Consider the following 54,513-nt stretch of genomic DNA (forward strand, 5'->3'; position numbering starts at 1 on the left):
CCGGCTGGGGAAGCGGACCGCCGGGTCCGTTCTCGGCCGGATCGGCATGCTTCTCGTCACCCAGCTGACCCTGTTCGCGGCGATCGGCCTGTACGCGAACTACTCCTTCGGCTTCTACGCCTCGTGGGCGGACCTCTTCGGCCAGGAGCAGGAGCAGGGCGTGGTGGTCGACCACAGCGCGGGCGCCAAGCAGGTGCAGGTCAAAGGGATCCAGCTGGTGAACGTCCCGCGCGCCTCGGTGGCCCGGGTCGCCGGCCGCATCGAGCAGGTCAACATCCAGGGCACCGAGTCGAAGATCGCCAGCCCCGCCTATGTGTACCTGCCGCCCGAGTACTTCCAGCCGGAGTACGCGCACCGCAGCTTTCCCGCCTCGGTCGTCCTGACCGGCTACCCGGGCACCGCGGAGGCCCTCATCAAGGGGCTGCACTACCCGCAGGTCGCGCACAAGCTGGCCAAGGAGAAGAAGATGCAGCCCACCATCCTCGTGATGATGCGGCCGACCGTCGCCCCGCCCCGGGACACCGAGTGCGTCGACATACCGAACGGCCCGCAGAGCGAGACCTTCTTCGTCAAGGACCTGCGCAAGGCCCTGTCCCAGCAGTACCGGATCGGCCTGAAGCCCGCGAACTGGGGCATGATCGGCGACTCGACCGGCGGCTACTGCGCCCTGAAGTTCGCCCTGCGCCACCCCGACTCCTACGGTGCGGCGGCCGCCCTGTCCGGCTACTACAAGGCGCTGCAGGACCCCACCACCGGTGACCTCTTCGGCGGCAGCAAGAAGCTGGAGCAGGAGAACGACCTGATGTGGCGGCTGCAGAACAAGCCGCTGCCGCCCGTCTCGCTGCTGGTGACCAGCAGCAAGCAGGGTGAGCACAACTACAAGGACACCCTGAAGTTCATCGACCTGGCCAAGCAGCACCCCACCCGGGTGTCGTCGATGATCCTGGAGAGCGGCGGCCACAACTTCAACACCTGGCGCCGTGAGATCCCCGGCACTCTGCAGTGGATGGGCAGCCGCCTCAGCGCGTGAGACGCCCCGCTCCTTCGGCCCGCTCCGGCGGGCCTTTTTCCTGCCCCGGGCCCGGCCGCGCTCAGCGGGCCATGATCAGGCTCATCGCCTCGGCGCGGGTCGCGGGATCGCGCAGCTGGCCCCGGACCGCGGAGGTCAGGGTCTTCGCGCCGGGCTTGCGGATGCCCCGCATGGACATGCACATGTGCTCGCACTCGATGACCACGACCACGCCCCGCGCCTCCAGGATCTCCATCAGCGAGTCCGCGATCTGGGTGGTGAGCCGTTCCTGGACCTGCGGCCGGCGGGCGTAGACGTCCACGAGGCGGGCCAGCTTGGACAGTCCGGTGATCTTGCCGGTGGTCGACGGGATGTAGCCGACGTGCGCCACTCCGTGGAAGGGCACCAGGTGGTGCTCGCAGGTGCTGTAGACCTCGATGTCCCGCACCAGCACCATCTCGTCGTGCCCGAGGTCGAAGGTCGTGGTCAGCACGTCCTCCGGCTCCTGCCACAGGCCGGCGAATATCTCCTTGAACGCGCGCGCCACTCGGGCGGGGGTCTCCCGCAGGCCCTCCCGGTCGGGGTTCTCCCCCACGGCGATGAGCAGCTCTCGGACGGCGTTCTCGGCCCGCTTCTCGTCGAAGTCGCCGATGGTGTGCTCGGCGTCCAGCGTCACCGGGTCGGTCATGGAGTTGCCTCGTTCTCTCGTACGGAAGGACAGCCGGCTTCGGCCCCGGAATGCGGGATGCCGCGCCACCAAGGCTAATAACCTGGGTGACGCGGCATCCATTCCGGGCTCGAACACGCTCCCGGCCGGTCGGCTCGCGGTACGGAGCTGCGGCTCAGCTCTCCGGGCGGGTGTCCTCGGGGAGCTCGACCTTCTCGATGTTCACTCCGCCGTTGCTCGGGGCCAGCTCCTTGGGCGAGAGCACCGGGGGCCGGGTGGAGGGCATACGGCGCGAGGAACCGGTCCACGCCGGGCGCGGCGGCCGCTTGACGACGTGCTTGAAGATCTCGGCGATCTCCTCCTTGTTCAGCGTCTCCTTCTCCAGGAGCGCCAGCACCAGGTTGTCGAGGACGTCACGGTTCTCGACGAGGATCTCCCACGCCTCGTTGTGCGCGGTCTCGATGAGCTTCTTGACCTCTTCGTCGACCAGGGCCGCGACCTCTTCCGAGTAGTCGCGCTGGTGCGACATCTCACGGCCCAGGAACGGCTCGCTGTTGTCCGAGCCGAACTTGATCGCGCCGAGCCGCTCGGTCATGCCGTACTGGGTGACCATCGCGCGGGCGGTGGCGGTGGCCTTCTCGATGTCGTTGGCCGCGCCCGTGGTCGGGTCGTGGAAGACGAGCTCCTCGGCCGCGCGCCCGCCCAGCATGTAGGCGAGCTGGTCGAGCATCTCGTTGCGCGTGGTGGAGTACTTGTCCTCGTCGGGCAGGACCATGGTGTAGCCGAGCGCACGGCCCCGGGACAGGATGGTGATCTTGTGCACCGGGTCGGAGTTCGGGGACGCCGCCGCGACCAGGGCGTGACCGCCCTCGTGGTAGGCGGTGATCTTCTTCTCCTTGTCGCTCATGATCCGGGTCCGCTTCTGCGGACCGGCCACGACGCGGTCGATCGCCTCGTCGAGCATGCCGTTGTCGATCAGCTTCCGGTCACTGCGGGCCGTCAGCAGGGCGGCCTCGTTCAGCACGTTGGACAGATCGGCACCGGTGAAGCCGGGGGTGCGGCGGGCGACGGCCGAGAGGTCGACGTCCGGGGCGACCGGCTTGCCCTTCTGGTGGACCTTGAGGATCTCCAGCCGGCCCTGCATGTCCGGGCGGTCGACGGCGATCTGCCGGTCGAAGCGGCCGGGGCGCAGCAGCGCCGGGTCGAGGATGTCGGGCCGGTTGGTGGCGGCGATCAGGATGACGCCGCCCTTGACGTCGAAGCCGTCCATCTCGACGAGCAGCTGGTTGAGGGTCTGCTCCCGCTCGTCGTGGCCGCCGCCGAGGCCCGCGCCGCGGTGCCGGCCGACGGCGTCGATCTCGTCGACGAAGACGATGGCCGGGGCGTTGGCCTTGGCCTGCTCGAACAGGTCACGGACCCGGGAGGCACCCACACCCACGAACATCTCGACGAAGTCGGAGCCGGAGATCGAGTAGAAGGGCACGCCCGCCTCGCCGGCGACGGCGCGCGCGAGCAGCGTCTTGCCCGTACCGGGCGGGCCGTACAGCAGCACGCCCTTGGGGATCTTGGCGCCGACGGCCTGGAACTTGGCCGGCTCCTGGAGGAACTCCTTGATCTCGTGGAGCTCCTCGACGGCCTCGTCTGCACCGGCGACATCGGCGAAGGTCGTCTTCGGGGTGTCCTTGGTGATGAGCTTGGCCTTGGACTTGCCGAAGTTCATCACCCGGGAGCCGCCGCCCTGCATCTGATTCATCAGGAACAGGAACACGACGACGATCAGGACGAACGGCAGCAGCGAGAGCAGCACCCCGATGAAGGGGTTCTGCTTCGACGTCGAGACGTTGTACCCGTCCGGGACCATGTTCTTCTCGGCGTTGGCCTGCAGCGTCTTGGCGAGGTCGACGCCCTGGTCGCCGATGTAGTTCGCCTGGATCTTGCCGCTGCCCTTGACCTTGAAGCCGTCCTTGAGCTCGACCTTGATCTTGTTCTCGTCGCCGGTCGTCAGCTCGGCCGATTTCACCTGGTCCTTGGCGATCGCGTTCACGACCTGGCTGGTGTCCACCGACTTGTAGCCGCCGGACGAGCCGACGACCTGCATCAACACGACCACGGCGAGGACGGCCAGCACGATCCACATGACCGGCCCACGGAAGTAGCGCTTCACGTCCATCCATACGGGGCGCCGAGCGCCCCGTCCCTCCTGCCACAGTGAGGCACGGCTGCCCCTTGTGCGGGGGGCCTGTGCGTACGGTGTACTGCTCGACCTTGAAAAGCTTGAAAAAGACTGACCTTCGGACGGTACCCCAGCATTGTCACCCGACGCCGCCGCAGACGGTCAACCAACCCGCCTTCCCCTGCTCCAACGGCGGAAACCCGCGAAGAGTTCCCGCCGGCCGGTACCGCCCGCCCTCGCGGGAGGGGCTCAGCCGCCGTAGACGTGCGGCGCGAGCGTGGCCACACAGGGCAGGTTGCGGTACTTCTCCGCGTAGTCCAGCCCGTAGCCGACGACGAACTCGTTGGGGATGTCGAAGCCCACCCACTTGACGTCGATGGCGACCTTGGCGGCCTCCGGCTTGCGCAGCAGCGTGACGACGTTGAGGGAGGCGGGCTCGCGGGAGCCCAGGTTCGACAGCAGCCAGGACAGGGTCAGGCCGGAGTCGATGATGTCCTCGACGATCAGGACGTCCTTGCCCTTGATGTCGGTGTCGAGGTCCTTGAGGATCCGCACCACCCCGGAGGACTGGGTGCCCGCGCCGTAGGAGGAGACGGCCATCCAGTCCATGGTCAGGGGGGTGGACAGGGCACGCGCCAGGTCCGCCATCACCATCACGGCGCCCTTGAGGACACCGACGATGAGCAGCTCCCGGCCCGCGTACTCCGCGTCGATCTTCGCCGCCAGTTCGGCGAGCTTCGCGTCGATCTCTTCCTTGGTGATGAGCACCGACTTCAGGTCGGTGCCCATGTCCTTCTCGTCCACCCGCGCCACTCTCGTTCGGTTACGGCTCGTCCGGCAGTCGCGGGCCGCCGAGCCCCGTTCGCACGAGTTCGATTCAGCCCTGCCGGAGCACCAGTCTGCCACCCTGCCTGCGGACCGCGACGCGACCGGGCAGATTGATGGCACCTTGGCCGCGCCAGCCGGTGATGAGCCGGTCGATCTCCTCGATGTGGCGGGCGAAGAGCGAGCCGGCGGGGGAGCCGGCGGCGATGGCCGCGCGGCGCAGGACCCTGCGGCGGACGGCGGGCGGCAGGGCGTAGAGCTTGGCGGTCTCCAGGGCACCGGACTCGTCACGGACGGAGGGCTCCACCGTGGCCGCCCAGTCGTCGAGGGCGTCGGCGTCGTCCCGGGAGAGCTGGGCGGTGCGGGCGAGGGCCTCGACGACGCCCTTGCCGAGGGCCTTCTCCAGGACGGGCAGCGCCTCGTGGCGGACCCGGGAGCGGGTGTAGGCGGGGTCGGTGTTGTGGGGGTCGTCCCAGACGGGCAGGGACTGCACGAGGCACGCCTTGCGCGCGGTCTGCCGGTCCAGGCCGAGGAAGGGCCTGCGGTAGCGGTTGCCGGTGCCGGAGGCGGAGGCCATGCCGGACAGCGAGCGGATGCCGGAGCCGCGGGCGAGCCCGAGCAGCACGGTCTCGGCCTGGTCGTCGCGGGTGTGGCCGAGCAGGACCGCGGCGGCGCCGTGCCGCTCGGCGGCGGCGTCGAGCGCGGCGTAGCGGGCGTCGCGGGCGGCGGCCTCGGGCCCGCCGTCCCGGCCGACGGCCACGCTCAGGCTCTCCACGGGGTCGAGGCCGAGGACGCGCAGCCGCTCGGCGACCTCGGCGGCGCGGGTGTCGGAGCCGGGCTGCAGGCCGTGGTCGACGGTGACCCCGCCGGCCCGGACGCCGAGCCTCGGGGCCTCGAAGGCCAGCGCGGAGGCGAGGGCCATGGAGTCGGCGCCGCCGGAACAGGCGGCCAGGACCAGGGGGCGGAGCGGAGCCCCTCCGGCGGGGGCGGGGGGAACGGATGCGGGCGGGGTGGAGGTGAGGACGTCGTGGAGTACGCGGCGGACCGCCAGGCGTATCGCGGCGACCGCGGGATGTGGACCCATGTCCGTGTGTCCAATCGTTCCATATGGAGATGGTTCGGAGCTGCGCGAGCTACGAGCCTCAGTCACGCTGTGTGCGTCGATGGTGACAGAAGCGAGCCATTACCCGAGCATCGCACGCCCACCCCGGGCTCACGCTCCCTCGGACGGGTGATTACGGAAGCGTTCTACCCGGAGGTGGAGCATCCGCTTCACGAGTCGGTGCGGCGGTGCACCCGCGCGACCCAGTCCGCCGGTTTGGCGATCTCCGCCTTGGTGGGCAGGGTGTTCGGCGAGGTCCACACGCGGTTGAAGCCGTCCATGCCGACCTCCTCGACCACGGCCCGTACGAAACGCTCGCCGTCGCGGTACTGCCGCAGCTTGGCGTCCAGGCCCAGCAGCTTGCGCAGCGCCACGTCGAGGCGGCCCGCGCCGCTCGCGCGCCGCTGCTGGAACTTCTCCCGGATCTCCGCGACAGTGGGCACGACCTGCGGCCCCACCCCGTCCATCACGTAGTCGGCGTGACCCTCCAGCAGGGACATCACCGCGGTGAGCCGTCCCAGGATCTCACGCTGGGCGGGGGTCTGGACCAGGTCCACGATGCTCCGCCCGCCGCGCCCCTCCTCGCCGTCCGCGCCGGCCTCCGGCCTGCCCCCGGCGAAGGACTGCGCCGCTTCGCGCAGCCGCTCCAGCAGGGTCGCCGGGTCGATCTCGGTCTCGCCGAGGAAGGTCTGGATCTCGCCCTCGATGTGGTCGCGCAGCCAGGGCACCGCGGCGAACTGGGTGCGGTGCGTCTCCTCGTGCAGGCACACCCACAGCCGGAAGTCGTGCGGGGCCACCTCCAGTTCGCGCTCGACGTGGACGATGTTGGGGGCCACCAGCAGCAGCCTGCCGCCGCCGGAGGCGGATCCGGGCAGCTCGCGCGTCGCCGGGGCGAAGGTCTCGTACTGGCCGAGCACCCGGGAGGCCAGGAACGACAGCAGCATGCCCAGTTCGACGCCGGTGACCTTGCCGCCGACCGCGCCCAGCACGGCGCCCCCGGGCACCGCTCCGCGCCTCTCCTGCATCTTCTCCAGCAGCGGGCCCAGCACGGCCCGGAAGCCGGCGACGTTCGCCCTGATCCAGCCGGGGCGGTCCACGACGAGCACCGGGGTGTCGTCGGCCGCCGCCCCTACCCCCTCGGCGCCCGGCGGCGTCATCCGCGTGAACGAACGGACGTGCTCCTCCGAGGTCTTCGCGTGCCGCCGCAGCTCCGCGACCACGGCGCGCGCCTCGTCCCGGCCGACCTCCGGGCCGGGCCGTACGAGCCGGGTCGCGGTCGCCACCGCGAGCTTCCAGTCGACCATCTCCGCACCACCGATGCTCGTCATGGGTTCACGGTACGTGGTGCGCGCGGCTCGCGGTCAGGGGTGCGGGAAGACCCCGGGCGGGCCCGGTCCTCCTCAGCCGCGGCAGCCGCAGGCCGCCACGGCCGAGGCCATCCGGTCCAGGGCGCGCTGGGCGCCGTCGGCGTCGGTGGTGCCGTTGGCCATGAACGCGAAGGCCAGCAGGCGGCCGTCGGCGTCGACCGCGGTACCGGCCAGGGTGTTGACGCGGGTGAGGGTGCCGGTCTTGGCGCGGACGAGGCCGCGGCCCGCCGCCCCGTCGCCGTAGCGGCCGCGCAGGGTGCCGCTGAATCCGGCCACGGGCAGGCCCGTGAGGAGCGGGCGCAGCGCGGGGCGGCGGGGGTCGGCGGCCAGTGCGAGGAGCCGGGCGAGGAGGTCCGGGGAGAGGGCGTCCGCGCGGTCCAGGCCGCTGCCGTCGGCGATACGGGCGCCGTCCAGGGGCAGACCGAGCTGCCGCAGCCGCTCGGTGACGGCCTGCGCGGCGCCCTCGAAGCTCGCGGGGCGGCCGGAGGCGAGCGCGGTCTGCCGGGCGAGGGCCTCGGCGATGTCGTTGTCGCTGGTGGTCAGCGCCCGCTCGACCAGCGCCGACAGCGGTGGCGAGGAGACCGCGGCGAGCGGGCGGGCACCGGCCGGGGCGCGGCCCTCGGCGGGCTCGCCCTCGCAGCTCACGCCCCGTTCGCGCAGCAGCGCGGCGAACGCGCGGGCCGCGTCCCCGGCGGGGTCGGCGGTGCGGTCGGCGGGCCCGTGGTCGGAGGCGTCCAGGCGCCCCTCGTCGGCCATGAGGGCGGTGACCGGGGCGATGTTGTCGTTGGGGCCGATGGTGTGCTGGGTGGGGCCGGTGTAGCGGGAGGTGTCGTAGGCGAGCCTGACGTGGTCCTTGCCGTCCGCCTTCAGGGCGCGGGCGGTGGCATCGGCCAGGTCCGCCAGGCTCGCGGGGCGCGGCCCGGCCCCGTTCGCGGGGCGCGCGGTGAGGGTGGGGTCGCCGCCGCCGACCAGGACCACGGTGTCGCCCTCGCGGACGGCGGTGGTCTCGATGCGGTGGTCCGGCCCGAGGGCGGTGAGCGCTGCGGCGGCCGTGGCGAGTTTGACGGTGGAGGCGGGGGTGTACGCGCCGTCCTGGCCGGAACCGTACAACCGCTGCCCGGTCGCGGCGTCGTAGACCACCCCGGCCGCCTGCGCCCCGAGCGCCGGGTCCCTGAGCAGCGGGTCGAGGACGGCGGCCAGCCCGGCGCGCGCGGGCGGGCTCCCGGCGCCGTCGCCGAGGGCGGCGAGGACGGGCGGGGTCCCCGGCGTCACGGACGGGGCGTGCGGTGAGTCGGCGTGCGCCGCCACCGCGGCGGCGCGCTCCCGTTCGGCCCGGCGCTGCCCGCCCTCCCAGGGACCCGCCGCCGCCACCGCGCCCGCCGCGACGAGCAGGCCCGCCGTCGCCGAGAGCGCGACGAGCCGGAGGGTGTGCCGCTGCGCCGGGGGGATGCCGACGCGGCCGCCGATCTGCCACCATCGGGCCTCTGACACCATGGACCAGCCCCTTTCGCCACCACACGCCTGCGTGGGGGACACTTAATCACCAGACGTATGTGTTGATCATGGAGGAGCCACCCGTGGAGTTCGACGTCACCATCGAGATCCCGAAGGGTTCGCGGAACAAGTACGAGGTGGACCACGAGACCGGTCGCATCCGCCTGGACCGCCGCCTGTTCACCTCGACCAGCTACCCGGCCGACTACGGCTTCGTCGAGAACACCCTCGGCGAGGACGGCGACCCGCTGGACGCGCTGGTCATCCTGGACGAGCCGACCTTCCCCGGCTGCCTCATCAAGTGCCGCGCGATCGGCATGTTCCGCATGACGGACGAGGCCGGCGGCGACGACAAGCTGCTGTGCGTCCCGGCGAACGACCCGCGCGTGGAGCACCTCCGCGACATCCACCACGTCTCGGAGTTCGACCGCCTGGAGATCCAGCACTTCTTCGAGGTCTACAAGGACCTGGAGCCGGGCAAGTCGGTCGAGGGTGCCGAGTGGGTCGGCCGCGCCGAGGCGGAGGCCGAGATCGAGGCATCCTACAAGCGTCTGGAGGCCGCGGGCGGTTCGCACCACTGAGCCCCGGCAGGCCGTGTCCGACGGGCGGTCCGTCCCTTCCCTGCGGGAGGGCGGGCCGCCCGTCGGCGTTGTGCCCGCTTTCCGGCAGGCGGCCGCTTTTCTTTCGACAGGCGGCCGCTTTTCAGAAGCCGCGGGTGCGTTTCGCGGCGCGGCGCCCGGCGGCGGCGCCGGGCACGCCGAGGAAGAGCCGGGCCGCCTCGGAGCCGAGGTTCACGCCGATGGCGATGGCGAGGGCGAGGGCGGCGGCCCTGGTCAGGCTGGCCATACCGACGTCCAGCTTGTTCTGGGCGAAGTTCAGCAGCGCGAAGTACATGGCGCTACCGGGCAGCAGCGGACCGATGGCCGCCGTGACGTACGGCAGCGCGGACGCGTGGCGGTAGCGCGAGAGGAGCTGGGCGAACAGGCCGACGAGGCCGGCCGCGAGGGCGGTCGCGGGCATCGGGTCCAGGCCGCCGGTGTCGGCGAGCGCACCGTAGATCACCCAGGCGACACCGCCGTTGAGGGTGACGAACAGCACGGTGTGCCGCTCCTGCTGCAGCAGGACCGCGAACGCCAGCGCCAGCAGCATCGCCGCGACGATCTGGATGACGGGCCGCTCCTGACGCTCCAGCACCGCCTCGGGATTGAGGGTGCGGCCGCCGACGTGCACACCGCCGTAGAGGACGACGAGGACGCCGCAGACGATGCCGACGATGAGGTAGCCGACCTCCAGCAGCCGGGCGGCGGCGGTGATGTAGTAGCCCGTCAGGCCGTCCTGGACGCCCGCGACGAGCGCCCGCCCGGGGATCAGGGCGAACAGCCCGCCAGTGATCACGGCGGACGCCTGGACGCTTGAGTGGCCGGCGCTGAGCGCGACACCCATCGCCGCGGGCGGCATGGCGGCCACGACGAACTGGTAGAACTCCGGCAGCCCGCGCTCGGACGCGAGCCAGGCGAGCCGGTCGCCGAGCATCGCGCCGGCCGCCGCCGCGAGGAAGACCACGAGGCCGCCGCCGACCAGCAGGCTCGCCGCGCCGGCCAGCAGACCGGAGGCCAGGGAGAGCACCCAGACCGGGTACGGGTGGCGGTTGCGGCGGATGTCGGCGAGGCCGCGGTAGGCCTCCTCCAGGGTCAGTCCGCGCGAGGTGATCCCGTGGACGAGGCGGAAGACGGCGTCGAGCCGGGTGTAGTCGGTGCCCCGGCGGCGCACGGTGCGGCTCGCGGTGACCGGGTCGTCCACCAGGGACGGCTGGTAACTGACCGACAGCTGGGTGAAGGTGACGGTGGGCTCGCAGCGGCCGAGCCCGTAGGCGTGGGCGACGCCGAACATGGCCGCCTCCACGTCCTCGGCGCCCTCGCCGCCGGCGAGCAGCAACTCGCCGATGCGCAGGGTCAGATCGAGGACGCGCGGTACGGGCGGCCCCTCCTCCTCGGCCTTCTCCGCCCGCTCGGGCACCGGCCGTTCCCCGAGCGGCATGCGCAGCATCGTGCGCATCCGGTCCTGCCAGGGGGCTTCCTTGGTCAGGCTGACCCTGGGCAGACCGTGCGGCGGGGTGAACCCGGGCAGCGGCGTGGACTGCGTGGTGCTCGCGTCCGGCAGGACGGCGCCGCTGGGCAGGACGAAAGCGGAACCGGGGGGCTCGGGCTGCGCCTCGGGTTCGGCGATGCCCTCCGGGACGGCGAACTCGGAGGTGGGGTGCTCGTCCTCGGGGGACTGCGGCAGCGGTACGCCGGTCGGCGGGGTGAAGGCGCTGCGCGCCTCGTCGGACGCCGGCTTGCGGTCCTCGGCCGCTTCCGTCTCCCGCTCCCCCCGCGGCCGTTTCCGTTCCGCCACCAGACCACTCCTCGCCACGTGCGCGCCAGGCGCTCCGCCGGAAAACCACGGCGCGGCGGAGCCGCGCACCGACGCGGCCCCGCGCCCGCTTAGGGCCACCATGCCCGATCAGGCGTACGGGCGCTCAACGGGGGCGGGGTAAGCGGATGCGCGGCGCGCTGCGGCTCGGGGCGGGCCCGGTGGCTCAGTGCCGGGCGTGGTGGCCGTACGGGAAGTCGGGGTCGGTGGGGTCGCCGTGTCCCGGCTGGCGCGGTACGCCGTACTGGCCCGGGTACGCGCTCCCCTGCCCGCCGGGGCCGGACGGGTCGTACGGGCCGGGGTGGCCGTCCTGCTGGTACGGGGCGCCGTACGCGCCGCTCCCCCAGCCGGGCTGCCCGGGCTGCTGCGGCATGCCGGACCCGGCACCCTGCCCGTACGGACCGGGCTGGCCGTACCCACCGGTCCCGGCCGGGGCGGGCCCGGCGCCCTGCCCCGGCGCTCCGAACTGCGGGGCGCCCTGACCGGGCTGCGCGAACCCGTCACCGCGCCCGTGGACACCCGCCCCGCTGCCGGCCGGCGCACCGGAACCCGACTGCCCGAACCACGAGGCCGCACCCTCGTGCCCAGCCGCACCGGACTGCCCGTACGCGCCACCGGCCCCGCCGTCCTGCCCGGCGAACGGACCGGCCTGGGCGCCGGGCCGCGACGGCGGAACAGCCACGCCACCGTGCCCGGCCCCGCCCGTCTGCGCGAAGTCAACGCCGCTCCCGGCCGCGCCCGCCTGCCCGTAGGCGCCGCTCACCCGGCCACCCGGGGCACCGGAACCCGGCTGACCGAACCGCGCCCCCTCGCCACCGCTCCCGGCCGCACCGGCCTGCCCGTACTGTGCCGCCGCACCACCGTGCCCGGCCGCGCCCGCCTGCCCGTACTGTGCCGCCGCACCACCGTGCCCGGCCGCGCCCGCCTGCCCGTACTGTGCCGCCGCACCACCGTGCCCGGCCGCGCCCGCCTGCCCGTACGCGCCACCGCCCCGGCCGTCCTGCCCGGCGAACGGGCCGGGAGCCGCCTGCGCGAAGTCGCCGTCCCGCCCGTACGCACCCGGTCCGCCGGGAGCGCCGTACGGGCCCGCCTGCCCGAAGCCGGCACCCGCGAGCGGCGCCGACTGGATGCCGCCGCGCCCGGCCGGAGGCGCGGTCTCGGCAGTCGGCTGCGCGCCGGGCCAGGCGAACTCCGCCGTGTGGCCGTCGTGGCCGGAACCGTCGGCGGGGGCCGGGACCCGCGCGGCCGTGTCCTCGCCCGCCGCGGAGGCGCCCCGCTTCGCCTGGGCCCTCGCGCGCAGCAGCTCGATCACGACCGGGATCACCGAGACCAGCACGATGCCGACCAGGATGAACTCGATGTTCTTGTTGACGAATGCGATCTTGCCGAGGGCCGCGCCCAGCAGCGTCACGCCGGCGCCCCACAGCACACCGCCGAGGACGTTGAAGATGATGAAGGAGCGGTAGTTCATGCGGCTCACGCCGGCGATGATCGGCGTGAACGTGCGGATCACCGGGACGAAGCGGGCCAGCACGAGGGACTTCGGGCCGTGCTTGTCGAAGAACTCGGCGGCCTTCTCCACGTTCTCCTGTTTGAAGAGGCGGGAGTCGGGGCGCCGGAAGAGCGCGGGGCCGACCTTGCGGCCGAAGAGATAGCCGGCCTGGTCACCCAGGATCCCGGCGATCACGATGAGCACGCACACCAGCCACAGCGGCTGCGTGATCTGGCCCGTGGTGACCAGCAGGCCGGTGGTGAACAGCAGCGCGTCGCCCGGCAGGAAGAAGCCGATCAGAAGGCCGGACTCCGCGAAGACGATGGCCAGGACACCGATCAGACCGAAGTGGTCGATCAGATAGTTCGCGTCGAGCCACTGCGGGCCGAGCGCGAGGGTGGTCATGGGGGTCACGGGTCACAGGCTCCTGGGTCGAGGGCACAGGCTCGGCGCGGGGCCCGGCCGCCGGCCGGGAGGCGGTGCTTGGGATGCGCGAACCCCAAAGGTACCAACGCGGCCCCCGGCCCCCCGGTTCCGGACGGGCTCCGGACCCCTCCCGCACGGGGCTCAACCAGGAGGCCCCGGCATGCGTCCCGGCAGGTGAGCGGGGAAACTTCACACCACGGAGGTGGATGCGATGGGCATCGAGGAGTACGGGGGCGGGCAGTCCGGCGAGGCCGGTGTGCTCGTGGTCACAACCAACGACGTGCCGGGCTACAAGGTCGACCGCGTCATCGGCGAGGTCTTCGGGCTGACGGTGCGCTCCCGGCACATCGGCAGCCAGATCGGTGCGGGCCTGAAGTCGTTGATCGGCGGCGAGCTGCGGGGTCTGACCAAGACCCTGGTGGAGACCCGCAACCAGGCCATGGACCGGCTCATCGAGCAGGCACGCGCGCGTGGCGCGAACGCGGTGCTGATGTTCCGCTTCGACGTGACGGAGGCGGCGGACATCGGTACGGAGGTCTGCGCGTACGGCACTGCCGTGGTCGTCTCCCCGCAGCAGTGAGCGCGTTATCCGCTTCCGGGCGGGCCGGCCCGTACGCACGCGTGCGGCCGCCCGCCCGGAGGTGTGTCCGGGCGGGGGACGCCGGAGTCCGTACGAGCGTGTCGGCCGGTGCCCGGTGGTAGGGACCCGGCATGGCGCTCCACAAAGGCACACACGTCCGCGCCCCCGGGCGCGGCTACTCGGTGAACCCTTTCTACGGCGAGGCCGACCCGGTCGCGGGCATGGCCGCCGAGCCGCCCCGGCACACGCTGCCCGACGGGCCGATGCCCCCGCACACCGCCTACCAGTTCGTGCACGATGAACTGATGCTGGACGGCAACGCGCGGCTGAACCTGGCGACCTTCGTCACGACGTGGATGGAGCCGCAGGCGGACGTGCTGCTGGCCGAGTGCCGGGACAAGAACATGATCGACAAGGACGAGTACCCGCGCACCGCCGAACTGGAGCGGCGCTGCGTGGCGATGCTCGCCGATCTGTGGCACGCGCCCGATCCGGCCTCCGCCGTCGGCTGCTCGACGACCGGGTCGAGCGAGGCGTGCATGCTCGCGGGGCTTGCCCTCAAACGGCGCTGGGCCCTGGCGAACGCCGACCGCTATCCCTCGCGCGGGGCGCGGCCCAATCTGGTGATGGGCGCCAATGTGCAGGTGTGCTGGGAGAAGTTCTGCAACTTCTGGGAGGTGGAGGCGCGGCAGGTCCCCATGGAGGGCGAGCGCTTCCACCTCGACGCGGCCTCGGCGGCCGCGCTCTGCGACGAGAACACCATCGGCGTCGTGGCCGTCCTCGGTTCGACCTTCGACGGCTCCTACGAGCCGGTGGCGGACATCTGCGCGGCGCTGGACGCGCTGCGGGAGCGGACGGGCCTGGACGTCCCGGTGCACGTGGACGGCGCGTCCGGCGCGCTGGTGGCGCCGTTCCTGGACACCGGTCTCGTGTGGGACTTCCGGCTGCCGCGCGTGGCGTCGATCAACGCCTCGGGGCACAAGTACGGGCTGGTGTACCCGGGTGTGGGCTGGGCGCTGTGGCGGGAGCGGGCGGCGCTGCCGGAGGAGCTGGTCTTCCGTGTGAACTATCTGGGCGGCGACATGCCCACGTTCGCGCTGAACTTCTCCCGGCCCGGCGCCCAAGTGGCCGCCCAGTACTACACGTTCCTGAGGCTGGGCCGCGAGGGCTTCCGTGCCGTGCAGCAGAACACCCGGGACGTGGCGTGCCGACTGGCCGCGCGGATCGGGGAGTTGGAGGAGTTCCGGCTGCTGACGCGCGGGGACCAGCTGCCGGTCTTCGCGTTCACGACGGCCGACGGGGTCACGGCGTTCGACGTCTTCGACGTCTCGCGGCGGCTGCGCGAGCGCGGCTGGCTCGTGCCCGCCTACAGCTTCCCGCCGGACCGGGAGGACTTGTCTGTGCTGCGGATCGTGTGCCGCAACGGCTTCACGCACGATCTCGCCGACCTCTTCCTGGAGGACCTGCACTCGCTGCTGCCCGAACTGCGGCGGCAGCCCGGGCCGTTGGGCCGCCCGGAGGCGGTGGCCACCGCTTTCCACCACTGATCTTTCAGGTGCTGAAGTTTCAGCCACCGACGTTTCAGCCACTGAAGTTTCCGGCGCTGAAGTTGCAGGCACTGAAGTTTCCGGCACTGAAGTTTCCGGCACTGAAGTTTTCCGGCACTGAAGCGCTGACGCGGCCCGCTCGCCGAAGGTCCGTCAGCGTACGACGCCCTGCCACGGGTCGCCCTCGTCGGCCATGACGTACGCGCCGTTCTCCAGCCGCTCGACGAGCCCCCGGGCCCACTCCTCGCCGCTGTGCGCCGTGTGCGTCCACAGGCCGACGATCTCGCCGATGTGGCCCCAGTCCTCGTCCTCGCCGGGCGTCCAGTTCTTGCGGATCTCCTCGCGCCACGCGGCGAGGGCGGCCACGCGCTGCTTGAGCAGGGCGATCGCCTCGGCGCGCGGCAGGTCGACGAGGAAGCCGACGGCCGCGGTGAGGACGTCGACCTTCTGGCCGGGCGTGGTGAGTGCCTCGCGCAGCAGCCGGAAGTACTCGCGCTCCCCGGCCCCGGTCAGCTCGTACTCGGTGCGCGGCGGGCCGCCCGCCTCGCTGGGGGCGGTGTCGTGGGCGAGCAGCAGCCCTTGTTTCGCCATGCTCTTGAGCGCGTGGTAGATCGACCCGGGTTTGGCGTTGGACCACTCGTGCGCGCCCCAGGACTCCAGGTCGCCGCGCACCTGGTAGCCGTGGGCCCGCCCGTGCTGGCGGACCGCGCCCAGGACCAGCAGCCGGATCGCCGACATCGTCACCCTCATTCCGCCCAGTGCCTTGCCGTGCTCAGCGTAGGCACTGGGCGGACGCGGCTCACACCCGGCCGGAGGCCGCCTGTCGTCCCCTCTGCCCCTGCTGCTCCTCCTGCTCCTCCTGCTCCTTCCGCTCCTGCTGCTCCTGGTCGACGAGCGAGAAGGCGGTCCGGCCGTCGAGGGACTCGCGGATGACGTCCGCGTGGCCGGCGTGCCGGGCCAGCTCCTCGATCAGGTGCAGGAGCATCCAGCGCATCGAGGCCCGCGACTCCTGCGGGAACCAGGGCGCCGGCGGCAGCGCGAAGGTCTCCTCCAGGCCGGGCAGCGCGCGCACGAAGCGCTCGGTCTCGGCGGCGGCCTCCTCCCAGGAGGCGAGCAGGGCGGCGACCGTCTCCTCCCCGGTGGGCCGGAAGCTCTGCTCGAACTGCTTCATGGCCTCCTCGTCCACGGGCCGTGCACGGCCCTTGGCCATCTCCACCCAGTTGGCCTCGGCGCTGATGGCGTGCTTGAGCAGCCCGGCGAGGGACAGTTCGCTCGCGCTGGGGACGGTGAGCGCCTGTTCGTCGGTGAGGCCGAGGACGGAGCGGCGGATGCCGCCGCGCTGGGCGTCGAGGAAGGCCAGCAGGGTGCCGCGTTCGTCGGCGGGGTCTTTCTCGATCACGTGCGTGGGCATGGGGCCCTGCCTTTCGTGCGCTGGGGTGCGACGTCCTCACGGTAGGACCCCATGCGGACAGCTCCGGTCCTATATGCCTGCCGGGTTCGGAAGCCGGATTCAGAACGGGACCGGGTTCAGAACGGGAACTGTGTCCGCCCGTACTGGATCGAGATCCACTTGGTGGTGGTGAACGCCTCGACCATCGCCTCGCCGTTCAGCCGTCCGACGCCCGACTGCTTCTCGCCGCCGAAGGGGACGATCGCCTCGTCGTGCACGGTCCCGTCGTTGACGTGGATCATCCCGGTGTCGACGCGGCGGGCGACCCGTACACCGCGCTCGACGCTCCCGGTGTGGACGGCGCCGCTCAGCCCGTAGGGGGTGGCGTTGGCGAGCCGGACCGCCTCGTCCTCGCCGTCGAAGGGGATGATCAGCGCGACCGGGCCGAAGATCTCCTGGGTGAGGACCGGGGAGCCCTCGGGGATGTCGGTGAGCACGGTGGGCGGGACGAGGGAGCCGGAGGTCTCGCCGCGCAGCAGGATCCTCGCGCCGTCGGCGACGGTCTGGTCGACGAGGGTGTTGACGGCCTCGGCCTGGCCCGAGTGGATGAGCGGGCCGATGTCGGTCGTCGGATCGCCCGGGTCGCCGACCTTCAGACCGCGCACCTTGGCGACGAACTTCTCGGTGAACTCCCGCTCCACGCGGCGGTCCACGAGGACGCGGTTGGCCGCCATGCACACCTGCCCCTGGTGCACGAAGCGGCTGAAGACGGCGGCGTCGACCGCGTAGTCGAGGTCGGCGTCGTCGAGGACGATCAGGGCGCTGTTGCCGCCGAGTTCGAGGATGACGCGCTTGAAGTGCCCGCCCGCGACGGAGGCGACGTGCCGGCCGACCCGGTCGGAGCCGGTGAAGGAGATCACCTTGGGCACCGGGTGCTCGATGAGCGCGTCGCCGATCTCCGCGATGTCGGTGACGACGACGTTGAGCACGCCCGGGGGCAGTCCGGCCTCGGTGAGGACCTTGGCGACCAGTCCGCCGCCGCATATGGGGGTGTTCTGGTGCGGTTTGAGGACGACGGCGTTGCCGAGCGCGAGTGCGGGGGCCACGGACTTCATCGACAGCAGGAAGGGGAAGTTGAAGGGGCTGATCACGCCGACGACCCCGACCGGCAGGCGGTAGAGCCGGTTCTCCTTGGTGCCGTCCGGGGAGGGCAGGATGCGGCCCTCGGCGCGCAGCGCGAGGTGGATGGCCTCGCGCAGGAACTCCCGTACCAGGCGCAGCTCGAAGGCCGCCTTGAGCGCGGTGCCGCCGCACTCGGCGGTGATGGCGGCGGCGAGTTCGCCCTCGCGCTCGTCGATGACGGCCAGGGCGCGCTCGAAGACCAGTCTGCGGGTGTACGGGTTGGTGGCGGCCCACTGCGGCTGGGCGCGCTCGGCGGCGCGGTACGCCTCGTCGATCTCGTCGGTCCCGGCCACGGTGATCGTGGCGAGTTTCTCCCCGTTGTAGGGGTTGAAGTCGACGATGTCCCAGGACCCGCTGCCGGTGCGCCACTCACCGTCGATGTACTGGAACGCCAGCTCCTCGAAGAAGGACATGCGCCATCCCTGTCTGGAGAACGGGGGCGCGCGACGGCGCCCGAACGGAAAGTCGTACTCCTGATGGGACGTCATCGTACGCATGTGTCATAGGAGTTGGAGACGCCGCCGGATGAGCTCGCGGGTTTCCGAGGGGGTCAGGCTCGCGTCGTGGAGCCGCTCCATCGCCTTCGCGTACTGGGCGACCTCGTCCGGCTTGTCCAGGTAGAGGGCGCTGGTGAGCTGCTCCAGGTAGACCACGTCGGACAGGTCCGACTCGGGGAAGCGCAGCATGGTGAACGCGCCGCTCTCGCCCGCGTGTCCTCCGTAGGCGAACGGCATGACCTGGAGTGTGACGTTCGGCTGCTCGGAGATGTCGATCAGGTGCTCCAGCTGGCCGCGCATGACGGCCTCCCCGCCGTACGGGCGGTGCAGCGCGGCCTCGTCGAGGACCGCGTGGAAGTGCGGCGCCCGCTCGGAGAACAGCAGCTTCTGCCGCTCCATGCGCAGCGAGACCCGCCGCTCTATCTCGGCCTCCTCGGCGCCCGGCTGGCCGCGCACGACGACGGCCTGGGCGTAGCCCTCGGTCTGCAGCAGCCCGTGCACGAACTGCACTTCGTAGATCGATATGTGCGACGCGGCGCCCTCCAGTCCCACGTACGTCTGGAACCATCCGGGCAGCACATCACCGTAACTGTGCCACCAGCCCGCGACATTGGCCTCCCGGGCGAGGCCGAGCAGCGCTTCGCGCTCGCCCTCGTCGATCACTCCGTAGAGTGTGAGCAGATCCTCCACATCGCGCGCCTTGAAGCTCACCCTGCCCAGCTCCATCCGGCTGATCTTGGACTCGGACGCCCGGATCGAGTAGCCGGCCGCCTCCCGCGTGATGCCCCGGGACTCGCGCAGCCTGCGCAGCTGCGATCCCAGAAGGATGCGGCGCACCACCGAACCGCTCGACTCGCTCGTGGCCATCTCCGTGACTCCTCCTCGCCCGGCGTGCGCCGGGCCTCGTCCGTCCGGGTCGTGCCGGCCGTCTCTCGCGCTGCCTCCCCGAAGGCCTCCCGTGCTCTCCCGCCCGAGGGAGTCCCTCACAGAGGGCGTCCCCCGTTCCCCCGGCGCTGAAGTCTGCCATCTTCGGGCTCCGTTGAGTGTCCATCCGATTACACAGCCGTCGGCAGTCCGCCGGCCGTACCGAGGAGGGCGTAGGAAGAATTGCGTCCGAATCCGTTCGTGCGCCCCCAAACCCCCCTCGTGCACGTGCATCTGCCCTTGCATGCGCCTGCCGCGTTCGGCAACGATGGACACGCACACGTGCGTGTCACGTCCACGATTGCCAGGAGTGCCTCGGATGGGTACCGAAGGATCGACTGTGCTCTCACCGCTGTGGCGAGGGCTGCCACCGATCGCCCCATCGGCCGTCTCCGGTTCCGCCTCCTGCGCCCTGCCGCCCCGCTTCGAAGCGGTCCGGACGGCCCGGAGGTTCACCAGAACGACCCTGCACCAGTGGGGACTTTCGGTCCTCTTCGACGATGTGGCCCTGGTCGTCTCGGAGTTGGTCACGAACTCCATGCGGTACGGGCTGCCGGACGGGCATCCGGCGGGCCCCGACGCCGAGACGCCGATACGGCTGCACCTGATGCGCTGGACCTCGCGCCTGGTGTGCGCGGTGCGCGACCCGAGCGAGGAGAGTCCCGTCGCGGGCGAGGCCGACGCCTCGGCGGAGTGCGGGCGCGGGCTGTTCCTGGTCGAGTCCTTCAGTGACACCTGGGGCTGGCACCCCCTGACGGGCGCGGTGCGCGGCAAGGTGGTCTGGGCGCTGTTCCGGCTGCCCCGGGACCGCGACTGACCGCGACTGACCGCGCCGGGCGCACAGCGTACCGGCGCGCCGCCGGCCGGCGGGAGGGGCCGGGTCAGTCACCCACCAGATCGTCGAATTCGCCGTCCTTGACCCCCAGCAGCATCGCCTCGATCTCGGCGGGGGTGTAGACGAGCGCCGGGCCGTCCGGGAAGCGGGAATTGCGCACGGCGACCGCGCCGCCCGGCAGTTTCGCGAACTCCACGCAGGACCCCTGCGAGTTGGAGTGCCGGCTCTTGCGCCAGACGACTCCTCGAAGGTCCGTGGCAGCCATGCCGTTGAACGCGTGAGGCACAGGACTCTCCCGGAGCTTGCAGGGGACACCCCGGCACGAAGGGTGGGGTGAGCAACTACCCCGGATCATAACCGCGTTCATGTGCCCATGCACGGGCCGATGCACGTGCACGTACCGTGCTCCGGCGGTTTCGCTGCGCTGTGCCAACAGGGTGCACACGGGACACCCGAACGGCCCAACCCCTGACGACACGTCACCCCCACAGGCCATCGCAACGGGCACCCCGCGCGGGAAGGCCGCAGGATGGCTGCCATGACCACCTACAGCCTTGAGCAGCTTCGCCGTTGCACCGTCGCCGTCGATCTCGGGGCCGCCCGTACCCGGGTCTACCTCCGGGAGACCGGACTGATCGTGGACGAGCCGAGCCTCGCGGCGGTCAACACCCGCACCGGCTCCCTCATCGCGGTCGGCTCGCTCGCCGAGGGCATGGCGGGCCGCACCCCGGGACACATCCGGGTCGTCCGGCCGATCTCGGGCGGCACCGTCGTCGACATCGACATGGCCCAGCGCATGCTGCGCTTCCTGGTGGACGAGAAGATCCGCAAGGCCTGGCGGCGCAAGCCGCTGCTGCGGGCCGCGGTGTGCCTGCCGCACGACGCGGAGCCGCTCGCGCAGCGGGCGGCCTCGGAGACCCTGACGGGGCTGGGGGCGCGCCGGGTGGAGGCGGTGGACACCCTCATCGCGGCGGCGGTGGGCTGCGGGCTGCCGGTCGAGCAGCCGGAGGCCTCCATGATCGTGGTGTGCGGGGCGGCCTCGACCCAGGTGGCGGTGCTGTCGCTCGGTCAGATCGTGGCGGCGGAGAAGGTCCTGGTGGGCGGGGACGCGATCGACTACGCGGTGGTCCAGCACGTGCGCAGCCGGCACGAGCTGCAGCTGCCCTCGCAGGGGCTGCACCCGCTGCACCTGGCGCTGTGCCAGGAGCCGGTGGTCGAGGGCAAGGAGGTGCGCGGGCGCGACGTGGCCACGGGGCTCTCCCGCACGGTGACCGTGGAGATGGCCTATGTCCGCGAGGCGATCCAGACGCCGTTCACCGTGGTCATCGATGCGATCAGCCGGGTGCTGCGGGCCTGCCAGCCGGATCTGGTCGCGGACCTCGTCGAGGGCGGGGTGACGCTCGCGGGCGGCAGCGCGGTCCTGCCCGGACTGGACCGCATGATCGCCAAGGCGACGGGGCTGACGGTGCGGATCGCCGAGAACCCGGACGTGTGCGCGGTGCTGGGGCTCGGCGCGATGATCGAGGGCCGGATGCGGCTGCTGCACCGGGACCCCATGACCGGCTGAGCCCCCCTCGCCCCGGGCCATGGGCCGCCCGGAGAATCCGCCCCGCCCCTTGGGAACTTCTTTACCCACTGGAGCGGTTCTGATCTGTGCACCCCGATCTTGAACGAGGAGATGGACAGATGGCGCTCTGGGACCGGCTCAAGGACTCCGCCACGCTGATGCAGGGCCAGCTGGTGGCGAAGAAGAACGAGCTGAAGAGCGGCGCGTTCCGGGACGCGAGCATGGCGATGTGCGCGCTGGTGGCCGCCGCCGACGGCTCGATCGACGCCTCGGAGCGGCAGCGGGTCGCGGCGCTGATCGCCACCAACGAGGTGCTGCGCAACTTCCCGGCCGACGACCTTCAGTCGCGCTTCAACGACTGCTGCCACAAGCTCACCGCCGACTTCGACTTCGGCAAGGTGAGCATGCTGCAGACCATCGGGAAGGTGGCGAAGAAGCCCACCGAGGCCCGCGCGGTGATCCAGATCGGCATCGTCATCGGCGGCGCCGACGGGGACTTCGACAAGACGGAGCGGGCCGTGGTGCGCGAGGCGTGCTTCGCGCTGGGCATCAACCCGGCCGAGTTCGACCTGTAGAAGCCTGTGGCGGCCGCTGACGGTACGGGCCCGGGCCCCGCGGGCGACCGGCACCCCGTACGGGCGGGGAGGGCTCAGGCGGCCCGCGCGGCGCTCTCCCCGGCGGCCGCGGCCGCCGTCCAGGTGCCCAGGACCATCTCGGCGGTGATGCCGGGCCCGAAACCGGCGATGACGCCGCGGGCCTCGTCCTGGGCACCGCCCTCGGCGAAGAGACGTTCCAGCGCGTCGAAGACGACCGCGCTGGCGATATTGCCGCGCTCGGTGAGCGTGGCCCGGCTGTAGCGGAACATCTCCGGCGGCAGGCTCAGGTACTTGCACAGGTCGTCGAGGATGCGCGGCCCGCCGGCGTGCACGATGTAGAAGTCGAGGCCGGAGATGTCCCAGTCGTGCGGCTCGGCCATGGCGCGCATCGCGGGGGCGAGCATGGCCATCGTGCCGGGCACCCGCTTGTCCAGCTGGAAGTGGAAGCCGGTGTCCCGCACCCCGTAGGAGATCCAGTCCTCGGTGTCGGGCACCAGGTGCGAGCCGTTGCGCTCCAGCCGCACTCCCTCGCCGCCCTCGCCGCGCACCACCGCGGCCGCCATGCCGTCCCCGAACAGCCCGTTGGACAGCAGGTTCCCCACGCCGAGGTCGGTGGGCTGGTAGAGCAGGGAACAGAACTCGCAGGCCACGATGAGCACATTGGCCCGCGGGTAGGCGGTGCAGAAGTCGTGGGCGCGGTTGATGGCCGCTCCCCCGGCGGCGCACCCGAGCTGGGCGATGGGCAACTGCCGTGTGGTGGTGCGGAAATCCATGGTGTTGATCATCCACGCGGTCATCGAGGGCATCATGAAGCCCGTGCACGAGACATAGGCGATCATGTCGATCTCGCGGGTGGTCAGCTCCGCGTGGTCCAGGGCCCTGCGCACGAGTGCGGGGACCCGCGCCTTGGCCTCCGCCTCGTACCGGGCGTTGCGCGCGGTGAAACCGGGATGTTTGAGGGTGTCCTCGATGGGCTGGAGGAGGTGCCGTTTACGGACACCGGTATTGCCGATGAGCCGTAGTGCCAGGCCGAGTTGGGGGTGGTCGGCGTGGATGGTCCGGGCCAGCTCCAGGGTCTCCTCCATGGTGATGATGTATTCGGGGACGGCGATGGCCGGTCTGCACAGTGTTGCCATGACTGCCTCCTGAGCCAGCTCTACCAGGCGACTACCAGGCGACCGGCAGTTCCAGCGGGAACCGCCAGATCGACTCGGTGTTCCACCGGATATCGGCGGCGGGAACGGCCAGCCGCAGTCCGGGGAAACGCGTGAGCAGCGAGCCGACGGCCACCTGGAGCTCCATGCGCGCCAGATGGGCGCCGAGGCAGTGGTGGGTGCCGTGGCCGAACGCCAAGTGCGGCGTGAGGGACGGGGTGTTGCCGGCGCGCTCGACGTCGAGCTCGTCGGGCCGCTCGTAGACACTCTCGTCGCGGTTGGCGGTCAGATACGACACGTGGACGGTCTCGCCCGCGCGGACGGTGACGCCGTCGAGCTCGACGTCCTCGGTGGCCTGTCGGGGGATGCCCACGCCCTGCCGGAACGGGATGAACCGCAGCAACTCCTCGACGGCCTGCGGCAGGAGCTCCGGACGGGCGCGCAGCCGGGCGAGCTGCACCGGGTGCGTCAGCAGCGTGTAGACGATGTTGCCGATCTGGTGGGTGCTGGTGTTGTGCCCGGCGACCAGCAGGAGCATCCCCATGAAGGCCACTTCCCGCTGGTCGAGATACATATCGCCCTCGCGGGTCATCGCGAGGGCGCTGAGCAGGTCGTCCTTGGGCCTGCGCCGGCGGGCGACGGTCAACTCGGCGAAATAGGCCAGGAGTCCGGCCCGGCCCTCCGCCGCCGCGGCGAGGTCGGGCGTGCCGGCGGACATCATGGCCGTGGCCCAGCGGCGCAGGGGCTCACGGTCGGGGCCCGGCACCCCGAGCAGCTCGCAGGCGGTGCTCAGCGGGAGCCGGGCGGCGAGCTGCTCGACGGCGTCGGCGGGGGCGCCGCGCTCGGCCATGGCCTCCAGCAGGGCGTCGACGGTGGCCTGGGTGGCGGGGCGCAGCCGGTCGACCTGCGCGTCAGTGAAGACCTTGGTGATCAGGCGGCGCAGCCGGCTGTGGGCCGGGGCGTCCATCAGATAGACCGAGTCGGACGGGGCGAGGGTCTCGGAGGCGGGCCGCGCGTGGTCGGGCCCGAGGACCCCGGACAGGGGCGCGGGGGCGAACCGCCGGTCGGCGCTGACGGCGCGCACGAGCTCGTGCCGGGTGACCAGCCAGGCGTCCTCGCCCTGGGGCGTGCGGATACGGACGACGGGGGCCTCCGCCCGCAGCTTGGCGAGCATCGGGTCGAACTCCAGGGCCTCGTCGTGGCGGAACGGACAGGTCCAAACCGACTCCGAGGTGGTCATCGAAGCACTCCCATTCCCGAAGGCCCCGCCCTGAGCGGCGTGCCAGCTTATTTTCAGACCATGCCGCAACAGGTGGCACTCCACACGCGACACACCGCAGTTCACCCGGATGGTGGATTTTTCGGGGAATCAACCGCCCCGTCCCTCTCTTCGCCCCCTCTGTCACCGCGGCCCCTGTACCCTCCGGGCGCCCAGCCGACGCCCGCACGGCACTGGCCCCGCAGCGGCGCGGAGTTCGGCCCGCGCCCCGTTCCGCACGCTCTCGCGTGCCTCTTCCCCACCCCTGCCGCGCCCTGTTGCGAGGGGTGTCGCCTCAGGGTCGTCCCCTAGGTGGACTGTTCGAGATGCGGGTCCCGGGAAGCGCCCCTATGGTCAAACAAGGCATCACCGACAAGTGGTGACATTTCTCTTCTTAGGAGGCGCTGATGCTCGCTCAAGAAACCCGCGGACTGGTCGCGGACCCCATCGAGACGGCAGCACTCCGAGAGCTGATGGCGCTGCCCGAGACCGCCGTCGGCGACCCGGTGACCTACGCGCCGGAGGCCGAAGGAGCGTTCCTCGCCCTCGGCCTGATCCTCGGCTCGCCGAAGGAACCCAAGGGGCCAAAGGGACCGAAGCGCAAGTGAGTCCGGGAGCGGCCTACACCGCCGCGGCCGACCGTCTCGCCCGCCGTGTCCTCGGCGCCCTCCGCGGCGCCGAGGACACGGCGTCGGCCGCCCCGGACCCCGCCGACGACCTCGCGGACCTCGCCGCCTACCGGCTCGTCGGCGCGGACCTGTTCAGCCCGCACGTCCTGACCGGCCTCCCCTTCCCGGCGGAGGACGCGGCGGCCGTGGCCCGTTCCTTCGAGGCGTTCCCGCCGGCCGTCGCCGGGCCCGGCACCCGCGCCGGGGCGCACGCCGTCGCGTGGCAGGACTGGGCCACCGCTCGGCTGCTGTCCCGGATCGGCGGCGGCGCACCACCGGTGTCCGCCGTACCGCCCGAATCGGACAGCACCCTGACGGACAGTTCCGACTGGCCGCGCTGGTGCGTACGGATGGCACAGCTCTCGCCGCTGGCGACCCCGGCCCTTCAGGGCCCCGTTCACGACGCGGCCCGCGCCGCCCCGCTCGCGCTGTGCCGGGGACTGACACGTTCGATCCTGCGGCACGACTTCCCCACGGCAGCGCGCGTTCTGCGCTGGCTCGCGCTGCTGCGGCACGAGGGAGCCGGGCTGCCGCTGGATCCTCTGACGGCCCTGGAGCACATCCAGCTGCTGGGCGTCCACGGCCCGCGCACCGATCTGGACCTGGCCGTCTCGCGCCACCTCCTGTCCCCCGCACCGAGAGCGACGGCCGGCCCATGACCACGCCCGACGCCGTGTCCGGCTCCGCCCGGCTGCTCGCCGACCGGGCCCTGTCCTGGCTGCACGCCAACCGCTCCCTCGGCGCCCTGCCGGAGGACAGCACCGAGACCCTCGCCGATCCCCACACCGTCTACAAGCCTCTGGGCGAGACGGCGCTGGCCGCTTCCCTCGTCCTGCGCAACGAGGCGGCGGGCCCCGGCCAACAGGTCGCCGCCACCGGCCTGTTGGACTTCGTGTGGCAGCAACTGCGCGAGGGCGACTTCCTCTACGAGCGGCAGCTGCGCCACATGCTGATGACCGACCCGCTGGAGGCGTACGCCCACTTCGTGCGCTGCGGCATCCGGCACCCGGAACTGGACCGGCTGCTCGCCCACTGCACACGGCTGCGTTCGGCACACAGTGTGGAACAGGTGCCCAACCGCCGCCTCGCCGTCGCCAACGCCGCCCGCATCGCCGGGTTCGACCACTGGCCGGACGAGGACGGCTGGCGCGAGCTGACGCGCCGCACCTGGCTCGGCGCCGCCCCCGAGCCGTGGGCCATCAACTGGACCACCGCCTACGCGATGACCCACACCGTCTACCACCTGACCGACTGGGGCGGCCTTCCCGACGGACTGCCCGCCGACCTCACCGCGTACGTGCGCACCTGGCTGCCCGTGTGGATCGACATCTGGCGCGAGGCCCACCAGTGGGACCTGGTCGCGGAACTGCTCGCCGTGGGCGTCTGCCTGGACGAGCCCTACTGCCCTCCCGAGGACTGGGAGCACCTGGCCGCCCTCCAGCACACGGACGGGCTGCTGCCCCGCGACGGCGACCCCGTCGAGGCGGACCCGCAGCAGCGGTTCAGAGACCACCACCACACGGTCGCCGTGGCCGCCGTCGCCGGCACCATCGCCCTCCACCGCGCGGCACAGACCCGATGACCCCGCGCCCCACGAGCCTGCTGGACACCCTGACGGCGGCCTCCGGCGGAGCGTCGGCGGTCGCCGTGGCAGCGGTGCGCGGCGGGGAGCGCGCCGTGCTGTGCCACGGGGCGGCCGGCCCCGGCACCCGCTTCGAGACCGGCTCGCTCACCAAGACCTTCACCGCGCTGCTGCTCGCGGAGATGGCCGCGCGGGGCGAGGTGCGCTACGACGACCCGGTCGGCCGCCATCTGCCCTGCCCCGTGCCCGGGCCGCCGATCACCCTGCTGCACCTGGCCACGCACACCTCCGGGCTGCCCCGGCTGCCGCCGGGCCTGCTGGCCAGGGCGGTGCGCGGCGGCTGGTACAGCAACCCCTACGCGGACTTCTCCCTGGACGACCTCAAGGACGCGCTGCGCCGCACCCGGCCGCACCACCGGCCCGGGACCCGGGTGCGCTACTCGAACTTCGGGGCCGGCCTGCTGGGGCACGCGCTCGCCCACGCCGCCGGGTGCGACTATCCGCAGCTGCTCGCCGAACGTGTGCTGCTCCCCCTGGGACTTGCGGACACCGACTGCGACCCGGGGCGCCCGCAGGCCCTCGGCCACTGGCACGGCCGCCCCCGGCCGCCCTGGGTCGTCCCCGCGCTCCCGGCGGCCATGGCGCTGCGCTCCAGCGCCCGCGACATGCTCGCCTTCCTCACCGCGCTGCTCGATCCCCGGTCGGCGCCGTCCCCCTCGCTGCGCACGGCGCTCGCGGACGTGCAGCGCCCCCGGCTCGCGCTGCCGCGCTCCGGCCACCGGATGTGCCTGTTCTGGAACCTGCGCCCCCGCGCGGGCCGCCCCCTGCTGCACCACTCGGGCGGCACACGGGGGTTCACCTCCTTCGCGGGCTTCCTGCCGCGCTCCGGCACCGCGCTGGTGGCCCTGGCGAACACCGGGCCGACGCGGCTGTCCTCGTTCGTCCAGACCGGCTACGAGGTGCTGTGCGAGCTGGACCTGCTCACGCACCGGCGACATGACGGGTGACGGTGTCCGCGAACTCCTGGGCGGCCGGCGTCAGGGCCGACCACTGCCGGGCCGCCCAGCCGACGGGCAGCGGCGGGATGCCCGTCACCGGGACCGTACGCACCGTGCCGCCGGCGCGGGGGACGAGGCCGGGGGCCGCCGGGACGAGGGCGTGCCCCAGGCCCAGTTCGGCCAGCAGCAGCGCGGTGTCCCAGTCGGCGGCCTTGGTCGTCACGCGGGGCGGCAGGCCGCCCGGGACGGCGCCGCTCAGGTACTGCTCGACCTGCCGGCCCGAACTGGAGCCCGCGGGCGGGCGGATGAGGCGGGTGCGGGACAGTTCGTCCGCGCCGAGGGAGGACTCGCGGGCGAGGGGGTCGTCGTGCCGTACGGCCAGTACCCACTCCAGGCTGGTCACCGGCCGCTGCTCGACGCCCTGCGCGTCAGGGGTGACCGAGACCCAGGCGAGGTCGGCGTCGCCTGCCCGCAGCGCCTGGAGGCAGCGGCGGCTGGAGCTCTCGGTGTGGAACTCCAGGCCGATGTCGGGGAATTGCGCGCAGTACTCGGTGACGGCCCCGCTCATGAAGTTGCGGATGCTGGTGGCGCCGGTGGCGACGACGACCCCGCCCGCCTGCCCGGTGCGGACCTCCTCCAGCAGCCGCAGCCCCTCGCCGAGCGTGGTGAGGCCGTCGCGGGCCGCGCGGTGCAGGATGCGCCCGGCGCCCGTCGGGGCCACCCCCCGTGGCTGACGCTCCATCAACGGCAGGCCCACTTCGCGCTCCAGCCGCCGCACGTGCTGACTGACCGCCGACTGGCTGCAGTTCATCTCACGGGCCACGGCACTGAGGTTGCGCGCCTCGCACACCATGACGAACACCTTGAGGTCATCGAGCGTCATCGGGGCACGATACAAGCCCGCCCCGGGGCTCCTCTCGGCCGCCCCCACGGGGGACTTGGGTTCAGGGGACGGTGACGTCCGTGCCGAGCGCCGCCGCGACCGTCCGCTGCACGAGCGGCCCTTGCTGCTCGCGCAGGTAGAAGTGGCCGCCGGGGAAGGTCCGTACGGGCACCGGGCCGCGTGTGGTCAGCTCGCCCCAGGCCGCCAGGCGCCGCCCGCCGTCCTCGGAGAGCGGCTCGGAGTCCCCGGCGAGCACGGTCAGCGGCACCGGCAGCGGGGGGCGCGGGCGCCAGGTGTAGGTCTCCAGCACGGTGTAGTCGGCGCGCAGGTTCTCGGCGGCCATCTGAAGGATCTCGGGGTGGTCGAACACTTCCCGGGGGATGCCGCCGTGCCGCTCCTGCACGGCGGTGAGCAGCGCGTCGTCGTCGAGCCGGTGCAGTCCCGTGTGCCGACGGGGCAGTTGGGGCGCGGGCGCGCTGGAGACGACGAGGTGCCGGGGCAGTTCGCGGCCCGCGGCGCGCAGCGCGCAGGCGGTCTCGTAGGCGAGGAGGGAGCCGAAGCTGTGGCCGAAGAAGGCGTACGGGCCGTTGAACCCCGCCTCCTCGACCAGGGCGGTGACGATGTCCCGCATCGAGGTGAGCTGCGGTTCGCCGATGCGGCTGCCCCGGCCGGGCAGTTGCACAGCGTACAGCTCGACGCCGGGCAGCCCGCGGCCCCAGCGCACGTACTCGGCGGGGGAGCCGCCGCTGTGCGCGAAGCAGTACAGCCGCAGCGGGGCCGGGCCGCCCCGTCCGCCCACGAACCACCGGGTCACGGCCGCACCGCCCCTTCCAGGGCCGGGTCCTCGCCCGCGCCCGCGGCGCGGGGGCCGGGGAGCGCGATGGCGGTGACGACCAGTCCCCGCTCCGCCAGCCAGCGGCCGGTGAAGCCGTCGAGGCGCCGGCCCGCGACGACGGGGCCGGGCACCAGGAGCCGGGCGGTGAAGGTGCCGGCGTCCGCGTCGACGGTCAGCTCGGCCTCGGAGAAGTCCAGTTCCTCGCCGGTGAGCGGGTACCAGGTCTTGAAGACGCTCTCCTTCGCGCTGAACAGCAGCCGGTCCCAGCTCACTTCGGGCCGCTGTGCCGCGAGGTCGCGCAGCCACGCGCGCTCCGACGGCAGCGAGACCACCTCCAGCACGCCCTGCGGCAGGGGGCCGTCCGGTTCGGCGTCCATGCCGAGGGAAGCGGCGTCCTCGGCGCGGGCGACGACGGCCGCCCGGTAGCCGTCGCAGTGCGTCATGCTGCCGACGACACCGTCCGGCCAGCGGGGGGCGCCGCGCCGGCCGGACAGCAGCGGCGCGGGCGCGTGCCCGAGGCGGCCCAACGCCTCGCGCGCGCAGGCCCGTACGGCCGCGTACTCCCGCTGCCGCTTGGGCACCGCCCGGGCGACGACGGCGGCCTCCTCGGGGTAGAGGACGTCCGTCACCTCCGCCGGCAGCGTGCCGAAGCTCTCCTCCGCGACGACCGTCGCGGGCAGGATCCTCTCGATCACCGTCCCGTGCCCCCTCCGGCCGTCTGCCGCGGCTGCGGCAGGATGACGCGCAGGGGGTCGCGCGGGGGTCTGGGCCGCCACTCGCGGGGGTAGCCGACCGAGACCTCCTCGAAGCGCACCCCGTCGTGCCGGGTGACCCGGGGGATGTGCAGATGCCCGTAGACCACGGCGGCTGCCCGGTGGCGTACGTGCCAGTCGGCGGTCAGCTCCGTGCCGCACCACTGGGCGAACTCGGGGTAGCGCAGGATCGCGGTGGGTTCGCGCACGAGCGGGAAGTGGTTGACCAGGACGGTGCGCAGCGCGGGGTCGACCTCGCCGAGGCGGCGTTCGGTGTACGCGACGCGGGCCCGGCACCAGGCGTCGCGGCTCGGGTAGGGGTCGGAGTGCAGGAAGTGCTCGTCCGCGCAGACCACTCCGGACTCGTAAGCCAGGCGCAGCGACTCCTCCTTGGAGTGCGCGCCGGGCACGCGGAAGCTGTAGTCGTAGAGCACGAACAGCGGGGCCACGGCCACCGGTCCGCCCTCGCCGCGCCAGACGGGATAGGGGTCCTCGGGGGTGTCGACGCCCAGGCTCCGGCACAGCTCCACCAGGCGCAGGTAGCGCTTCTCGCCGCGCAGTCCGACCGGGTCCTGGGGGTGGGTCCACAGCTCGTGGTTGCCCGGCGCCCAGATCACCTTCGCGAAGCGTTCGCTCAGCAGCCGCAGGGTCCGTTCGACGTCGGCGAACTTCTCCGCGACGTCACCGGCCACGACGAGCCAGTCCTCGTCCGTCCCCGGCCGCAGCCTCTCGACGAGGGCGCGGTTCTCGTCGTAGGCGACGTGCAGATCACTGACGGCGAGCAGTCTCCCCTTGGGCACGTGTCGTCCTTCTCCCCCCGGCCGGCCCGGTCGGTCCTGCGGCGGCCGCCTGTCGTTCCTGTCGTGGTGCCGACTCCCCCCGGCACCCGCGGTCGAACCTATTACGGCAGTGCGTCCGGAAGGAAGCCCCATTGTCCGGGGGCCGCGTCCCGGTGAGGTCCCGTGCCGGGGCCGGGCGGTCGCGCACGCGGGGCGGCGGGGGCTGACTTGCGTGTACTCCGACGCGTGACAACTCGAATTCGGAATGCTTCTCCACGGACGTCCGGATTCCGCTGACCATTAGTGATCATTCATTGTTCATTTACGTCCCACGGAGCGCACCCGCTGCGCTTTCGTGTATTCTGCGCGGGCCAGCCGCAGGGGATTGCCGGCCACTTTTCCGCTCCCTTTCGGGCGACTTTTCCTGCCGGTCCGTCACGAGCGGAAACCGGCCGGGCACAGCCGCGGCTCGGTATCACGACATAGGGGGATGAACGTTCCGTGTCAATTGTTCGAAAAGTCTTCACCTGCCTGGCCGCGGCGCTGATATCCGCGGCTCCGGCACTGCTTCCGCCCGGCAGTACGGCGACCGCCGCGACCGCGCGGGCCGACGACGCCCGCCGCGCCGAGCAGACCACCTACTACCTCGACTGCGTCGCGGGGAACGACTCCGCCGCCGGCACCTCGCCCGCCACCGCCTGGCGCTCGCTGGGCAAGGTCAACTCCCTTGCCTTCCGGCCCGGTGACACCCTGCTGCTGCGCAAGGGCACGACGTGCGCGGGGCAGTTCGTGCCGCAGGGCTCGGGCACCGCCGCCAGACCGGTCTCCGTCGGCGCGTACGGCACCGGGGACCGGCCCAGGATCATGGCCTCGGACGCGCGGGCCGCCGTGTACCTGCACAACACGCAGGGCTGGGAGATCCGCGGCCTCGACATCTCCGATCCGGGGCAGAACGTGACCGACCCGCGCGCCGGCATCTATGTGGAGCTGACGGATTTCGGCACCGGCTCGCACTACGTCTTCACCGACAACTACGTGCACGACGTGGCCGGTTGCGACTGCACGAACCCCGGCCAGCCCGGCGGCGGCATCGTCTTCAACGCGACCGGCTCGCAGATGCTGACCGCCTTCTCCGGCATCACCGTGAAGGACAACACGGTCCGGAGCGTCAGCGGCATCGGCATCGGCACCTCGTCGCTGTGGGCCCGCCGACCGGAATACCGCAGCGGACCGGGCACCGCCTACGGGCCCTACACCGACCTGCTGATCGAGGACAACCGGCTCACCGAACTCGGCGGCGACGGCATCAACATCACCAACGGCCAGCACGCGATGGTCCAGAACAACACCGTGGAGGGCTACGGCCTGAAAGCCACCACGGACCACGCGGGCGTCTGGGCGTGGAACTCCGACTACACCACGATGCAGTACAACACCATCGGCGGCGGCGACGCGGGGAAGTTCGGGGCGTTCGCCTTCGATGTCGACGGCGCGGACACGGGCGACCTCTACCAGTACAACTTCACCCACGACAACGGCGGGCTGATGCTGGTCTGCTCGGTCGAGGGACTGCCCTCCGACCGGCCGACGATCCGCTACAACATCAGCCAGAACGACCGGGACTCCTCCGGCGGCGTGATCATCCTCGCCTGCACGAAGCAGACGAACATCGGCATCTACGGCAACACGGTCTACGCGCCCACGGCGGGCACCCTGTGGTGGAACGACAGCCCCGACACCCCGCTGGTGGCGAACAACATCTTCAGCGGCCGGCCGGGCGGTTCGGCCTTCAAGGACACCGTCAGCGACTTCCGCGCGAACTTCTACCAGAACGTCGCGACGGTGCCGGGCTCCGACTCCAAGGCCGTGACCGGTGACCCGAAGATGAAGAACCCCGGCAGCGCGACGGGCGTCAAGGACGCCGACGGCTACAAGCTGACCTTCGGCTCCCCCGCGCTGGGCAAGGGCACGTCCCTGCCGGAGGACGCGCCGCACGACTTCTTCGGCAACAAGACCCCGTCCTTCTGGCCCGACATGGGGGCCTACCAGGGCTTCGGCGAGATCGCCTGGCAGCCCCACGCCAGGTAGCCCGTGAGGCAGTTCACCGAGCGGGGCGTTCCGGAAGGGGCGCCCCGCTCCGTCGTACGCCCGGCGCGCACGCCACCGCCCTCCGTACAACTGCCGTGCTGCCACCCGGGGTTGAGTAGTCGCCCGAGCACTAGTACCGTGGCGACTATGACGTACAGGCGATCGACGTTGGCCCTGGCCGTGCTGTCCCTGCTCGCCGAGGTGGAGCACCAGCAGCAGCGCGGCATGCACCCGTACAAGATGCAGCGCCTCATGAAGGACCGCGGCAAAGGGGAAGTGGTCAACGTCGGTCAGCGCGCGAGCCTGTACCGCACCATCGATCGGCTGCACCGCAAGGCGCTGATCGAGATCAGGGAGAGCAGCCGTGACCACAACCGTCCCGAGCGCACCCTGTACGCCCTTACCGACGAGGGCAGCAGGGTCTGGCGGGAGTGGATGCTCGACGCCCTGGCCACACCGACGCGCGAATACCCGGGGTTCCTCGCCGCCATGGCCTTCGTGCCCCTCCTCGAACCCGACGTCGTGGCAGAGCAGTTGGCCAAGCGGCAGCACAAGCTGGCCACCGAACTGTCCAGGCTCGACGCCCAGATAGCGGCCTCGGGTGAATGGGGCCGCCTGTTCACCCTGGAGCTGGAGTGTCTGCGCGCGACGACCGCCGCGGAGCTGGAGTGGGTGGAGTCGGTCATCAAGGACCTGCGCTCCGGAAGCATCACTTGGTCGAAGGAGTGGCTGGCCGCGATGGCGGCCGCCCACTCGCCACAGCCGTCTCCCGCCGCACGGTCCGTGCGGCACGGCGCCGAGGCCCCCGGGCGGGGCCCGCGCGGCGCCGGAGAAGCGGGGCCCACGCCCCCTCAGTGACGAAGAGGAACTGCACCGTGTACGCGACACCCTTACACGTCATCATCATCGGCGCCGGCACCGGCGGACTGTGCCTGGCCCAGGGCCTCAAGCGCGCGGGCATCAGCGTCGCCGTCTACGAGCGCGACCGCACGCGCCGCGACGGGCTGCAGGGCTACCGGGTCGGTATCGACGCCGACGGCAAGCGCGCGCTGCGCGCCAACCTCTCCCCCGAGCTGTACGCGACCTTCCTGGCCACCTGCGCCAAGCGCCCGCTGTACGGCAACCAGATGACCCACGAGAAGAAGTTCCTGTTCTCCGCGGGCCCGGACGTCCTCAGGCCGGAGGACCAGCCCGCCGAGGAGGACAAGGACGAGTCCGTCAGCCGCATGACGCTGCGCCAGGTCCTGCTGACGGGCATCGAGGACATCGTGCACTTCGACAAGGAGTTCACGCACTACGAGCAGCACCCGGACGGCCTGGTCACCGCGCACTTCTCGGACGGCGACTCGGCCACCGGCAGCCTCCTGGTCGGCGCCGAGGGCGCCAACTCGCCTGTACGCAAGCAGTACTTGCCGCACGCGAAGCTCGTGGAGACCGGTCTGGTCGGCATCACCGGCAAGACGCCGCTCACCGATGAGACCCGCGCCCTGCTGCCCCGCGAGGTGCTGGAGGGCGTGACGATGGTGCACGGCCCCAAGGGCTTCATGTGCATCATCCATGTGATGCGCTTCAACTGGGACGAGTCCGGCCGGCCCCGGCAGGGCATCGGCAGCACGGACGCGGAGGCCATCCGCAACTGGCCGGGCATGCTCTACGACAACAGCCGCGACTACATCATGTGGGGCTTCGCCGCCTCGGACCGCTGGCTGCCGCGCGGCGTGACCCGCATGCGCGGCCTGGAGATCCAGCAGTTGGTGCTGGAGAAGACGGCCGGCTGGCACCGCGACTTCCGGCGGATCTTCCAGCTCGGCGACCCGGGCAGCAGCTTCCCGCTGGTCATCCGCACCTCCGAGCCCGTCGAGCAGTGGCAGACCTCCCAGGTCACCCTGCTCGGGGACGCCATCCACACGATGACACCGGGGCGCGGGGTGGGCGCCAACACCGCGCTGCGCGACGCCCGGCTGCTCACCCGCAAGCTGATCGGCGTCCAGCGCGGCGAGCAGCAGCTGCTGCCGGCCGTGCACGACTACGAGACCACCATGACCTCCTACGCGTGGGACGCGGTCATCAAGTCCCGGGCCCAGATGGACGGTCACTCGATCATGCACAAGGGGGATCTGCTGGGCAGCCTCGCGCGGGGCGGCATGCGCACCGCCATGCGCACGATGAACCGTATCCCGCCGGTCAAGCGCAAGATCGTCGCCGCGGAGTCGAGTTTCCGCGGCGCGGGACGCGACGAGGACTGACGCGCGGCCACGGCCGGTGGGGACCGGGCCGGCGGGCCGGGGCGAGCGGGCCGGCCGGTTGAGGCGGGGCCGGTCGGGGCGGGGCCGACTCCCCGCCCCACCGGTCCGGCGGGCCTCAGCACACGCGCCACCACTCCTCCGGCCCGGGCGGCTCCCGCGGATCCGGCGGCGGGAGGGGCATGGTGACGCCGCCCATGGTCCAGCCGAACCCGGCGAGCATGCGCAGCAGTTCACGGCCGGCCTGCCGCCAGGGGCCGGGCAGTTCCTCCCCGATGAGCACGGACAGCTCCTTCCTGAAGCGGCTGCGGGCCGTCAATGGGCCGCCGTGACGCGGTAGATCTCGAAGGGGCGGCCGCCGCCGTGGTCGCGGAAGGGCCGCAGCGGCGAGGTGCTCTCGCGGTGCGCGGCCCCCGACTCCCAGGAGCGGAAGGCGGCCAGGTCGCGCCACCGGCTCACCACCAGGAAGGCGCGCTCGTCGTCGACGCCGCGCAGCAGCTCGTTGCCCAGCAGGCCGGGTACGTCCGCGAGTTGTGCGCTCACCCGGTGGTAGGCGCTCTCGACGGCGTCGGCGCTGTCGGCGACGTGCCGGACCAGGACGCGCACCTCGCCGCTCACGCGGTCGCCTCCCACTCCTCGTGCGTGGCGGGCGCGTCGGGGTCGGGCCCGAGGTGGGCGACGACGCGCATCGTGGTCATCGTGCCGCCCCTGCGGTAGGGGTGGAGCGCGCGCCGGTGCTCGACGTGGCGAGCGCTGTGCTCGAACTCGCGGAAGCGTTCCTCGTCGGCCCAGTCGCTGAGGATGTAGTAGACGCCCTCCTCGTCCCGGCTGCGGGCGAGCCACTGGCCCAGGCTCGCGGGGTGCGTGGTGACGGAGGTGCCCACCTCCTGCCACACGCGCTCGAACTCCTCCTCCAGACCGGGCTTGATCTCCATGCGCAGCATCACCCGGAACGGCCGCGCTCCGGCGGCGGGTTCGGCGTCGGGCACGGCGGCCATCAGGAGATCCCCCCGTCCACCGCGAGCACGGATCCGGTGACATAGCTCGACAGGTCGCTCGCGAGCCACAGCACGGCGTCGGCCACCTCCTCGGTCCGGCCCAGCCGGCCCAGGGCGGTCTTCGCGCTGTAGCGCTCCCGCAGCAGTGCCGCCTGCTCGGGCTTCATGGCCGCAAGCGCCTCGGTCTCGATGACGCCGGCGGCCAGGACGTTGAAGCGCAGGCCGGTGCCGCCGAACTCCTTGGCCAGGGAGCGGGTCAGCCCGCGCAGGGCGGCCTTGGCGGCGGTGTAGTGGGCGCGCTGCGGGATGCCGACCTCGGACGACTTCGAGCCGATGCTGATCACGGAGGCGCGTTCGCCCAGGTGCGGCAGGGCGTGCTGGATGACGAGGTGGGCGGCGGTGAGGTCGACGTCCAGGATCCGCCGCCACTCGGCGAGCGGCAGCTCGCCGTAGGGCACGTGGCTGATGACGCCCGCGTTGTTGACCACGATGTCGATCCGGCCGAGCGTCTCCACGCCCTGTCGCACGAACCGCTCCACCTGCGCGGGGTCGGCGAGATCGGCGCGCAGCACACGGTGGTTGCCGCCGGTCTCCTTCAGCTCCCGCTCCAGGGAGGCCACCGCGTCGCCGTCCTGGCGGTGGCAGGTGACGACGTCGGCGCCGGCGCGGGCCAGGGCCCGGACCACCGCGCGGCCGATGCCCCGGGTGCCCCCGGTGACGAGGGCCTTCCTGCCGTTGAGGCCGAGATCCATGAAGAGTCCTCCGGTTTCATTGATGTTCCGTTCCTCCGCGGGACGCAGCAGGTAAGCTGCGCTGCGTGCGTTGCGAGAACCAAGCGCGTACGACGTGCTGAGCGATGACCAGGCCAGCGCAAGCACATCCAGGCTTTGCCGTACCGAACCGGGCTGGTTCCAACCCGGCTGGTGTTGATCGCGGAAGACCTGACGGGCCACCGGTCCGCAGGCGGCGTGAGCCAGGAATCCCCCTGCTTCAGCTGGGGGAGGGTTCAAAACAGGAGCCCGGTGCCGAGGCAGTTGGCGGCCAGCGCGGCCACCGCGAGTACGCAGCGGACGCGGTTCCACCGGCCCCAGCGCGGCCGGGGGTCCCGTGCCGCGAAGTCCGGCGGGAGCGCGTCCGGGTCGAGCGTGCGGATCCAGCGGTTGACGGGGACGTTCCGGGTGACCGAGACGGCCATGGCCGCCAGTACCAGCGGCGCGCCCGCGGCGAACGCCCAGCGCGCGCCCTGCGGTACGAGCGCCGCGAGTGCGAGGTCGCCGAGGAGGGTCCCGGCGAAGCACAGCGGCATGAACGGGTCGTAGCGGCCGGCGAAGAAGGCGTGCGCGTGCACGTAGCGCGCGGGCGGCAGCGCGGCGAGCAGCGGCCAGCCGCCGAGCTGGGTGCCCACCAGGACGCCCGCGGACAGCCCGCCGGCGAGCAGGACGAGGGGGGCGAGGACGGCTGCGAGCACCGGCACGGCCGACGGCCCCGTCAGCCGGCGGCGGCCGCGTGCCGCGCCGCCGCCTCGATCCGCTCCTTGATGCGCCGCATCTGCGCGGCCGTGTTGGTCCTGAGCCGCTCGGTCATGGCGTTGTCGTCCAGCGGCAGCCCCGGCTTCAGCTCGAAGTCCTGCACCCAGCGCATGCGCACGCCTGCGGGCTCCTCGGTGAACTCCCAGAAGATCCACATGTATTTGAAGTTGCCGGTCTCCACGCGGCGGGAGTGCACCACATGCCGCTCGGGGTCCTCGATGCGTTCGGAGACCCAGGACCAGACGGTGCCGGAGGCGTCGGGGTGCAGCGCGAGCCGGAACCGGACCCGGTGGCCTTCCCGTTCCAGCACGGTGGATTCGCCGTACTCGCTGAACAGCGTCGTCCACGACGCGACGTCGTTGACCGTCTCCCACACCAGGGGGAGCGGCGCGTCGATCACGATGGAGCTGTCGGTGTGTCCTGCCATGCTCAACGCCCCGCTTCCGTGAGGGTCTTGTTGACGTACGCGACGAACATGCCGGGGGTGGCCGCCTTCAGGGCCGTCTCGTCGGCCACGGTCACGCCCCAGGTGCGCTGGATGTGATTGGTCAGTTCGAGGACGGCCAGCGAGTCGTAGCCGAGGTGGGCGAACTCGATGTCGGCGATGTCGCCCGCCAGGTCGACGGAGGAGTCCGTCCCGACGGCCTCGCGCATGGCCGCGCGCAGATCGTCCAGCGTGAAGGTGCTCATGGCGCTGTCCTTCCTGAGTTCTTGCCAGGGGTACGACCAGACGGCTCCGGGTCCTGGTGCCCCCGCAGGACCAGGGCCGAGGTGAAGCCGCCGTGGCCGCGGGCGAGGACGACCGCCGTGCGCAGCGGGAGCCACCGCGGCTCGCCCGTGACCAGGTCGATGTCGTATCCGGGTGCGGGGCGGCGGACCCCGGCGGTGTGCGGCACGGTGCCGTCCCGCAGCGCGAGCAGGGCGGTGGCCACGTCCAGGGCCGCCCCGCCGCCGTAGAGCCGGCCGGTCAGGGTCTTCGGCACGGTCACCGGGACGGCGCCGGGTCCGAAGACGGCGGTCAGGGCGCGGGCCTCGGCCAGGTCCCGCTCGGGCAGGGCGCTGCCGTCGGCGAAGACGACGTCCACCTCGCCCGGCTCCAACCGCGCGTCGGCAAGGGCCTGTTCGAGGGTGCGCCGCAGGACGGGCGGGCGGCCGGAGCCCGGTGGCGGGTCGAAGCCGGCGGCGTACCCGGCGACCGTCGCGTAGCCCGCGCCCGGCGGCAGCGAGGCCGCGTCCTGGAGCACGAGGATCGCCCCGCCCTCGCCGGGGACGTATCCGCAGGCGTCCGCGTCGAAGGGCAGGTAGGCGCGCTGCGGGTCCTCGGACGTGCTCAGGGCGCCGCTGCTGAGCTGCGCGGCCAGCCCGTACGGGCACAGGGAGGCGTCCGTGCCGCCGGTGACCACCAGCTGCGACTCGCTGCGCAGCAGCCGCCGGGCCTGCCCGATCGCGTCGAGTCCGCCGGCCTGTTCACCGGCGAGCACCCCGCACGGGCCGCGCATGCCGTGCCGGATGGAGATCTGTCCGGTGGTGGCCGCGTAGAACCAGGCGATGGACTGGTAGGCGCCCACCCAGGACGGCCCGTGCCGGTACAGGCGTTCCATCTCGCGCTGCCCGAACTCGGTGCCGCCGGAGGAGCTGGCGGTGACCACGGCCATCGCGTACTCGGGCAGGGCGGCCGCGTCGACGCCCGCGTCGTCGAGGGCGGCCTGCGCGGCCCACAGCGCGAGGTGCGTCCACCGGTCGGTCTGCGGCAGGATCCGCTCGGGCAGCAGCTCCCGGGCCTCGAAGCCCGGTACTTCCCCGGCCAGGTGGACCGGGTAGCCGGTGGGGTCGAAGCGGCTGATGCGGCCGATGCCGGACTTCCCGGCGAGCACGGCCTGCCAGTGCGCCTCCGTGCCGAGCCCGGTCGGCGCGGCCACCCCGATGCCGGTGACGACCGCGGTGGGCCCAGTGCCCATTGACGCCTCCTCTCGCTGATGCGGCTCGCGCCCCGTCACGTGCCGGCGCGCGTCAGCACCGCCGCGCTCTGGAAGCCGCCGAAGCCGCTGCCGACGCTCAGGACCGTGTCCATGCGGTGCTCCCTGGCGGTCAGGGGCACGTAGTCCAGGTCGCACTCGGCGTCCCGGTGGCGCAGGTTGGCCGTGGGCGGGACCACCTGTTCGCGCAGCGCGAGGGCGCACGCGGCGAGTTCCAGGGAGCCGATGGCGCCCAGCGAGTGCCCGATCATGGATTTGATGGAGCTGACCGGCACGGCGTAGGCGTGCGCGCCGAGGCTGCGTTTGAAGGCGGCCGTCTCGTGCCGGTCGTTCTGCCGGGTGCCCGAGCCGTGCGCGTTGACGTAGTCGACGGCGGTGGCGTCCAGGCGGGCCCGGCGCAGGGCCTGGGTGATGGCCTCGGCCATCTCGCGGCCGTCGGCCTTCAGGCCGGTCATGTGGAAGGCGTTGCTGCGGCCGGCGAAGCCGGCGAGCTCCGCGTAGATCCGGGCGCCGCGGGCGCGGGCCGCCCCGGCGCGTTCGAGGACGAGCACGGCGGCGCCCTCGCCGAGGACGAAGCCGTCGCGTTCCGCGTCGAAGGGCCGGGAGGCGTGCCCGGGGTCGTCGTTGTGCGCGGAGGTCGCCCTGATCGCGTCGAAGCACGCGGAGGTGATGGGGGACAGCGGGGCGTCGGTGGCGCCGGCGAGCACGATGTCGGCGCTGCCCTCCTCGATGAGCTGGGCGCCGTGCCCGACGGCGTCGAGTCCGGAGGTGCAGCCGGTGGAGACGAGCGTGACGGGCCCCTCGGCGCCGGCGTCCCGGGCCACTTCGGCGGCCAGCGAGCTGGGCACCATGTAGCCGTACAGGTGCGGCACGCCGTAGCTGTGGTCGACGAGCCAGTCGCGGCCGCCGTCGGAGAGCACCTGGTACTCGCGCTCCAGGCCGGTGGTGCAGCCGACGGCGCTGCCGAGGGCCACGGCCACCCGTCCGGGGTCGGTGGCGGGCAGGTCGAGGCCGCTGTCGGCGACGGCCTCGCGGGCGCTGACGACGGCGAACTGGGCGGCGCGGTCCATGCGCCGTGCCTGACGGTGCGTGAGCCCGGCGGCGATGGGGTCGAAGTCGGCCTCGGCGGCGATCCGGGAGCGGAAGCCGGTGGCGTCGAAGCAGGTGATGGCGCGGGTCGCGGTGCGGCCGGCGGCGAGCAGTTCCCAGAACGCCTCCCGGCCGAGGGCTCCGGGCGCCACGACGCCGATGCCGGTGATGACGGCCTTCCCGCCGGGTCCGGCGGTCACCGGCCGCCGCCGACGTCGGGGGCGGCCGCGCCGGGGGCGGGGAGCGCCTCGGTGTCGACGTGGCCGAGTTCGGGCCGGGGGGCGAGCGGTGAGAGGTGGAAGACGCCGGTGGCGGTCTCCTCGCCGGTGTTGACCAGGCGGTGCCGCACCCCGATGGGCACGAACAGCGAGTCCCCGGCGGCCAGTCGCACCGCCTCGCCGTCCAGGGTCATCTCCAGCTGCCCGCCGGTCACGTGCAGGAACTCCTCGGAGTAGGGGTGGTAGTGCTCGCTGACGTACTCGCCGGGCCGGAGGCGCAGCACTCCCCCGAAGCCGGAGGAGCAGCCGACGGTGCGGGGGCTGAGCGTCACCCGCAGTTCGCCGCCGCGCCGCCGGTTGGCGGGGACCTCGGCGGCGCGGACCCGGTGCCGGCGGGGGGCGCTCACGCGGTCCTCCCGCGCTCGGCGTCCCACCGGTAGAAGGGCGTGGCCATGGCGTCCTTGGGTTCCTTCCAGCCCGGGTCGTAGGGGGCGACGAGCTCGGCGAGGCGGGTGTTGATGTCGGTGTAGAGCGGGTGGCTGCGCGCCTGTTGGAGCGCGGGGCCGATGTCCTCGTCGGCCTCGACGAGGTGGAAGTACAGGTCGTGGAAGGTGAACAGGGTGCGGCGGCGGACCCCGACCAGGTGGGGCAGTTCGGTGGCGTCCGAGGCCGCGAAGACGTCCGCGATGCGCGGGGGGTCGTCGGTCCGCAGCCTGGCGACGATCAGCGTGCGGTGCACTGCGCTCTCCTCGGTGTCGGTGTGCGCTTCTCGGCCGACCGTCGCAGAGGGATCTGGAAGGCGGCTGGAAGGCACGTCAAGCCGGGGTCGACCCCGGCGGCGGTCACCACGGGGCGGGGCGGCCGTGCCGCAGCAGGACGCCGGTGGGCCCGTCGGCGGGGAGGCCGAGGGCGTGCACGAGGTCGGCGGCGGCCTCCTCGGGCGTACGGTCCGCGCCGGGCATCATCCGGGTGCGGGTGGGCCCGGGGTTGACGGCGTTGACCAGCACCCCGCTGCCCCGGAGCCGTTCGGCGAGCAGCACGGTCAGGGCGTTGACGGCGGTCTTCGACACGGAGTAGCCGGGGGCGGGCCCCGAGCGCAGGCCGCCGCCGAAGGTGCCGGTGCCGCTGGAGAGCAGGGCCACCCGCCCCCAGCCGGCGCGCGCCATGTCCGGCACGTAGCACTGGCAGACCCGCCAGGCGCCGAGCAGATTGACCTCCAGCGTGGCGCGGACCGTGTCGAGCGGCACCGTGAGCGGGTCGGTGCCGGCGTCCAGCAGGACTCCCGCGTTGGCGGCCAACGCGTCGACGGGGCCGGTGTGTTCGCGGGCGGCGGCGACGCTGTGCGCGCTGGTGACGTCGAGGGCGATGCCCCGTGCGCCGGGCCCGAGCGCCTCGGCCGCCTCCCGGGCGGCCCGCCCGTCGCGGGCGGCGAGCACGACGTGCCAGCCCGCGCGGTGCAGTGCCCGCGCGGTGGCCGCTCCGATGCCCCGGTTCGCCCCGGTGACCAGGGCGGTGCGTGTGCGGGTCATCAAATCCCCTCCTTCGTCGGTTGTTTGTCTCTGCCGGCACCCTCTCCCCCGCTGCTCGGCGGGGGGTCGATCCGGCGGCCACGGGCGCGCCCAGTGGTCTTCGAGCGGCCCCCGAGGCGGCCGCCGCACGATGGGCGCACCGTCGAGTGGCCGCCGGGAAAGGGGAGCCGCCGGATGCGCTTGCTGTTCACGACGTGGGCCTGGCCCTCGCACCTGTACGCGCTGGTGCCGACGGCCTGGGCGTGCCGGGCCGCCGGCCACGAGGTGGTGGTGGCCACGCAGCCCGCGCTCGTACGGGAGACCGCGCGCTGCGGGCTGCCCGTGGCGGCCGTGGGCCACGACGTGGACGCGGTGGCGATGGTGCGCGGCTACGTCCTGGGCGCGCCGGAGCACGCCGCCGCCCCGCGCGGGGCCGGGCCCCGGGCCATGGAGATGTTCCTCGCGCACGCGGAGTCGATGCTCGACGGACTCCTCGCGCTGGCACGGGAGTTCCGGCCGGACGCGGTGGTCTTCGAGCCGACCGCGCTCGCCGGACCGCCGGCCGCCCGCGCCCTGGGCGTCCCGGCCGTACGGCACCTGTACGGCACGGACCTGATGGCACGGGCGCGTACCGTCCTGCCCGGGCAGCTCGCGGCGCTCGCGTGCCGCCACGGCCTCGAACCCGCCGACCCCTACGGGGCGTTGACGCTGGACCCGACGCCGCCGGGTCTGCGGATGCCGGGCGCCCCGCCCTCGGTGCCGGTGCGGTACGTGCCGTACAACGGCGGCGGGCGGTACCCCGGCCTGCCGGCACCGGACCGCCCCCGCGTGTGTGTGACCTGGGGGCACACGATGGCACGGCTGGCGCCCCGGCACTTCCTGCTGCCGGAGGCCGTCCGCGCCCTGCACCCGCTGGGCGTGGAGGTGGTGGCGGCGGTCTCCGCCGCCCAGGTGCCGCTGCTCGGCCGGCTGCCGGACGGGGTGCGGGTGGTGGTCGACGCCCCGCTGCACACCCTGCTCGACGGCTGCGCCGCGGTGGTCGCGCACGGCGGGGCGGGCACGGTGCTGACCTCCCTGCACCACGGCGTGCCCCTGCTGCTCGTACCGCAGCTGCCGGACCACGCGGGGCACGCCGCGGCCGTCACGGCGGCGGGCGCGGCACGGCTGCTGCCCGCCGCCGACGCCTCCCCGGGCCGGCTGCGCGAGGAGTGCGCGGCGCTGCTCGACGACGCTGCGGCGCGCGACGCGGCCCGCCTGCTGCGCCGGGAGATGCTGCGGCAGCCCGGACCGGACCGGCTCGCGGCGGACCTCGCGGCCCTCCTCGGCCGAGGCCGGCCGCAGGGGACACGGACCGGATGACCCACGACGAGACGGGCGACCCACGACGAGACGGGCGGGGAAGAGTCATGTGCGGACTGGCCGGCTGGATCGACTACGGACGGGACCTCGGCGCGCACGCCGTCACGGCACGCACCATGGTCGCGGCCCTGGCCAACCGGGGGCCCGACGACGAGGCCGTGTGGTGCGACCGGCACGCGGCGCTGGCGTTCCGCCGCCTGTCCGTGATCGACCCGCCCGGCGGGGCACAGCCGATGACGGCGGAACGGGACGGCCACGTCCTGGCGGTCGTACTGTGCAACGGCGAGATCTACAACTACCGGGCGCTGCGGACGCGGTTGGCCGCGCGCGGGCACCGGTTCCGTACCGCGAGCGACACCGAGGCCGTCCTGCACGCCTATCTGGAGTGGGGCGAGCACTGCGTCGAGCACCTCGACGGCATGTTCGCCGTCGCGGTGTGGGACCCGCGCCGGGCGCGGCTGCTGCTCGCCCGCGACCGGCTCGGCGTCAAACCGCTGTACTACGCGCCGCTGCGGCGCGGCCTGGTCTTCGGCTCGGAGGTCAAGGCGCTGTTCGCGCACCCGCTCGTCGAACCGGCCGTGGACCGCGAGGGCCTGGCCGAACTGCTGGCCTACCTCGCCACCCCGGGGCACGCCGTCTACGCGGGCGTCCGGCAGGTGCGCGCGGGCCACGTGCTGACCGTCACGGACGGCACGGTGCGCGAGCGCGCCTACTGGTCGCTGCCGGGCCGGGAGCACACCGACGACTGGCCGACGACGGTGGAGACCGTACGCGCCCTGCTGACCGACGCGGTGACCTCCCACCTCGTCGCGGACGTACCGCTGTGCACGCTGCTGTCGGGCGGCCTGGACTCCAGCGCGATCGTCGCGCTCGCCGCCCGGCACGGCGGCGCGCGGCCGCGCACGTTCGCGGTGGACTTCGAGGGGCACGCCGAGCGGTTCCGGCGCGACCACTGGCACGACAGCCCGGACGCCCCCTACGCGGCCGAGGTCGCAGCGTTCGTCGACGCCGAGCACCGGCCCGTCACGCTGCGCACCGCCGACCTCGCCGACCCCGTCGTGGGGCACGCCGCGCTGGCCGCGCAGGACCTGCCGCGCCCCACCCCGGACATGGACCGCTCGCTGTATCTGCTGCTGCGGGCGGTACGGGAGCACTCCACGGTCGCGCTGATGGGCGAGGCGGCGGACGAACTCTTCGGCGGCTACCGCACCTTCAGCGACCCCGCTCTCGTCGACAGCGGCAACTTCCCCTGGGTGACGATGGGTCTGTCGGTCGCCCCGCACGGCATGGGCACCGGACTGCTGGAGAAAGGACTGCTGGAGAAGACGGACGTGCCCGGCTACTCCGCCGACCGCTACGCGCAGGCCGTGCGCGAAGTCCCGCACCTCACTGGCGAGGACCCGCGCGAGGCCCTGCAGCGGCGGGTGGGCTATCTGCACCTGACCCGCTGGCTGCCGCTGCTGCTGAACCGCAACGACCACCTGAGCATGTCGGTCGGCCTGGAGGTACGCGTGCCCTACTGCGACCACCGGCTCGTGGAGTACGTCTTCAACATCCCCTGGCGCATGAAGACCCGCGGCGGCCAGGAGAAGTCCCCCCTGCGGGCCGCCATGGCCGGGCTGCTGCCCGCGTCCGTACTGCGGCGCCCCAAGAGCCCGTTCCCCGTCACCCAGGACCCCGGCTACGGCCAGGTGCTGCGCGAGCGGCTCCAGGAGCTGCTCGCCGATCCCGGCAGCCCGGTGCTCCCCCTGCTCGATGTTTCCGCCGCCCGGCGGCTGCTGGCCGAGGACCGGCCGGTGGCGACCACTGGCTGGGGGGAGCGCCGGGACGTGGAGATGGTGCTCCAACTCGACGCGTGGCTGCGGCATTACGGCGTCCGCCTCGTGCTGTGACCGGAGGGACGACAACCCCGCATCCCCTCACTCCGCCCATGACGCCCATGACGCCCATGACGAAAGGACGCCCGTATGCTGCGCGAGCGGCTGCTGCGGACCGCAGAGCCCGTACTGGCCCGGGTGCTGGAGCACCCCTTCTGGTCGGGGCTGCGCTCGGGCGCGCTCCCCGGCGAGGCACTGACGCACTTCGTCGCGATGGACACCGGGCACCTGCTGCCCGCCTACGGCCGGGCACTGGCCCGCTGCGCGGCCTGCGCCCGCGACGACGCGCACGCCGCGTTCCTCGCCCGCGCCGCCGCCGGCACCTTCGAGGCGGCCGGACGGCTGCGCGAGGCGTTCACGAAACTCGCCCCGGACCTGGGCCTGCCCGCACCCGGCGGGACGCCCCCGCAGGCCGACCCGCTCACGCACGCCCACTGCTGCTTCTTCGAGGCGGCGGCGGCCGGTTCACCGGCCGCCGCCATCGGGGCGCTGCTGCCGATGGCGCACTTCAACCAGCGGGTCTCGGCCGACCTGGCCGCCCGGTGCGCTCCCGGCTCCCGCTACGCGCCGTGGATCGCGCTGTACCAGCCGGGCGAGGTCTACTCCCGGGTCGTGCAGCGGTACTTCGACGTGGCCGAGGAGATCGCGGAACAGTGCGGCGAGGGCGAACGGCGGCAGCTGGAGGACTTCTTCACGCAGGCCGTCCGCCACGAGTGGACGTTCGCCGAGAGCGCCTGGACGCGGCCGGTGTGGCCGGTGTGAGCACGGCCGGGAGCACAGCCGCAACACAACCACCGCTGAAATCACCGCTGATATCACCACTGAAATCACCGCAGAAAAGAGGCAGTCGACGCCCATGAACACACAGTCCCCCGTGCGCTACCCCTTCCCCTGGACACCGCCGATGGAGATACCCGAGGCGCTGCGGGGCCTGCGCGAGCACGCCTCGGTCGAGGTCACCCTGCCCAGCGGGGACCGGGCGCTGATGGTGACGCGGTACGCGGACGTACGCGCCCTGTTCGCCGACCACCGGCTCAGCCGCAACATCTCCCGCCGCCAACGGCCGGACGTGGCCCGGATCTCGGCGGACAACGAGCTGTTCGCCGACCCCGAGATCAACCCCGACCCGCCGGACCACATCCGGGTGCGCGGGCTGGTCACCCGGGCGTTCACCGCGCGACGGGTGGAAGCGCTGCGGCCGGTGGCCCAGGGGATCTGCGACGAGCTCATCGACGCGATGCAGGCGGGCGAACGCCCGGCCGACCTCAACGAGTCCTTCGCCTTCCCGCTGCCGATCCGGGTCATCTGCCGGCTGCTGGGAGTGCCGCTCGCGGACCGGGACCGCTTCCGCTACCTGGTCGACGGCTTCCTGTCGGTGACCAAACTGCCGGTGGAGGAGATGCAGCAGTGCCGTGAAGGCTTGTGGCACTACCTGGGCGAGCTCATCGCGAGCAAGCGCCGGGAGCCGGGCGACGACCTCGTCAGCGGACTGATCAAGGCCCGGGACGAGGACAACAACCGCCTCTCCGAGCACGAACTCCAATTCTGGACACAGGGGTTGCTCATCGCCGGGTACGTCACCACCGCCAGCCAGATCGGCGCGAGCGCGGCGGTGCTGCTGCACCACCGGGAGCTGGTCAAGGAGATCCAGGCCGACTACTCGCTCGTACCGGGTGCCGTCGAGGAACTGCTGCGCACCCAGATCATGGGCTCGTCGGTCGGCACCCTGCGGTACGCGGTCGAGGACATCCCCCTCTCCGACGGCACGGTCATCAAGAAGGGCACCAGCGTCCTGCTGTCGGAGGAGTCCGCCAACATGGACGAGGGCGTCTTCCCCGACCCCTTCACCCTGGACATCCGCCGCCCCGACAACCACCACATGACCTTCGGCGCGGGCCTGCACTACTGCGCGGGCGCCGCGCTGGCCCGTATGGAGCTCCAGGTGGCGACGCGTTCCCTGCTGGAGCGACTGCCGGGGCTGCGGCTGGCCGTCCCCGGCGAGCAACTGCCGCGCGCGCTCGGCGGATTCACCGAGGGCTTCACCGAGATCCCGGTCACCTGGTAGGAGGAAGCGTTGCGCGTCACCGCGAACAGGGACACCTGCACGGTCAGCAGCCTGTGCGTCTACCGGGCACCGGAGGTCTTCGACCAGGACGAGGACGGGCACGTCGTCGTCCTGGACCCGCAGCCGCCCGAGGAACGGCGCGCGGCCGTACGGGACGCCGCCCGCAGCTGCCCCACCCGCTCGATCCACGTCACCGAGGAGGCTGAGTAGCGGTGCCGTTCGCCGCGATCACCTACGACATCCGGGCCGGCTGCGAGGACGAGGTCGCGGAGGTCTTCACGGGCTTCCGCCGGGTCGGCTCGCCCTCGGTGCCGGACTCGTCCGGCCGGGAGGCGGCCCGCATCCTGTCCACGGCCGTCTTCCTGCGCGACGCCACCCTGATCCGCGTGATCGAGTACGAGGGCGATCTCGACGCGGTGGCCCGGCACATGGCGGCACAGCCGGGCGTCCAGGAGGTCGAACGCCGCCTCAAGCCCTATCTGAACTCGCCCCGTGACACGGACACCGTCGAGGGGTTCGTGCGCACGTTCCGCGCCGGGCTGCTGCGTTGCGTGAGCCAGATAGGCGTTCCGCGCGACTGAAGGGGCGGGTGGGGGAACAGGGCCCGTCGCAGGCGCCCACCGGCCCGCACACGCCCCCGCCCGGCATCCCCACCCACCCCGAGGAGCTACCACCCATGCCCACGCCACCCCCCTTCCCCTTCCGCACCCCGAACCCCCTCGAACCACCCGCCGAGTACGCGGAGTTGCTGCGCGACGCACCCGTCACCCGCGTGACCATCCCCACCGGCGACCCCGTCTGGCTCGTCACCCGGTACGAGGACGTCCGGCGCGTGCTGTCCGACACCCGCTTCAGCCGGGAGGCGATCACCGCGCCCGGAGCGCCCCGGCTGCTGCCCATCGCCGAGGGGTCGAAGTCGGTGTTCGTGACGGACCCGCCGGAGCACACCCGGCTGCGCAGGCTGGTCTCCCGGGCGTTCTCACCCGCCCGCATACGGCAGTTGAGCACGGAAGTCGTGGCACTGGCCGACGAGCTGACGGCGGCGATGGCTGCCGCCGGGCCCCCGGCGGACGTGATGGCCGGGCTCGCGCAACCGCTGCCGATCACCGTGATCTGCCGGATGCTGGGCGTGCCCTTCGCGGACGTCCCCCGCTTCCGCGCCTGGACCGACGTCATGCTCAGCTGGGCGCGGGACAGCCGCACGGAGGTCGTGGCCGCCCGGGAGGCGCTCAGCCGCTATCTGTCCGGGCTGATCGAGGCCAAACGGAAGGAACCCGCCGACGACCTGCTGACCGTCCTCGTCGCGGCCGCCGACGACGGCGACCGGCTCGACGACGAGGAACTCCTCGCGTTCGGCTACACGTTGCTCGGCGCCGGCTACCACGCCACCACCGCCGGACTGGCCCACGCGCTCCTCACCCTGCTGCGGCACCCCCAGCAGCTCGCCCGGCTGCGGAACGAACCGGAGGCCCTGCCCGGCACCGTCGAGGAACTGCTGCGCCGCTCGCAGGCGGGCGCCGGACTGGGCGCGCTGCGCATCGCCCGCGAGGACGTGACCATCGGCGGCGTACGGATCGCGGCGGGCGACGCCGTCCTGCCGCTCATCAACGCCGCGAACCGCGACCCGGAAGTCTTCACCGACCCCGACGCGCTGCGCCCGGACCGCGCCCCCAACCCGCACCTGTCCTTCGGACACGGCATCCACCACTGCCTGGGCGCCCAGCTCGGCCGCATCGAACTCCAGGCAGGCATCGGCGCGTTGCTGCGCACCCTGCCCGGCATCCGGCTCGCCGTCGACGAGTCGCAACTGGAGTGGAGCAGCGGGCTCGCCTTCTCGCGGCCCGCGTCCCTGCCCGTCGTCTGGCAGCGGGGGTAGCGGGCCGTGTTCAGCGACGAGTTGCGCGCGTCGGCCGCGCCCGTACTGCGGGCCGTGCTCGACCACCCCTTCTGGAACGGACTGCGCGCGGGCACGCTGCCCGGAGCGGCCCTGACGCGCTTCGTGGAGCAGGACACCGGTCATCTTCTGCCCTGCTACGGGCGGGCGTTCGCACACTGCGCGGCCACGGCCGGGGACACGGGGACGGCGCTGCTGCTGTCCCGGTGCGCCGCCGAGACCGTGGACTCGGCCGCCCGCCTGCGCGAGGCCCTGGCCGCGCTGGCGCCCCGGCTCGGAGTGCCGCCGCCGGCAGCCGACGGCGTCGCGGCGCATCCGGTGACCCGGGCCCAGTGCTCGGCGGTCACCGCCGCCGCGGCGGCCTCGTGGGCGGCGGGCCTGGGCGCGCTGCTGCCGTTCATGGTCTTCCACCTGGAGGTGTGCACCGACCTGGGCGCCCACTGCGCGCCCGGCTCCCGCTACCGGCCGTGGGTCGAGGTCCACCGGCCGGGGGAGCCCGTACGGGCCGCTGTACGGGCGGTGCTGGCGGCGGTCGACGCGTACGCGGCGGGGGCGGGGGCGGGGGCCGCGCGTCGTGCGGAGGTCGGCGAGTGGTATCTGCGGGGGGCGCGGTACGAATTTGCTTTCGCGAGCGCTGTGTTGGCGGCGGGGTCGGATCCGGATCGGACCGTACGGCCCTCGGTGCCGTGACCGCGTACTACCCGGAGCGGCGGCGCCGCAGCCGCTGTGCGGCGGAGCGGGGCCCCGTCACCGCGACGCCGGACGGGCGACCGCGCCCCCGCGCCCGTACGCCCCGCGCCTCCGTGACCGCCGTCGGCCCGGCACCCGCGACCGACACCCGCGACCCTCGAAGGAGCCCCATGGAGCAGACCTCCGCCCCCGCCCCGCCCACCGGCAGCCCCCCGCACCGCCCCCAGGGCACCGCACTTCTCCTCACCGCTCTCGTTCTCGCCGTCGTCGCCTGCCAGTTGTGCATCTCGATGCCCACCCCCGCCCTGCCCGACATCACCCGGCGCCTGCACACCACCACGGCCGTGGTCGGTCTCGCGCAAGCACTGTTCTTCCTGCTCGGCGGACTGCTGTCGGTCATCCTCGCCGCGTGCAGCGACTACGGGCGGACCCGGGCGCTGATGGCCGGGGCGCTGACGCTGGCCGTCGTGGGCAGCGTGCTGGCCGCGCTCGCGCCGTCGGTCGTGGTGTTCGTGGCGGGCCGGGCCCTGCAGAGCGCGGCGACGGCCGTCTTCCCGCTCGCGCTGCGGGTCATGCGCGAGGCCCTGCCGCGACGGGAGTTCGGCCGGGCGATGGGACTGATCACGGCGGCGAACGGCGGGATCGTCGGGCTCGACGGGCTGCTGTCGGGGTGGCTGACCGACCGCTACGGGTTCCGGACGGTGTTCGCGGTGATGGCCGGTTTCGGGGTGCTCACCATGGCCGTACTGCTGCGGGCCGTACCCGAGTCCGCGCGCGTCCCGCACGGGCGGCTGGACCGGCGCGGGCTCGCCCTACTGTCCCTGGCTGTGGCCTGCGTGGAACTCGGCATCGGCACGGCGGGCCGGGTGCCGACGGCGGCCGCGGCGGGCACGGCTGTCGTCGGGCTGGTGCTGTTCGGGGTGTTCCTGGCCGACGCGCGCGACCGGCCCGGCGCCCTGTTCCCGCCCGGCTACCTGCGGTCGCGGCAGGCGTGGCCGGTGCTGCTCACCTCCGCCTTCGTCACCATGGGCATGCTCAGCACCATCAACTTCGTGATCCCGGTCTTCAGCCAGAACCGGGCCTTCGGCTACGGGCTTTCGGCGACCGGTGCGGCGCTGCTGTTCATCGTGCCGGTGTGCGCGGTCAACGTCCTGATGGCACCCGCCGTCGGGGCACTGGCGGCCCGGGTGGGCTGGCGGCGCGTACTGCGCGCCTCCACCGCGCTGACCGTCCCGGTGCTGGCCGCGCTCGCGCTGGGCCTCGGGCAGCAGTGGCTCGTGGTGGCGCTGGTGGTCCTGGTCGGCTTCGGCCTGGCAGGCGCCATGACCCCCTTGAACGGGCTCAGCGCGATGCTCGCCCCGGCCGGGCAACCGAGCCTGCTGCCCGGCGTCAACTCGGCGGCGTACGGCATCGGTTCTTCCCTGGGCTTCCTGCTGACGTCCCGGCTCGCCGGACCCGACGCGGCCACGGGCTTCCGGGCCGCCCTGTGGCTGGTGACCGGCGTCATCGCGCTCGCCTTGGTCACGTCCCTGCTGATCGAGGGCCGCTCCGGCCGCCCGGAGGAGAGGATCTGAATGCGCGGACGGAGCAGGCCCCTTGAGGCTGTCGTGGTGGGCGCGGGCATCGGCGGGCTGGCGGCCGCCGCCGGTCTCGCCCGCATCGGCTGCCGGGTACGGGTCCTGGAACGCGCCGACGCCCTGCGGGCCGAGGGCGCCGGCATCTCCCTGCTGGCCAACGCCCAACGGTCCCTGGACCGGCTCGGCGTCGGCGCCCGGATCCGCGCGGAGGCGGCCACGATGCTGCCCGGCGGCGACGGCGTCCGTACCCCGTCGGGGCGGCGGCTGATGCGGCCAGCCGACCCCGGGTTCGTACGCCGCCACGGCCTGTCCACCGCCGTCCTCCCGCGCGAGGCCCTGCACCGGGCCCTCGCCGAGGCCCTCCCGCCGGGGAGCGTCCTCACCGGCGTCGAGGCCGTCGCGCTGGAGGACCTCGCGGAGGGGGAAGGGATCCGCGTCCACTGCCACGGCGCCTCGGGCGCCCCGTGCGGCCCGTTCACCGCTGATCTCGTCGTCGCAGCCGACGGCCTCAACAGCCGCCTGCGCGCCCTGCTGTGGCCGGACGCCCCGCACCCCGTCTACAGCGGACACAGCGTGTGGCGCGGCATCGCCGAGACGGACCGCAGGGAGCCCGGCGGCACGACGTGGGGCCGGGGGCTGGAGTTCGGCAGAATGCCGCTCGCCGACGGCCGCGTCTACTGGTACGCCGTCGCCAACACCCCGCAGGGTGCACACAGTACGGGCGAACACGGTGAGGTCCTGCGGAGGTTCGGCCGCTGGCACGCCCCGATCCCGGCGCTGCTGTACGCCACCCCGCCCGGACACGTCCTGCACCACGACGTGTTCGAGCTGCGCCCCGGACTGCCGTCGTACGTGCGCGGACGCACCGCCCTGCTGGGCGACGCCGCGCACGCCATGACCTCCGACCTGGGCCAGGGCGCCTGCCAGGCCCTGGAGGACGCCGTCGTCCTGTGCGCCGCCCTGTGTGCCGCCTTCGCCGAGGGGCACGGCGTGCCGGCGGCTCTTGCGGCCTACGACGCCCGCCGCAGACCGCGCGCCCAGTCGGTCGTGGACGCCTCGCACCGGGCGGGCCGGATGAAGATGGGAGACGCATGGTGGCACGTCCTGGCACGCAACCTGCTGACGGTCCTGGCGCCGCCGCGCGCCGGGGAGGCGGCCCTGGCGCGGATCGGCGACTGGACCCCGCCGCCGGTGCCGGCCGGGGCGCTGGCGTGATCGCTGTCGTCGGGGCGAGCGGTAACGTAGGCCGCGTCGTAGTCCGACGGCTAGTCGAACTAGGCCTGTGTCCCCGGGCATTGACCCGCTCTGCCGACCGGTCGGCCTTCGGCCCCGGCGCAGAAGTCGTCCACGCCGACCTCGACCACCCCGGCACCGCCAACCGGGCACTGGCCGGAGCGACGGCCGCGTTCATCGCCACGGCCGGCCCGCACGCCCCGGCCCACGACGCGGCCCTCGCCGACGCAGTGGCCCGCCACGGGGTGCAGGACGTGGTCAAGGTGTCCTCCGTAGCGGCCCTCGCACCCCCCGCCGGACCGTACGGGGCCGCACACGCCGCCGCCGAGGACGCCTACCGCCGCTCAGGCGCACGCTGCACGGTGCTGCGCCCGGCGGCCTTCATGTCCAATGCCCTGCAATGGAGTTGGTCGATCACCGCCGAGAACACCGTCTACCAGCCCTTCGGCACCCTCCGGCAGGCCGTCGTCGACCCGGCCGACGTCGCCGAGGCAGCCGTACAGGCCCTGACCGCCCCCGGCCACGAAGCCGACACGTACACCCTCACCGGCCCGCAGGCCCTGTCCGCCCACGAGCGCACCCAACTGCTCGCCGAGGCACTCGGCAGACCCCTGCGCTTCGTGGACGCACCCGTAGAGACGGCACGGCAGGCGATGACCGCCACGGGGCTTCCGGCCGACTACGTCGACGGCCTCCTCCTCGCCCAGGCCGACGCCGATCCACGGCGGGGCGGGCTGCCGCTGCCGACGGTCACGGAGCTGACGGGGCGGGCGCCAGGCACGTTCGAGGAGTGGGTCGGGGCGCATCTGGGGGACTTTGCTTGAGGGCGGCAGCGGCTGCCGGGCCCGGACGAATGCGGCACGGGCACTACGTTGCGCATGTGCGGTGCGGTCATGAGTGCACCTCCCGCCGATGCCGCTCCAACTCCGCTTCGAGCTCGGCCAGTCTGTCCCATTCCCTCAAGCGCCGCGCCCCAGCGCGCAGTACCACCAGGCACAGGCACTTCCGGCACACCGGGACCTCCGTCTCCGTAGTACTCACCACCGGTTCGCCGCCTTCCAGCTCTGGGCGTTGGCGGCCGCGACGCGCGCGCTGAGCGACTCCTTGCGGGTGACGGGCTGCCCGTGCGTCGAGCGCTGGTGGCGCGCCAGAGCTTCGGCCAGCCGTCCGGCCGT

The 54,513-nt window shown here is 72.9% G+C and carries 57 protein-coding genes (2 of these 57 cut by a window edge); 25 read left to right on the top strand and 32 right to left on the bottom strand.

The genetic code is table 11. The features are described 5' to 3' along the window. Positions 1–1,030 carry the 3' portion of an alpha/beta hydrolase gene (locus ACFP1Z_RS26675; RefSeq protein WP_390320158.1) on the top strand. The gene continues 83 nt to the left of window position 1, outside the view, so only the last 1,030 of its 1,113 coding nucleotides appear in the window; its start codon lies off the left edge, out of view; it ends in the stop codon at positions 1,028–1,030. Positions 1,031–1,091: 61 nt separating this feature from the next. Here the strand turns inward: ACFP1Z_RS26675 and folE are convergent, their stop codons facing one another. The 6 genes from folE to dacB all read right to left on the bottom strand — a co-directional run bounded on the left by folE (position 1,092) and on the right by dacB (position 8,637). Then, entirely contained in the window at positions 1,092–1,697 is a 606-nt protein-coding gene (folE, locus tag ACFP1Z_RS26680) for a GTP cyclohydrolase I FolE (protein WP_390320159.1), read from the bottom strand. 154 nt (positions 1,698–1,851) lie between these two features. Next, the gene (ftsH, locus tag ACFP1Z_RS26685; protein WP_390320161.1) at positions 1,852–3,846 is read right to left on the bottom strand and encodes an ATP-dependent zinc metalloprotease FtsH; all 1,995 of its coding nucleotides are present in this window, start codon (positions 3,844–3,846) and stop codon (positions 1,852–1,854) included. 252 nt (positions 3,847–4,098) lie between these two features. Continuing rightward, positions 4,099–4,638, bottom strand: a complete 540-nt coding sequence (gene hpt / locus ACFP1Z_RS26690) for a hypoxanthine phosphoribosyltransferase (RefSeq protein WP_390320240.1) — start codon at positions 4,636–4,638, stop codon at positions 4,099–4,101. Between the two features lie 88 nt (positions 4,639–4,726). Next, complete coding sequence (gene tilS, locus ACFP1Z_RS26695; protein WP_390320163.1) at positions 4,727–5,758, bottom strand: tRNA lysidine(34) synthetase TilS; 1,032 nt, start codon at positions 5,756–5,758, stop codon at positions 4,727–4,729. A gap of 188 nt (positions 5,759–5,946) precedes the next feature. Next, a complete protein-coding gene (locus ACFP1Z_RS26700; protein ID WP_390320165.1) occupies positions 5,947–7,104 on the bottom strand; it encodes a zinc-dependent metalloprotease in 1,158 nt (385 codons plus the stop codon). 72 nt (positions 7,105–7,176) lie between these two features. After that, on the bottom strand, positions 7,177–8,637 hold the full coding sequence (dacB, locus tag ACFP1Z_RS26705) for a D-alanyl-D-alanine carboxypeptidase/D-alanyl-D-alanine endopeptidase (RefSeq protein WP_390320167.1): 1,461 nt from the start codon (positions 8,635–8,637) through the stop codon (positions 7,177–7,179). A gap of 83 nt (positions 8,638–8,720) precedes the next feature. On the opposite strand from dacB, the gene ACFP1Z_RS26710 reads away from it, so the two are divergent. Further along, positions 8,721–9,218, top strand: a complete 498-nt coding sequence (locus ACFP1Z_RS26710; protein ID WP_390320241.1) for an inorganic diphosphatase — start codon at positions 8,721–8,723, stop codon at positions 9,216–9,218. A gap of 121 nt (positions 9,219–9,339) precedes the next feature. Here ACFP1Z_RS26710 and ACFP1Z_RS26715 read toward each other — a convergent pair whose 3' ends face one another. Further along, positions 9,340–11,031: a threonine/serine exporter family protein gene (locus ACFP1Z_RS26715; protein ID WP_390320169.1), complete on the bottom strand. Its 1,692-nt coding sequence runs from the start codon at positions 11,029–11,031 to the stop codon at positions 9,340–9,342. 184 nt (positions 11,032–11,215) lie between these two features. Beyond that, positions 11,216–12,946, bottom strand: coding sequence for a DedA family protein (locus ACFP1Z_RS26720; RefSeq protein ID WP_390320242.1), 1,731 nt, complete (start codon positions 12,944–12,946; stop codon positions 11,216–11,218). A 232-nt stretch (positions 12,947–13,178) separates the two neighbouring features. On the opposite strand from ACFP1Z_RS26720, the gene ACFP1Z_RS26725 reads away from it, so the two are divergent. Further along, the gene (locus ACFP1Z_RS26725; RefSeq protein WP_390320170.1) at positions 13,179–13,547 is read left to right on the top strand and encodes a YbjQ family protein; all 369 of its coding nucleotides are present in this window, start codon (positions 13,179–13,181) and stop codon (positions 13,545–13,547) included. A gap of 131 nt (positions 13,548–13,678) precedes the next feature. Next, entirely contained in the window at positions 13,679–15,094 is a 1,416-nt protein-coding gene (locus tag ACFP1Z_RS26730) for a glutamate decarboxylase (protein WP_390320172.1), read from the top strand. A gap of 153 nt (positions 15,095–15,247) precedes the next feature. On the opposite strand, the gene ACFP1Z_RS26735 is transcribed toward ACFP1Z_RS26730, so the two are convergent. From ACFP1Z_RS26735 to ACFP1Z_RS26750, 4 genes are all read right to left on the bottom strand, one after another. Next, positions 15,248–15,832 (bottom strand): PadR family transcriptional regulator, encoded by a 585-nt coding sequence (locus tag ACFP1Z_RS26735; protein WP_390320173.1) that lies wholly within the window; start codon positions 15,830–15,832, stop codon positions 15,248–15,250. A gap of 61 nt (positions 15,833–15,893) precedes the next feature. After that, on the bottom strand, positions 15,894–16,505 hold the full coding sequence (locus tag ACFP1Z_RS26740; RefSeq protein ID WP_390320174.1) for a DinB family protein: 612 nt from the start codon (positions 16,503–16,505) through the stop codon (positions 15,894–15,896). A gap of 116 nt (positions 16,506–16,621) precedes the next feature. Beyond that, positions 16,622–18,079: an aldehyde dehydrogenase family protein gene (locus tag ACFP1Z_RS26745; protein WP_390320175.1), complete on the bottom strand. Its 1,458-nt coding sequence runs from the start codon at positions 18,077–18,079 to the stop codon at positions 16,622–16,624. Between the two features lie 87 nt (positions 18,080–18,166). After that, the gene (locus tag ACFP1Z_RS26750; RefSeq protein ID WP_390320176.1) at positions 18,167–19,030 is read right to left on the bottom strand and encodes a helix-turn-helix domain-containing protein; all 864 of its coding nucleotides are present in this window, start codon (positions 19,028–19,030) and stop codon (positions 18,167–18,169) included. A gap of 376 nt (positions 19,031–19,406) precedes the next feature. Between ACFP1Z_RS26750 and ACFP1Z_RS26755 the strand changes: the two genes are divergently transcribed. Beyond that, entirely contained in the window at positions 19,407–19,904 is a 498-nt protein-coding gene (locus tag ACFP1Z_RS26755) for an ATP-binding protein (protein WP_390320177.1), read from the top strand. Positions 19,905–19,968: 64 nt separating this feature from the next. On the opposite strand, the gene ACFP1Z_RS26760 is transcribed toward ACFP1Z_RS26755, so the two are convergent. Continuing rightward, on the bottom strand, positions 19,969–20,208 hold the full coding sequence (locus ACFP1Z_RS26760) for a DUF397 domain-containing protein (protein WP_390320178.1): 240 nt from the start codon (positions 20,206–20,208) through the stop codon (positions 19,969–19,971). Between the two features lie 252 nt (positions 20,209–20,460). Between ACFP1Z_RS26760 and ACFP1Z_RS26765 the strand changes: the two genes are divergently transcribed. Both ACFP1Z_RS26765 and ACFP1Z_RS26770 read left to right on the top strand, forming a co-directional pair. Further along, the gene (locus ACFP1Z_RS26765; protein WP_390320179.1) at positions 20,461–21,489 is read left to right on the top strand and encodes a rod shape-determining protein; all 1,029 of its coding nucleotides are present in this window, start codon (positions 20,461–20,463) and stop codon (positions 21,487–21,489) included. A 119-nt stretch (positions 21,490–21,608) separates the two neighbouring features. After that, a complete protein-coding gene (locus ACFP1Z_RS26770; RefSeq protein ID WP_390320181.1) occupies positions 21,609–22,064 on the top strand; it encodes a tellurite resistance TerB family protein in 456 nt (151 codons plus the stop codon). 74 nt (positions 22,065–22,138) lie between these two features. Here the strand turns inward: ACFP1Z_RS26770 and ACFP1Z_RS26775 are convergent, their stop codons facing one another. Together ACFP1Z_RS26775 and ACFP1Z_RS26780 are read right to left on the bottom strand one after the other, a co-directional pair. Further along, positions 22,139–23,221: a type III polyketide synthase gene (locus ACFP1Z_RS26775; RefSeq protein WP_390320182.1), complete on the bottom strand. Its 1,083-nt coding sequence runs from the start codon at positions 23,219–23,221 to the stop codon at positions 22,139–22,141. A gap of 31 nt (positions 23,222–23,252) precedes the next feature. Next, positions 23,253–24,479, bottom strand: a complete 1,227-nt coding sequence (locus tag ACFP1Z_RS26780) for a cytochrome P450 (RefSeq protein WP_390320183.1) — start codon at positions 24,477–24,479, stop codon at positions 23,253–23,255. 425 nt (positions 24,480–24,904) lie between these two features. Between ACFP1Z_RS26780 and ACFP1Z_RS26785 the strand changes: the two genes are divergently transcribed. Genes ACFP1Z_RS26785 through ACFP1Z_RS26800 form a run of 4 tightly spaced genes read left to right on the top strand, consistent with a single transcriptional unit; the run spans position 24,905 to position 27,754 of the window. Further along, positions 24,905–25,105 (top strand): hypothetical protein, encoded by a 201-nt coding sequence (locus ACFP1Z_RS26785; protein WP_390320184.1) that lies wholly within the window; start codon positions 24,905–24,907, stop codon positions 25,103–25,105. Beyond that, entirely contained in the window at positions 25,102–25,824 is a 723-nt protein-coding gene (locus tag ACFP1Z_RS26790; protein WP_390320185.1) for a hypothetical protein, read from the top strand. Before ACFP1Z_RS26785 ends, ACFP1Z_RS26790 begins: the two co-directional genes overlap by 4 nt. Continuing rightward, on the top strand, positions 25,821–26,747 hold the full coding sequence (locus ACFP1Z_RS26795; RefSeq protein WP_390320186.1) for a DUF6895 family protein: 927 nt from the start codon (positions 25,821–25,823) through the stop codon (positions 26,745–26,747). Before ACFP1Z_RS26790 ends, ACFP1Z_RS26795 begins: the two co-directional genes overlap by 4 nt. Continuing rightward, complete coding sequence (locus ACFP1Z_RS26800; RefSeq protein ID WP_390320187.1) at positions 26,744–27,754, top strand: serine hydrolase domain-containing protein; 1,011 nt, start codon at positions 26,744–26,746, stop codon at positions 27,752–27,754. The genes ACFP1Z_RS26795 and ACFP1Z_RS26800 overlap by 4 nt, the downstream gene beginning before the upstream one ends. Here ACFP1Z_RS26800 and ACFP1Z_RS26805 read toward each other — a convergent pair. From ACFP1Z_RS26805 to ACFP1Z_RS26820, 4 genes are all read right to left on the bottom strand, one after another. Next, positions 27,729–28,628 (bottom strand): LysR family transcriptional regulator, encoded by a 900-nt coding sequence (locus ACFP1Z_RS26805; RefSeq protein ID WP_390320189.1) that lies wholly within the window; start codon positions 28,626–28,628, stop codon positions 27,729–27,731. The two genes, ACFP1Z_RS26800 and ACFP1Z_RS26805, sit on opposite strands and share 26 nt — an antisense overlap. Before the next feature lie 61 nt (positions 28,629–28,689). After that, positions 28,690–29,442: a thioesterase II family protein gene (locus ACFP1Z_RS26810; protein ID WP_390320190.1), complete on the bottom strand. Its 753-nt coding sequence runs from the start codon at positions 29,440–29,442 to the stop codon at positions 28,690–28,692. Next, on the bottom strand, positions 29,439–30,158 hold the full coding sequence (locus ACFP1Z_RS26815) for a 4'-phosphopantetheinyl transferase family protein (RefSeq protein ID WP_390320191.1): 720 nt from the start codon (positions 30,156–30,158) through the stop codon (positions 29,439–29,441). The genes ACFP1Z_RS26810 and ACFP1Z_RS26815 overlap by 4 nt, the downstream gene beginning before the upstream one ends. Further along, entirely contained in the window at positions 30,155–31,015 is an 861-nt protein-coding gene (locus tag ACFP1Z_RS26820; RefSeq protein ID WP_390320192.1) for a metallophosphoesterase family protein, read from the bottom strand. The genes ACFP1Z_RS26815 and ACFP1Z_RS26820 overlap by 4 nt, the downstream gene beginning before the upstream one ends. A gap of 480 nt (positions 31,016–31,495) precedes the next feature. Between ACFP1Z_RS26820 and ACFP1Z_RS26825 the strand changes: the two genes are divergently transcribed. From ACFP1Z_RS26825 to ACFP1Z_RS26835, 3 genes are all read left to right on the top strand, one after another. Next, positions 31,496–33,082, top strand: coding sequence for a right-handed parallel beta-helix repeat-containing protein (locus tag ACFP1Z_RS26825; protein WP_390320193.1), 1,587 nt, complete (start codon positions 31,496–31,498; stop codon positions 33,080–33,082). A 147-nt stretch (positions 33,083–33,229) separates the two neighbouring features. Beyond that, the gene (locus ACFP1Z_RS26830; protein WP_390320194.1) at positions 33,230–33,940 is read left to right on the top strand and encodes a PadR family transcriptional regulator; all 711 of its coding nucleotides are present in this window, start codon (positions 33,230–33,232) and stop codon (positions 33,938–33,940) included. A gap of 17 nt (positions 33,941–33,957) precedes the next feature. Beyond that, positions 33,958–35,328 (top strand): FAD-dependent oxidoreductase, encoded by a 1,371-nt coding sequence (locus ACFP1Z_RS26835; RefSeq protein ID WP_390320195.1) that lies wholly within the window; start codon positions 33,958–33,960, stop codon positions 35,326–35,328. A gap of 115 nt (positions 35,329–35,443) precedes the next feature. Here ACFP1Z_RS26835 and ACFP1Z_RS26840 read toward each other — a convergent pair whose 3' ends face one another. From ACFP1Z_RS26840 to ACFP1Z_RS26895, 12 genes are all read right to left on the bottom strand, one after another. Further along, positions 35,444–35,608 carry a hypothetical protein gene (locus tag ACFP1Z_RS26840; protein WP_390320197.1) on the bottom strand — a complete coding sequence of 55 codons (165 nt, stop codon included), beginning with the start codon at positions 35,606–35,608 and terminating at the stop codon, positions 35,444–35,446. A gap of 32 nt (positions 35,609–35,640) precedes the next feature. Next, positions 35,641–35,943 (bottom strand): antibiotic biosynthesis monooxygenase family protein, encoded by a 303-nt coding sequence (locus tag ACFP1Z_RS26845; RefSeq protein WP_390320198.1) that lies wholly within the window; start codon positions 35,941–35,943, stop codon positions 35,641–35,643. Continuing rightward, positions 35,940–36,323, bottom strand: a complete 384-nt coding sequence (locus ACFP1Z_RS26850; protein WP_390320199.1) for an antibiotic biosynthesis monooxygenase family protein — start codon at positions 36,321–36,323, stop codon at positions 35,940–35,942. The genes ACFP1Z_RS26845 and ACFP1Z_RS26850 overlap by 4 nt, the downstream gene beginning before the upstream one ends. Continuing rightward, complete coding sequence (locus ACFP1Z_RS26855) at positions 36,323–37,075, bottom strand: SDR family NAD(P)-dependent oxidoreductase (RefSeq protein ID WP_390320200.1); 753 nt, start codon at positions 37,073–37,075, stop codon at positions 36,323–36,325. Before ACFP1Z_RS26855 ends, ACFP1Z_RS26850 begins: the two co-directional genes overlap by 1 nt. Positions 37,076–37,329: 254 nt before the next feature. Continuing rightward, positions 37,330–37,797, bottom strand: coding sequence for an anthrone oxygenase family protein (locus ACFP1Z_RS26860; protein WP_390320201.1), 468 nt, complete (start codon positions 37,795–37,797; stop codon positions 37,330–37,332). Positions 37,798–37,811: 14 nt separating this feature from the next. Further along, complete coding sequence (locus ACFP1Z_RS26865) at positions 37,812–38,279, bottom strand: SRPBCC family protein (protein ID WP_390320202.1); 468 nt, start codon at positions 38,277–38,279, stop codon at positions 37,812–37,814. Between the two features lie 2 nt (positions 38,280–38,281). After that, positions 38,282–38,542: an acyl carrier protein gene (locus tag ACFP1Z_RS26870; RefSeq protein ID WP_390320203.1), complete on the bottom strand. Its 261-nt coding sequence runs from the start codon at positions 38,540–38,542 to the stop codon at positions 38,282–38,284. After that, positions 38,539–39,810 (bottom strand): ketosynthase chain-length factor, encoded by a 1,272-nt coding sequence (locus ACFP1Z_RS26875; RefSeq protein ID WP_390320204.1) that lies wholly within the window; start codon positions 39,808–39,810, stop codon positions 38,539–38,541. Before ACFP1Z_RS26875 ends, ACFP1Z_RS26870 begins: the two co-directional genes overlap by 4 nt. 35 nt (positions 39,811–39,845) lie before the next feature. Then, positions 39,846–41,117 (bottom strand): beta-ketoacyl-[acyl-carrier-protein] synthase family protein, encoded by a 1,272-nt coding sequence (locus tag ACFP1Z_RS26880; RefSeq protein ID WP_390320205.1) that lies wholly within the window; start codon positions 41,115–41,117, stop codon positions 39,846–39,848. Next, positions 41,114–41,542 (bottom strand): cupin domain-containing protein, encoded by a 429-nt coding sequence (locus ACFP1Z_RS26885; protein ID WP_390320206.1) that lies wholly within the window; start codon positions 41,540–41,542, stop codon positions 41,114–41,116. Before ACFP1Z_RS26885 ends, ACFP1Z_RS26880 begins: the two co-directional genes overlap by 4 nt. Continuing rightward, positions 41,539–41,874 (bottom strand): TcmI family type II polyketide cyclase, encoded by a 336-nt coding sequence (locus ACFP1Z_RS26890; protein WP_390320208.1) that lies wholly within the window; start codon positions 41,872–41,874, stop codon positions 41,539–41,541. The genes ACFP1Z_RS26885 and ACFP1Z_RS26890 overlap by 4 nt, the downstream gene beginning before the upstream one ends. A 103-nt stretch (positions 41,875–41,977) precedes the next feature. Beyond that, positions 41,978–42,664: an SDR family NAD(P)-dependent oxidoreductase gene (locus ACFP1Z_RS26895; RefSeq protein WP_390320209.1), complete on the bottom strand. Its 687-nt coding sequence runs from the start codon at positions 42,662–42,664 to the stop codon at positions 41,978–41,980. Positions 42,665–42,838: 174 nt separating this feature from the next. On the opposite strand from ACFP1Z_RS26895, the gene ACFP1Z_RS26900 reads away from it, so the two are divergent. The 11 genes from ACFP1Z_RS26900 to ACFP1Z_RS26950 all read left to right on the top strand — a co-directional run bounded on the left by ACFP1Z_RS26900 (position 42,839) and on the right by ACFP1Z_RS26950 (position 54,162). Further along, entirely contained in the window at positions 42,839–44,002 is a 1,164-nt protein-coding gene (locus ACFP1Z_RS26900) for a nucleotide disphospho-sugar-binding domain-containing protein (protein ID WP_390320211.1), read from the top strand. A gap of 47 nt (positions 44,003–44,049) precedes the next feature. Beyond that, complete coding sequence (gene asnB / locus ACFP1Z_RS26905; RefSeq protein ID WP_390320212.1) at positions 44,050–45,894, top strand: asparagine synthase (glutamine-hydrolyzing); 1,845 nt, start codon at positions 44,050–44,052, stop codon at positions 45,892–45,894. 75 nt (positions 45,895–45,969) lie between these two features. Next, the gene (locus tag ACFP1Z_RS26910) at positions 45,970–46,641 is read left to right on the top strand and encodes a thiaminase II/PqqC family protein (RefSeq protein ID WP_390320214.1); all 672 of its coding nucleotides are present in this window, start codon (positions 45,970–45,972) and stop codon (positions 46,639–46,641) included. 94 nt (positions 46,642–46,735) lie between these two features. Then, positions 46,736–47,944, top strand: coding sequence for a cytochrome P450 (locus ACFP1Z_RS26915; protein ID WP_390320216.1), 1,209 nt, complete (start codon positions 46,736–46,738; stop codon positions 47,942–47,944). Between the two features lie 9 nt (positions 47,945–47,953). Then, complete coding sequence (locus ACFP1Z_RS26920) at positions 47,954–48,154, top strand: ferredoxin (RefSeq protein WP_390320217.1); 201 nt, start codon at positions 47,954–47,956, stop codon at positions 48,152–48,154. Positions 48,155–48,156: 2 nt separating this feature from the next. Beyond that, positions 48,157–48,525, top strand: a complete 369-nt coding sequence (locus ACFP1Z_RS26925) for a SchA/CurD-like domain-containing protein (protein WP_390320218.1) — start codon at positions 48,157–48,159, stop codon at positions 48,523–48,525. Positions 48,526–48,620: 95 nt separating this feature from the next. Continuing rightward, positions 48,621–49,820, top strand: a complete 1,200-nt coding sequence (locus ACFP1Z_RS26930; protein WP_390320219.1) for a cytochrome P450 — start codon at positions 48,621–48,623, stop codon at positions 49,818–49,820. Between the two features lie 6 nt (positions 49,821–49,826). Next, positions 49,827–50,528, top strand: coding sequence for a thiaminase II/PqqC family protein (locus tag ACFP1Z_RS26935; RefSeq protein ID WP_390320220.1), 702 nt, complete (start codon positions 49,827–49,829; stop codon positions 50,526–50,528). A gap of 170 nt (positions 50,529–50,698) precedes the next feature. Beyond that, positions 50,699–52,102: an MFS transporter gene (locus ACFP1Z_RS26940; protein WP_390320221.1), complete on the top strand. Its 1,404-nt coding sequence runs from the start codon at positions 50,699–50,701 to the stop codon at positions 52,100–52,102. Further along, positions 52,103–53,320, top strand: coding sequence for an FAD-dependent monooxygenase (locus ACFP1Z_RS26945; RefSeq protein WP_390320222.1), 1,218 nt, complete (start codon positions 52,103–52,105; stop codon positions 53,318–53,320). Next, a complete protein-coding gene (locus ACFP1Z_RS26950; RefSeq protein ID WP_390320223.1) occupies positions 53,317–54,162 on the top strand; it encodes an NAD(P)H-binding protein in 846 nt (281 codons plus the stop codon). Before ACFP1Z_RS26945 ends, ACFP1Z_RS26950 begins: the two co-directional genes overlap by 4 nt. A gap of 213 nt (positions 54,163–54,375) precedes the next feature. On the opposite strand, the gene ACFP1Z_RS26955 is transcribed toward ACFP1Z_RS26950, so the two are convergent. Beyond that, a protein-coding gene (locus ACFP1Z_RS26955) for a hypothetical protein (protein WP_390320224.1) crosses the window boundary here: on the bottom strand, positions 54,376–54,513 show its end. 153 nt of this gene lie beyond the right edge of the window; 138 of the gene's 291 nt are visible here — the last part of the coding sequence; the start codon falls outside the window, past its right edge; its stop codon occupies positions 54,376–54,378.

This window comes from Streptomyces gamaensis (genome assembly GCF_042656465.1).
Classification (GTDB): Bacteria; Actinomycetota; Actinomycetes; order Streptomycetales; family Streptomycetaceae; genus Streptomyces; species Streptomyces gamaensis.

What these genes read in the sequence shown, in the direction of transcription:
- ACFP1Z_RS26940 (WP_390320221.1), top strand. Translation starts at nt 50,699, where the DNA reads ATGGAGCAGACCTCCGCCCCCGCCCCGCCCACCGGCAGCCCCCCGCAC.
- ACFP1Z_RS26895 (WP_390320209.1), bottom strand. Translation starts at nt 42,664, where the DNA reads ATGACCCGCACACGCACCGCCCTGGTCACCGGGGCGAACCGGGGCATC.
- ACFP1Z_RS26830 (WP_390320194.1), top strand. Translation starts at nt 33,230, where the DNA reads ATGACGTACAGGCGATCGACGTTGGCCCTGGCCGTGCTGTCCCTGCTC.
- dacB (WP_390320167.1), bottom strand. Translation starts at nt 8,637, where the DNA reads ATGGTGTCAGAGGCCCGATGGTGGCAGATCGGCGGCCGCGTCGGCATC.
- ACFP1Z_RS26915 (WP_390320216.1), top strand. Translation starts at nt 46,736, where the DNA reads ATGAACACACAGTCCCCCGTGCGCTACCCCTTCCCCTGGACACCGCCG.
- ACFP1Z_RS26750 (WP_390320176.1), bottom strand. Translation starts at nt 19,030, where the DNA reads ATGGCCACGAGCGAGTCGAGCGGTTCGGTGGTGCGCCGCATCCTTCTG.
- asnB (WP_390320212.1), top strand. Translation starts at nt 44,050, where the DNA reads ATGTGCGGACTGGCCGGCTGGATCGACTACGGACGGGACCTCGGCGCG.
- ACFP1Z_RS26740 (WP_390320174.1), bottom strand. Translation starts at nt 16,505, where the DNA reads ATGCCCACGCACGTGATCGAGAAAGACCCCGCCGACGAACGCGGCACC.
- ACFP1Z_RS26785 (WP_390320184.1), top strand. Translation starts at nt 24,905, where the DNA reads ATGCTCGCTCAAGAAACCCGCGGACTGGTCGCGGACCCCATCGAGACG.
- ACFP1Z_RS26930 (WP_390320219.1), top strand. Translation starts at nt 48,621, where the DNA reads ATGCCCACGCCACCCCCCTTCCCCTTCCGCACCCCGAACCCCCTCGAA.
- ACFP1Z_RS26700 (WP_390320165.1), bottom strand. Translation starts at nt 7,104, where the DNA reads ATGACGAGCATCGGTGGTGCGGAGATGGTCGACTGGAAGCTCGCGGTG.
- ACFP1Z_RS26775 (WP_390320182.1), bottom strand. Translation starts at nt 23,221, where the DNA reads ATGGCAACACTGTGCAGACCGGCCATCGCCGTCCCCGAATACATCATC.
- ACFP1Z_RS26910 (WP_390320214.1), top strand. Translation starts at nt 45,970, where the DNA reads ATGCTGCGCGAGCGGCTGCTGCGGACCGCAGAGCCCGTACTGGCCCGG.
- ACFP1Z_RS26735 (WP_390320173.1), bottom strand. Translation starts at nt 15,832, where the DNA reads ATGTCGGCGATCCGGCTGCTGGTCCTGGGCGCGGTCCGCCAGCACGGG.
- ACFP1Z_RS26850 (WP_390320199.1), bottom strand. Translation starts at nt 36,323, where the DNA reads ATGGCCGCCGTGCCCGACGCCGAACCCGCCGCCGGAGCGCGGCCGTTC.
- ACFP1Z_RS26945 (WP_390320222.1), top strand. Translation starts at nt 52,103, where the DNA reads ATGCGCGGACGGAGCAGGCCCCTTGAGGCTGTCGTGGTGGGCGCGGGC.
- ACFP1Z_RS26755 (WP_390320177.1), top strand. Translation starts at nt 19,407, where the DNA reads ATGGGTACCGAAGGATCGACTGTGCTCTCACCGCTGTGGCGAGGGCTG.
- ACFP1Z_RS26795 (WP_390320186.1), top strand. Translation starts at nt 25,821, where the DNA reads ATGACCACGCCCGACGCCGTGTCCGGCTCCGCCCGGCTGCTCGCCGAC.
- ACFP1Z_RS26900 (WP_390320211.1), top strand. Translation starts at nt 42,839, where the DNA reads ATGCGCTTGCTGTTCACGACGTGGGCCTGGCCCTCGCACCTGTACGCG.
- ACFP1Z_RS26805 (WP_390320189.1), bottom strand. Translation starts at nt 28,628, where the DNA reads ATGACGCTCGATGACCTCAAGGTGTTCGTCATGGTGTGCGAGGCGCGC.
- ACFP1Z_RS26780 (WP_390320183.1), bottom strand. Translation starts at nt 24,479, where the DNA reads ATGACCACCTCGGAGTCGGTTTGGACCTGTCCGTTCCGCCACGACGAG.
- hpt (WP_390320240.1), bottom strand. Translation starts at nt 4,638, where the DNA reads ATGGGCACCGACCTGAAGTCGGTGCTCATCACCAAGGAAGAGATCGAC.
- ftsH (WP_390320161.1), bottom strand. Translation starts at nt 3,846, where the DNA reads ATGGACGTGAAGCGCTACTTCCGTGGGCCGGTCATGTGGATCGTGCTG.
- ACFP1Z_RS26770 (WP_390320181.1), top strand. Translation starts at nt 21,609, where the DNA reads ATGGCGCTCTGGGACCGGCTCAAGGACTCCGCCACGCTGATGCAGGGC.
- ACFP1Z_RS26800 (WP_390320187.1), top strand. Translation starts at nt 26,744, where the DNA reads ATGACCCCGCGCCCCACGAGCCTGCTGGACACCCTGACGGCGGCCTCC.
- ACFP1Z_RS26745 (WP_390320175.1), bottom strand. Translation starts at nt 18,079, where the DNA reads ATGTCCTTCTTCGAGGAGCTGGCGTTCCAGTACATCGACGGTGAGTGG.
- ACFP1Z_RS26720 (WP_390320242.1), bottom strand. Translation starts at nt 12,946, where the DNA reads ATGACCACCCTCGCGCTCGGCCCGCAGTGGCTCGACGCGAACTATCTG.
- ACFP1Z_RS26730 (WP_390320172.1), top strand. Translation starts at nt 13,679, where the DNA reads ATGGCGCTCCACAAAGGCACACACGTCCGCGCCCCCGGGCGCGGCTAC.
- ACFP1Z_RS26725 (WP_390320170.1), top strand. Translation starts at nt 13,179, where the DNA reads ATGGGCATCGAGGAGTACGGGGGCGGGCAGTCCGGCGAGGCCGGTGTG.
- ACFP1Z_RS26875 (WP_390320204.1), bottom strand. Translation starts at nt 39,810, where the DNA reads ATGGGCACTGGGCCCACCGCGGTCGTCACCGGCATCGGGGTGGCCGCG.
- ACFP1Z_RS26870 (WP_390320203.1), bottom strand. Translation starts at nt 38,542, where the DNA reads ATGAGCACCTTCACGCTGGACGATCTGCGCGCGGCCATGCGCGAGGCC.
- ACFP1Z_RS26855 (WP_390320200.1), bottom strand. Translation starts at nt 37,075, where the DNA reads ATGGATCTCGGCCTCAACGGCAGGAAGGCCCTCGTCACCGGGGGCACC.
- ACFP1Z_RS26765 (WP_390320179.1), top strand. Translation starts at nt 20,461, where the DNA reads ATGACCACCTACAGCCTTGAGCAGCTTCGCCGTTGCACCGTCGCCGTC.
- tilS (WP_390320163.1), bottom strand. Translation starts at nt 5,758, where the DNA reads ATGGGTCCACATCCCGCGGTCGCCGCGATACGCCTGGCGGTCCGCCGC.
- ACFP1Z_RS26865 (WP_390320202.1), bottom strand. Translation starts at nt 38,279, where the DNA reads ATGGCAGGACACACCGACAGCTCCATCGTGATCGACGCGCCGCTCCCC.
- folE (WP_390320159.1), bottom strand. Translation starts at nt 1,697, where the DNA reads ATGACCGACCCGGTGACGCTGGACGCCGAGCACACCATCGGCGACTTC.